We start from the raw sequence: 45827 nt of genomic DNA on the forward strand, positions 1-45827 counted from the left end.
AAACTGTCCCAGCCGTCACATTCTCACCCAAAGCCGCCTGACCAACGGCCACCTCAAACGCGCGCCGCTTTTACACCAGCTTGACGGACGCTATCCGAGAGAGTCTGTGCTCCCAATGGAACTCGAAAAAGCCTCTCACCTAAATTCGTCCACACGACCTAGAATTAGATGCTATTCGGACTGTCTGGCGGCTCTTATGTCAGATGGCGGAGAAAATGGCGCAGGGTCAGCTGCTTCTCTGCTCGAAATACCGCATCGTCGGCCCTAAATGCCGACGCTGTCGCGCTAGTTCTAGTACTCAGAAGTCCGCGACATCGATTTTCTCGCCCTTGTCGAAGCGTGATAGGGCATAAGGGCGAGGATCGACGATCGGTGTGGAGCCCGTTGCAAGATCAGCGATCAGGTGCCCCGCGCCAGGTCCGATGCCGAAGCCGTGGCCACTGAATCCCGCCGCAAGGATGAAGCCAGGGACGTCGGGTATCCCACCAATCACTGGGACGCCATCGGGCGTGCTATCGATATAGCCGGCCCAGGTGTTCATGACTGGAGCGGCCCTAAGGGCAGGAACGAGGTCGACCGCCCGCTTCACTGTCAGGCGTACCGTGCGCGGATCCGGCGTTGGATCCAGAACGCGCATCCGCTCCATCGGCGTCGACTGATCGACGGTCCAGCGGGAGCCCGTTTCATGACCGGAGCGCCAGCCTTCCAGCCCCCCCGGCGACAGGCTGCGCCAGCGCCGCAGGAACATGGGCAGGAATTCGCGGTGGAAGCGGAAGAACTGGGGCGTCGGATCGACCCGCGCCCACCCGCTGATCGACAGGGTATGACACCCGTCGCCACGGCGCGTGATCGACACCGACTTGGTGTGAAGGGCGTCCGGCAAATCGATCTGGTCGCTGGCCACCGCGACAATGGACTGGCGCACCGATGCCTGGGGGAAGCGAATGCCCAACTGATGACAAAAGGAAGAGGCCCACGCGCCGCCGGTGTGTATGGCCAGCTTCGTACGGATGGTGCCCTTTTCGGTAATGACGCCGCTCACTGCGCCGCCCGCCAGTTCGATGCCCCGCGCGGCACAGCCTTGATGAACGGTGCCGCCGTGCCGCATCGCCGCCTTTGCCGCCGCCGGGGCCGCGAGCCCGGGGTCGGCGATGCCGTCGGTCGGGGCCAACACGCCCCCCCGCCAACGCCGCCCCGTGAAACCGCCCCGTTCGGTCGCCTCGGCGCCATCGAGCATCCGCGTGCTGACGCCGACCGTCCGCGCGAAGGCGCCCCAGCGGGCCCAGGTGTCCAGTTCCTCTTCGTCGTTGCTCAGATAAAACAAGCCGCAGCGTCGAAATCCGGCATCCTCACCACTGTCGGCGGCGAAGCGGTCCCAAAGATCGAGGCTCTTGGTTGATATCGGCAGTTCACGCGCATCGCGGTTCTGCTGCCGGCACCAGCCCCAGTTGCGGCTCGATTGCTCACCGCCGACCACGCCCTTCTCGACCAGCGCGACCTTCAGGCCCCGCATCGCGAGATAATAGGTGGCGAAGGCGCCGACGATGCCGCCACCGATCACCACGGCGTCGGCCTCGGTGGGCAAGGCGGGGGAGGACTGGATGAGACGTAGAGGCGCCGACATGGCGATGCGATCTCCCATGAGACGAAGGTCAGGCGTAGCCGAGTATGGCCTTGGTTTCGAGGTACTCCTCGACACCGAAGACCCCGTATTCCCGGCCGTTGCCCGACCGCTTGTAGCCGCCGAACGGCGCGTGGGGATCCCAGGCGGGATGATTGAGATGAACCTGCCCGGTGCGGATGCGGCGAGCGACATCGCGCGCGCGTTCGATATCGCCCCCCTGGACGTGACCGCCCAGCCCGAAGGCCGTGTCGTTGGCGATATCGACGGCCTCGTCCACATCGTCGTAAGGCATGACGCACAGGACAGGCCCGAAGATTTCCTCCTGCGCGACCCTCATCGCGCGCGTGACGCCCGAAAAGATCGTCGGGCGGACATAGAAGCCGCGGGTCCTGCCCTCCGGACGCCCGGGCCCGCCGCAGACCAAAGTGGCACCCTCCGCGATACCTGCGGCGATCATGGCCTGGACGCGTTCAAACTGGGCGCGGTTGGCGATGGGGCCCAAGACGGTCTTCCCGTCGGACGGATCGCCGACGATGATGGCCCCGGCCGTCGCCCGGGCGATGGCCTCCACCTCCGCCATTCGGGCCCGGGGCACGATCATGCGGGTGGGCGCGCTGCAGGACTGGCCAACATTGCGGAACGCGGCCATGACACCCAGCGGAACGGCGCGCGGGAAATCGGCATCGGGCAGGAAAACGTTGGGCGACTTGCCGCCCAGTTCCTGGGTCACCCGCTTGACGGTCACCGCCGCCGCCTGGGCGACCAGCACGCCGGCCCGGTTGGAACCGGTGATCGAGATCATGTCGATACCGGGATGGGCCGCCATGGCCGCCCCGATTTCCGGGCCGGTGCCGTTGACCAAGTTGAAGACACCTGGCGGCGTGCCCGCGTCGTGCATGATTTCGGCGAACAGCAACGCGTTCAGCGGTGACAACTCGCTGGGCTTCAGCACCACGGTGCATCCGGCAGCCAGGGCCGGGGCGACCTTCGCCGTTATTTGGTACAGCGGCCAGTTCCACGGCGTGATCAGGCCACAGACCCCGATCGGCTCGCGTACGATGGCGGTGGTGCCCCGCATGGTCAGGAACGGATAGGTCGCCAGCACATCGGCAGCCGCACGGACGTGCGCCGCCGCGAGGGGGACATGGGCGGCGCGGGCATGGCTGATGGCCGCACCCATCTCACGCGACAGCGCCTGGGTCAGCGGTTCCGCCCGCTCCAGGATCAGCGCGTGTATGCGCTCAAGCAGCGCGCGCCGATCCGCGACCGGCGTGGCGCTGAACGCCGGCAGGGCCGCGCGCGCCGCCGCGACGGCGCGGTCGAGATCGGCGGCGGTCGCCGCCGCGAGTTCGGCGATCACAGCCTCGCTTGCCGGGTCGACCACCGGCAACGACACCGGGCCGGACGCCGGCCCCCATGCCCCGTCGATATAAAGCGCGCGCCCCGGATTCACATCCCCAGCCGCAACCGAATTCATTCCAGATGTCATCGCACCAGATCCTGACGGCGGTAGGCGCCGACGATGGACGGAAACCAGGGCTCGCCGGAATGGCCGGCCCATCGAAAACCTGAAGGCTGGGATCAGATCATGTTCATCGCGCCCTCCCGGGCGCCGGTCGCGCCACACACCGCCACGGCATCGATCTCGACCAGATAGCCGTAATGCAACTCGCCGACCGGAACCACCGTCCGCGCCGGCCGCGCGTCCCCCATCATCTCGGCATAGACCGCGTTGAAGCGGGGCCAATTCTCAACGCCGACGATGTAGGCGGTGACCTTGAGAATATCGCCGGGCCCGGCGCCCGCGGCGCGCAATGCCACCAACACGTTGGACAGCGCCTGCCGGACCTGATCTTCGAACCCCAAATCAGCGGTATGGGAGCCGTCCGCGCGCACACCGAGTTGGCCCGCCGTGAAGACCAAGCCGCCATAGCGAATGGCATGGCTGTAGTGGCCACCTGGCCGTGCAAGGCCCTCGGGTTCCAACGTCTCGATCTTCATCTCCATGAGGTTCACCATCCCCGCATCCGTGGCCACGCCGCCACGATGTCGCGGCTGCCGGTTGTGACCACCTGGTAGACCCAATGCTGAGCCGCCGTTGCGCATGCATGGTTGGGCAGAATACGCACGCGTGCACCGACCGGAAGGTCTGGCAACGCGGCGGCGCTGCCGGGCCGGACCTTGATGATCCCATGCTCCTGGCTGGCATCATCCACGATCAGATCCGGCCACGGCACACCGTCGATATCGCAGACGAGGCCGTACCCTTGATCAACTGGATGGCGTTGCGTCCCCCGGTCGCGAGACATGGCCATCCAGCCAGCGTCAATCAGGATCCAGCCCTTTTCCAGCTTGTGTCCGATGACGGTGGCCAGCACCGAGACGGCGATGTCATCGACCGCGCAGACGCCGATGCCATGCATCACGAGATCGAAGAACATGAAGACACCGGCGCGCACTTCCGTCACACCATCGAGATCGCGGGCGAAATGCGCGGTCGGGGTCGAGCCCACGCTGACCACCGGCGCCGCGTGCCCGTGGCGGCGCAAAGCCTGGGCGGCGGCCACCGCGGCCGCGCGCTCGCCTTCGGCAGCCTCCACCAGGCCCACACCTCCCCGGCACGCGTAGGATTCCCCGGCATGGGTGAGCACACCCCGGACCTCCACCGCCCCTGCCCGCAGAATATCCGCGATCTCGATGATCGCGGCGTTACCGGGGGAAAGCCCGCCGCGATGGCCGTCACAATCGATCTCGATCAACACTGCCGGCATCGCGCCGCCGTCCCGTGCCGTCGTGGCAAGGGCCTGGGCCTGTTCGACGGTATCGATAAGTACCGCGACGTCCACGCCCTGGGCCACAAGGTCACGTATCCGCGCGATCTTCTTCGGCGCCAAGCCGACGGCATAGACGATGTCCGTCGCACCCGCGGCGGCGAAGTATTCCGCTTCAGCTATTGTCGAAACGGTGATCGGCCCCAGGTCACCCGCGAAAAGGCGCTGGGCCACGTCGATCGATTTGGCGGTTTTCACATGCGGTCGGAAGCCAACGCCGAGATGCTCCAAACGCGCCTTCAATCGGGCCACGTTCCGATCGAACCGCGCCACGTCAAGCACCAGCGCCGGGGTCTCAGCCGCATCAAGGGTCATCTGACCAGAATGGGCGGGCGGCTTGGACAAGGTTTCAATCATCTTGGGTTCTCTTGGAGATTCTTGGAAATGCATGCCGACGATCGGTTGGGCGACCGGTTGGAAAGCGCGATCAAGCGGGTCCAATGCCGGATCAGGAAGGGGCCGCTACGCGCGCGCTGGTTAAAGCCCCCCGCCTTAAAAGTATTTCAACCAGGCGATGTCGCGACGGCGCCTCTTGAGGCGGGAGAACCACGCGGTCGGCACGTAGAAGGGAATTATCAAACCGAGATACCAGACGACCACCCAGCCGTAGCTGCCAACCCCGAACACGGTGCCGTGGTTCGAACCCCAGATCGCGAAGGCGATATGATATAGAATACGAAGCGTGCAGAGATGGACGATGTAAAAGAACATCGGCGCCCCACCGAACACCGACAGCACACCGACGAAGCCGGAGTCCCGTACGCGGTCCAGCAAGGCGAGCAGAACCGCGCCGACGCCCAAGGTCGGCAGCAGGAAGAGAAGAGACGGCGGATACTTGGTGAGCGCCAGAAAGCTCATCATCGTGCGCAGCGGATCACCGTCGACGACGAACCACGGCTTGTCGCCATAGATGTTGAGCGCGCGCAACACGACGAAGGCGGCAATCATCCCGAAACCAAGCGTCAGAAGACGGCGCTGGCGCGTTTCCGGGGAAATGTCGGCCTCGAACCACGGACCGATGCCATAGCCCAGCGATATCACACCAATCCACGGAAGAATGGGATAGCTCGTTTTCGCGACGAGGCCGAACGGCAGCGCGATGAAATCGCGCTGATGCAGCTCGGCCCAAAGGATGAACAGCGGATTATCGGGGGTGAGGTGGATGGGATCGAGAAGATTGTGACCGCAGACGATGACCAGGCCTAGGGTGATCAACGCGGGGCGTGGCAGCCGGATCAAGGCCGCCAGCACGATCATGCACACACCGATGCACCAGATGACTTGCAGCCAGAGCATCGGCGGCGATATGCCCCAATAAATGGGCGACAGGATCAGCACCTCGATCGCCATCAGCAGAAGGCCACGTTTCACCAAATAAGCCGTCGTTTCGCCCCTGGTGTGATTGCTGGCATACAGATAGACGCCGAGACCGGTGAGCGCGACGAAGATGGGCGCACACAGGCTGACCAGCAGACGGGCGAGAAACACCGCCGGCGCAGCCGTCCGGGCATCGACCGGATCGGCGACGGGCACATACAGGAACCACGTCTCGCGAACATGGTCGAGCAGCATGAAGACCATGACCAGCCCGCGCAGCGCGTCGATATTCTGAAGTCGCGGCCGCGCCATCGTCGTGCGCTTCGCGGACGCTTCACTCACCACAAATGATCCAGATCCAACCGACGCGATTTGGCCCATGTCCCGTTCCCCGTGCTTGTCGGCGATGACTTTATTGCCGTTTATTAAGCCAGCCTCCGCCGGCAACTTCTCCCGTATGTCGCCGAACCGCGCCACCGTCATGCGGCGACATGGACGCAAGGCGATATAAGATACCGTGGCGACGCGCCAGTGGTTGGGGCGCCGGCGGTCCGGGCGCGTGGCCGCCGCGATGGTCACGCGGGACGCTGCGTCGCGTAGACCTTTTTGACATGCGTCTCGCTGATCCACGCGCAGCCATCGCCCCGGATGACCAGGCAAACATCGCCGGCGGAGAAGGTGACGCTGCCGCCCGCGTCAGCGAAAGTGACACTGCCCTCCAGCAGATGCATGAGTTCGATATGGCGATAGGGCATCTGCCTGCGGTGATAGGGCGTGGAATCCCAGGTCCCGCAAACGAATTCACGACTGGCCGACCAGTAATCGGAATGGTTCCGGCAGGACGGTGTGGGGCCGACCAGTAATTCGGCCAGCGGCGGGTTGGAGGGCGAGAGAGGTGCGGCCTGGTCGATCGTCACGGGCGTCTCCGCCGTCCCGGGCTGGGCCGCCGGGCAGCTGGCGATGACCAGCAGCGTTCCCTCGGCGGCCCGCCAGGTGAAGCTTGTCCCCACTGGCAGCACGGCGCTCATGCCCGCCCGCAGCGAGAGGCGGTCGCCATCGCTGTCGATTTCAAGCCCACCGTCGAGAGCGAGGACGAATTCGTCCGCCAACAGGCCATCGACGCGCCCTTCCCCGCGCGGCGCCAGGGCCGCGACGGTGGCCGCGGCGTCGGTAAAGGCCGGCACGGCGCGACCGCCGATCCAGTCGTCCGCAGGGGTCGTGCCGGCCGCATAGGCCCGCAGATCAACAACGGCCCCCACCGGGGCCCCCACCAGGCCCTTCAGGGCCTTCGCGGTCATAGTCCCACCAGCCCGGGCAGGCCGCCGATGTTCGGGATGTCGTGGACCTGGTAGTAGCTGTTCAGCGGCTCGTGCCCCCGGTTGACGAAGGCCTTCATGGTGATGCCCATGTCATAGGCGGTCATCAAGTCGTAGCGGAAGCTGGAGGAGCAGTGGAGCACGTCCGCCGGCCCGCAGCCCAGAGTGTCAAACATGAACTCGAAGGCGCGCATCCGGGGCTTGTAGGCCTGGGCCTCCTCCGCCGTGCAGACCGTGTGGAATGGCGCCTGCAGCCTCTCGACGCTGTGGGGGATGAGATCGACCATCGAATTGGACAGGATGACGAGCGGAAACTCGGCCGCGACGCGCTTCAGCGGCTCAACGACGTCGGAATGGGGGTTCCAGGTCGGAATGGCGGCATACAGCGCCGCGCCGTCGGCGTCACGATACGGGACCCCCGCCTTCTTGCACGCACGCTGCAGGGCCTCGACCACCACATCGCGGTACGGCCGCCAGGCGCCGAGGACGGCGTCCAGCCTGTAGGCGGAGAAGTCACGGCAGAACTCTTCCAGCGCCTCCCCCGCCAAGCGGTCGGCGTAAACCGTCCGCGCCACCGGCGCCATCTCGAAGTTGATCAGCGTGCCATAGCAGTCGAACGTGATGAACTTCGGCCGCAAGACAGTCATGGAGGCCCCCTGTCGCTTAAGGTTTTTGGATTTGCGGTCGGCATACCGGCCGGCGCGATTCATAAAAGCCTAGCGCCAACGCGCGACATGATGGCGCCTTTGTTATCGCTCCGATTGGCAGGCTTCCGCGTCAGCGGGCATCGGCGCAGCACGATATACCGTTGTGACGGATGGGTGCCGGCGCCCTACGATGCGCCTTTGCACACCCGGCACCGGACCGTTATGGTGCCGGCATGCGCCTCCGTTCGCTCCCGCAACTCTTCGTCCTGCTATGCATCGCCACCTGCGTCCTCGGATGGGCTGGCCGGGCGCAAGCCCATGGCGTGGGGCACCAAACTGTCATCGAGGTCGCAACGGCCCCTGTCGCCGTCGTGGCGCCCTCCGTCCTGGTGGCCGACGTGCAGGACCTTGGATGTCAGGACGGCTGTTGCTGCCATGGGATCTCCCCATGCTGCGCCATGGCCTGCCACGGGGCGGCACTCAGCCCCCCGGCAGCACCGGACTGGCTGGCGGACCAGGCGCGAGCGCCGAGATCGCCGGCGCATACGGACGGGACTGGCATCACCTCCCTTCCCCCACTTGAACCTCCCAGGGGCGTGATCCGGCTGTAAGGCCGCGCCCTCACCCCGGCCGTTTCGCAATCGGCGGCCCAATCCCGATTCCCTGGGAGAATCAAATGATCCCGAAGACCTTAGCCCGCGCCGTCGTGGCGGCGCTGATGATCACGCACGCGCCAGCCCTGGCGGCGGCCCCGCCTCAAATGGACCATGACCATCCCGGCAAGACGCCCGAGAAGATGGCGACGCCGATCGGCACCGGCACGGTGAACGCCGTGGATGCCGGCCGCCACATAGTGACTCTGACACACGGCCCGATCACCGCCCTGAACTGGCCCGGCATGACCATGGACTTCCCGGTGGCCCCGGGGATCGACTTGGCCGGATTGCGGCCCGGCGCCCAGGTCATGTTCACCTTGGGGAGATCCCCGGCCGGCGCCTACTGGATCGATCATGTCATGCCGGACGACGCCGCCATGCCCACGGGCCACGGCCCCGATGACCACGGGGGTTGAGCCATGCCGGAAATCCTGCCCAACTGGCACCCTGCGGTGGTTCATTTCGCCGTGGCGCTGCCCCTTCTGACGTTCCTCTTTTTCATGGCGGCATCCGTCCGGCACAAGACCGGATGGGCACCAGCCCTGACCACCGCCGCGCGCTGGTCGCTATGCCTGGGTACGGTGGCGGCACTGGCGGCCATCCTGACGGGACAGCGGGCCATGACCACGTCCGCCATGGATCTGGCCGGCCATGAGAACGTGCATATCCACCTAACCTGGGCCTACCGCGCAGCGGCCGTGCTGGCCATCGCGTCGCTGGGCGCTTGGCTGGACCGCAAGCGGGCTGTGGGCGCCCATCCCCTGCTGCTGCTGTGCGTGGCCGGCGGCATGGGGCTGGTGGCAATCACCGGATGGTATGGGGCGGAGAACGTCTACCGCCATGGCATCGGCGTGCGGCGCCTGCCCGACCCCGCCGCCCTCGACGATCATCAGGGGCATGCCCACCATCATCACCACGACCATGACGACCCGGCATCGCAGAACGGCGATACGGAAACCGACCACCGCCACTGACAAGCGGGGCGCGCCGGCGGACGGCAACTGCGGCCATCCGCCGGCGCATCCTGTAAACCCAAAGCACAATCGACCGCCCGCCCACCGGCCCGGGACGGCTTTCTGCCGCCAAGCCCCCCGCAATCGGTGCCATCCCGTCAATCCGGGGTGTTAGCCTTCTTAAAAAGAACGGGACCGCCATCAAAAGGCGTGCTGGGTCAAAACATAAGACAGGGGATCGATAATGCGTCGTTTCAAGCCCATCGCCCTCGCCGCGCTCGTCAGCGCCCTCATCTCCGGCCCCGCCGGCGCCCACGCCATCTGGTATGCCGAACATGCCCGCCAGTTGGCCCTGATCTATGGCGTCGGCGCCGACGACCTGGATTCCGTGAAGCGTCTGCCCGGCTTCGAAGGCATTGCCGCCTACGACGCCAATTACCAGCCAATCGAGGCCAAGCTGCGGGTGGCCGGCCCCCTGGTGGTCCTGGACACCGAGCAGCGCCCGACCCTGGTGGCCGCCGTCCTGCAGAACGGCATCTGGTCGCGGATGAAGGGCGAGGAGTTCGAGAAGAAGACCCGGGAGGAAATGCCGAACGCCTTCTATTCGGAAAAGACCATCAAATACACGGTGGGCGTTCGCGGCCCGCTGGAGAAGCCCATCCCCGCCCTGCCCGGACAGGTGCTGCAAATCGTCCCGGTCGGCCCTATACCAGAAAAGCTGGGCACGCCCATGACCTACAGGGTCCTGTACAAGGGCAAGCCAATCGCCGGCGTATCGGTCATCAACGACCTTGTGAACGACCCCGACGCCACCCCGGTGAAGACGGCTGCCGACGGCACCGTCACCCTACCGGTGCGCAACCAGGGCCTGAACGTGATCGAGGCGGTCTACAAGGCCCCCACGGACGATCCGAAGAAATACGACGAAATCGAGCTTGGGGCCACGCTGTCCTTCCTGCTGCAGCACGCACCGGAATGAACCCGGTCCTCTTTTTGAAAGGTCCCGCCATGACCCTCGCGAAGTTCCTGACCCCGGCCCTGGTCGCCCTGGCGCTGGCCGCTCCCCTACCCGCCCTCGCGCATGGCAATACCAAGCCGCAGCACGGCGGCGTGGTGCTGATGGCTGGTGAAACAGTGTTCGAACTGGTGAACAAGGCTGGCGCAGTGGCTCTGTACGTCACCGATGATGACGAGCCGGTTATGGCCGCCGCCATGACGGGACAGATCAGCATCACCACCGGCGGCAAGACGCAGGTGGTGATGCTGAAGCCCGCCGACGGCAACCGCTTCGACGCGCCTGGCGCCACCATCCCGGCCAAGTCCCAGGTCGCCGTCCAGGTCGTCGACACAGCGACGAAAACCAGCCTGGGCACCACCATCACCATCAACTAGGGGGCCCCGATGCAGGCAGCAGCCCCGCTTTCCACATCGGGCCCACGCACGGCCAAGACGTCGAGCCGGCTGGTTGTGCTGGCCTCCCTGGCCACGGCCCTCACCGCCACGGCCGCCCGAGCCCACGGCGTGTCGGACGCCGACAAGGCCTTCATCACCGGCACCGACGGCGTCAACGTCGTCCCCTACATCTATCTGGGCGCCAAGCACATGGTCACCGGCTATGATCATCTGCTGTTCCTGGTCGGCGTCATCTTTCTGCTGTATCGGCTGAAGGATGTGGGCCGCTACGTCACCCTGTTCGCTATCGGCCACAGCACGACGCTGTTGCTGGGCGTGCTGACCGACGTGCGGGCCAACGCCTACCTGGTGGATGCCATCATCGGCCTGTCGGTGGTCTATAAGGCCCTGGATAATCTGGGAGCCTTCAAAACCGCGCTGGGCTTCACGCCCAATCCCCGCGCCGCTGTCCTGGTCTTTGGCTTTTTCCATGGCTTCGGCCTGGCAACTAAGCTGCAGGAATTGGCGCTGTCCCAGGAGGGTCTGATCCCCAACCTGGTCAGCTTCAACGTGGGCGTGGAGATCGGCCAGTTCCTGGCGCTGAGCGTCATCCTCATCCTCATGAGCCTATGGCGCCAAACGGAGAACTTCCGGCACAGCGTCGTCCTGGCCAACGCCGCCCTAATGGCCGCCGGCTTCGTACTGATCGGCTATCAGCTGGCTGGCTATTTCCAGCAAGGAGCCTGACATGGCGAACCCTTCCATGGACCAATACCTGGTCGCCCCCCGCACCCTGACCAAGGCGACGGCGGGGGCGGGCGTGGCCGCAGCCCTGATCCTGACCCTGTTCGTGCTGCCGGCCGAACGCGGCATCGACCTGACCGGGATCGGTTCCGCCATCGGCCTGACCCGAATGAGCCAGACTGAAAAGGAGGTGACTGCCCCGTCCCAGGCACCGACTGCCATTCCCATTCCCAACCGGGCCATGATTGAAAAGACGACGGCCCTGCGCAGCGATGAAATGACCCTGACCCTGGCGCCCCACACCGGCGCCGAGATCAAGGCCCACATGCGGGAGGGCGACCATTTCATCTTCCGCTGGGAAGCGAGCGCGCCCGTGAAGGTGGACATGCATGGCGAGCGGGTGAACGCCGGTGATGAGTTCACCAGCTACTGGAAGGAAAAGGAGCTTTCGGCCGCACAAGGCGCCCTGACCGCCCCCTTCGAGGGCACACACGGGTGGTATTGGCATAACCGCAGCGATGTTCCCATCACAGTGACCGTGAAGACCGCCGGATTCTATGGGGATTTGTTCAGACCCCACGCCGAATAGGTGTGATGACGCTTGCCACCGGGGGCCGGCAGATTCATCCGTTTGGCAAGATGCCGCAATATTTCCCCCTGAAAACAGCCTAGCCTTCGAACAAAGATTCCCAAAATATCATGCACCATCATTCCTAATAAAACGGGCGAAAGTTGGGTCCACTCTTCTGAGTCTTCCACCGTGGCGCGCGTTCATCGCGAAGGGGAAGATTTACAAAAAAATCCTTGGGGAGCCTTCACATTAAAATCAGAACAGGGGGCGAGAAAATGAAAGACCATTCCGGTTTTCGATTCTTTTGTGCCGCGACTGCGGCTTACCTGATGCTTCAGCCCGTGGCCCGCGCCGCGGAAGACCAGGCCCCGGCCACAGGCGATGGCCTTGAGGAGATAACGGTCACGGCACAGAAGCAACAGTATGTCGGCACCGTGCCGGCCAAAGACCTGCCGCAGAACATTCAGACGCTGAGCGCAGCCACGCTGGAGGAAGCCGGCATCACCCGGCTTGCCGACGCCTTGGACCTGGTCAGCGGCGTCGCGCGGCAGAATAGCTACGGCGGCCTGTGGGACGGCTTCGCCGTGCGCGGCTTCGCCGGCGACATCAATGTACCCAGCGGCTTCCTCGTCAACGGCTTCAATTATGGCCGCGGGTTCGGCGGCCCCCGGGACGTCTCCGGCGTGGAACGCATCGACGTCCTGAAGGGCCCCACCTCCGCCCTGTTTGGTCGCGGTGAGCCGGGCGGCACTGTAAACATCATCACCAAGCAGCCACAGTTCGCGCCGGAAGGCAGCGTCATGCTGGAAGGCGGGAGCTACAGCCATTTCCGGGGCGAGGCGGACTACACCACACCGCTCAGCAACCGTTTCGCCGTTCGCCTGAACGGCGCCTTCGAGGACGCGGACAGCTTCCGCGACACTATGCACACCCGCAAGGAAACCGTCTCCCCCTCACTCCTGTGGTTCCTCAACGAAAACACCAGCATTTCGTACCAGTTCTCCTACACCCATCAGGAGATCCCGTTCGACCGGGGCGTGGTCGCGGTCAACGGCAAGCTGGGGCTGATCCCCGCTTCCCGCTTCCTGGGCGAGCCGGCCGATGGGCCGACGAAGACCAACGACTACGGCCACCAGGTGCAGCTTCAGCATGACTTCAGCGACAAGTGGGGAATCCTGCTGGGGGCCGGCTATCGCACCACCGATCTCAAGGGATACGGCGAAACGCCGGAACTGGTGGCGTCCCGCCAGCCCTTCTTCACCGATGGGCGCACACTTTCCCGCCAGCGTCGCTATACCACATACGATACCGAAGACATCGTGCTGCGTGGCGAAGTCAACGGGCAGTTCGACACCTTCGGCCTGACGCATCACGTGTTGGTGGGCGCGGACTACGACGATTTCAAATTCGACAATTTCCAGACGCGGTCACGGCCGCCGGCCCTGTCGACGCATCCGACGTTCGCCCAGCAGAACGCCATCGACATCTACAACCCGGTCTACACGGCGGCCAACCTGCTTCCGGCGACGACCAGCCTGGTCTACAACCAGTATGAGCGTGACAAGACCAGCGGCGCTTACATCCAGGATCAGATCGACATCACGGACAGCGTCAAGGTGCGCCTGGGCGGTCGTTATGACTATTTCAGCCAGTCGATCCTGGCGCGCGCGACCAATGTGACGACGCGTCAAAGTCCTGACGCCTTCAGCCCCCAGGTCGGCATCGTCTATGAACCGACCAAGTCCATCTCGGTCTATTTCAGCTATGGGCAGGGGTTCCGCGCCAATACAGGGCAGGATTACTACGGAACACCCTTCGCGCCGGAGAGAACGGAATCGTATGAGATCGGCGCCAAATACGTATCGCCGGACCAGGGGATCACCAGTTCCATCGCCCTGTTTAAAATGAGCAAGGACAACATCATCACGTCCGATCCCGTGCATTCGGGCTACGTCATCGCGATCGGCACGGCGGAAAGCAAGGGCGTGGAATTCGATGTCAGCGCCAAGCTGCCTTATGATTTCCGCTTGATGGGCAATTTCGCCTATGTCGACGCCTATTCGACCTCGTCGGTTCTCGACCCCGACTTTGGCAAGGTCGTGGCCGTGGGCGATCCGCTGATCAACATTCCCGAACTGAGCGGCAACCTGTTCCTGTTCAAGGACTTCTCCGTGATGGAAAAGCCCGCCAGCATCGGCATCGGTGTCAACTACGTCGACAAGCGGTTGGGCGAAACCGGCACCAGCTTCTACCTGCCCGCCTACACGCTGGTGCGGTTGATGGGGTCCGTCCACCTGACCGACGACATCGAGCTGAGCGGTGAAATCAACAACCTGTTCGATGAAACCTGGTACGCGAACAGCTACTCGGCACTGTGGGTGCAGCCGGGGGCGCCGCGCACGTTCAAGGCGCGGGTCCGGTACAAGTTCTGACCCCAGGGCGCCCTATCCCCCACGGGGATAGGGCCCGACCAGGCAGCCTCTGCCGCCATTCCGCGACCTTCCCGGCCCGCCGGCGCTCCGTATCTCCCCTGGGTGGCCGCCTTGGGCCTGAAGGACCTCATGATCACCAAGCGCACCCTTTATCAATTACATAAATACTGCGGCCTGGTCGCGGCGGTTTTCATCCTGATCCAGGCGGCGTCAGGTGTCCTGCTGCTGTTCCAGGATACCCTGGGCCCCCGCTTGGACACGAAAGGGCAGCGCTCTCAAACCGCCGATGGTGCCGCCACCGACACCGTGCGGCTGAGACGCCTGCAGGCGGTTCTCGCCGCCACACATCCCAACGCCACATTGCGCCGGCTGGACTTTCCCGGCGAGACGGACGCCCCCTACCTGGCCCATCTGACCGACCCCGATGGCCGCCCCCGCTATGTCGCGCTTGACCCGAAGTCGGCCGGAATTCTGCGCGATGGATCCGTCTGGTGTTTTCCGGCCGTCGCGTTACTCCAGCTGCACGACCAGATGCTGACAGGCAGGCCGGGCACGGCCGTCATCATCCTGGTTGGTCTCGCCACGTTGGGGGTGACGCTGGCGGGCCTCGCCCACTGGTGGCCCCGCCCCGGGCGCTGGCGCCAAAGCCTGACCATCCAGCGGGGCCAACCGGCACGCATGATCCTGCGGCAGGGCCATCGCATCCTGGGCGCGGTGGCGGCCATCGTCATCGCCATCAGCGCGCTGACGGGCTTGACGCTGGCGGTCCCCATGGTGCTGGCCGCACCATCCCCATCGCCCACGGCAACCCTTGCGACGATGAGCGATTGGGATGGGGCGCTGACGCTGGCCCGTGCGCGTTTCCCCGGCCACTTCGTCCGCGATCTGCGTTCGCAGGGCCTCAACCTTTTGGATGTATACTTCCGGGCGCCGGAGTACGGCCCCGTGGCGGTGCACCAAGTGACCATCGATCTGATGTCCGGGCACGAGACCCTGTCCGTGCCCGCTGACCGGAATACCGACGCCTGGGTGGTCGCCCTGCCCATCCATACCGGAGGAATCGCGGGCGCCACCGGGTTGGGGCTGGCCTTGTTCGCCGGCCTCTCGCTGGCGATGCTGGCGATCACGGGTCCGGCCCTGTGGCTGCACCTGGCGTTGGTGAAGGCCCGCAACCGTCGGCGCCGCATTGCCGGAGCGCCATCCCCTGTCACCGCAATCCCGAAGGTGCGGTCATGAGCGTCCTCTACAAGTCCGAGATTGACCGCGGCCGCGCTTGGCAGGCGCTGTTCGCGGACCGCGCCCCCGACATCGGCTTCCACCTTTGGCCGGAGATGGGGGATCCGGCGGCCATACGCTACCTCGCGGCCTGGGCGCCAACCGCCGACATCTTTGCGGCCTTGCCCAACCTGGAGGTTCTGTTCTCCATCGGTGCCGGCGTTGACCAGCTTGACCTGTCACAGGTACCGCCGTCCGTTGCCGTGGTGCGCATGGTTGAGGCCGGCCTGACCGAAGGCATGGTCGAATACGCGGTATTCGCGACCTTGGCCCTGCACCGCCGGGTCATCGACTACATCAGCGACCAGCGCCAAGGCCGATGGCAGCCCGCCCGTCTCGTGCCGCCGGCCCAGCGGCGGGTGGGCGTCATGGGCCTGGGTGTGCTGGGGCAAGCGGTACTGGCCCGGCTGGGCGCCTTCGGTTTCCCTTTGCTGGGGTGGAGCCGAACCCCGCATGCCATTGCCGGCGTGGATTGCTACGCCGGATGCGAACAGTTGCCGGACTTCCTGGCGCAATGCGACATCCTGATCTGCCTGCTGCCGCTGACGCCGGAGACACGTGGCATATTATGCCGCGATACCTTCGACCGGCTGCCCCAAGGTGCCGGGCTGATCAACGCTGGCCGGGGCGGACACCTGATCGAGAGCGATTTGCTGGACGCCCTGGATGGCGGCCGGCTGGCCGGTGCCGTGCTGGATGTGCTGAACAGCGAACCACCGCCCACCACCCATCCCTTCTGGCGCCATCCCAAGATTCTCCTGACACCGCACATCGCCAGCATGACCACGGCCGATACCGGCGGTCAGGCCCTCCTGGACAATATCCGGCGTCATCAAGCCGGCATTCCCATGCAGGGCCTGATCCGGCGCGATCTCGGATACTAACGCCGGCCGCCTTTCCCGTGCCGCAGCAAACTATGCTGAATGCGATGGGCAAAAGGCGGAATCCTGCGCCAGCCCAGGGCAGTTTAAGGACATGTTTTGATCGGCCTATGGCCTAATGGGTTCACAAGAATGGTCACCGGACAGGGTGCGCATGGAATGTGGAAAGCGGTACCGGCTGGCAAGGCCGGGCCCTTCCCTTCGTCTGGGCCCGCGCCGGAGCCGAACAGCCAAATCATGGCATCCCAAAAGGAAAGACGTCGCATGATCGCGTTCCGGCCCCCAAACGCCACCGTCGACCGCCACAGCGCCCTGGTGGCCGCTCTCATCGGGCCCTGACTTCCATGACCGGACCCAAGACCTGCTCCTACTGGCTGGATACCGCGCCCCCCTTCACCGGCGGCGCGGACGGCGGCCTGGACAGCCGCACGGACATCGCCATCATCGGTGCCGGCTTCACCGGCCTCTCCGCCGCCCTGGCGCTCAGCCAACAGGGTGCTTCCGTCACCGTGCTGGAGGCGGACAGCGCCATTGGGGCGGCGTCGGGACGCAATGGCGGCCATTGCAACAATGGCCTGGCGCACGACTACGCTGCCCTGTCCGCCAAGCTGGGTCGGGATCGCGCCGGCGCCTACTACCGCGCCCATGTCGCGGCCGTGGACACGGTGGAACGGCTGGCGCGCGAGAATGATATCGACTGTGACTTCCGCCGCCCCGGCCGTCTGAAACTGGCGGCCAAGCCCGAGCATTTCGAGAAGCTGGCCAGGGCATATGACGTGTTGCGGGCGGAAATCGACACCGATGTGGAGTTGGTGGCGCCCGGCCGCATCGGGGACGAGATCGGCTCCGCCGCCTTCCACGGTGGCCTGATCCAGACGACCAGCGCCCAGCTGCACGTCGGCAAGTTCGGGGTGGGAATGGCCCACGCTGCCGCCCAGGCGGGCGCCCGCATTCATGAACACACCCCGGCGGTCGACATCCTACGCCGCCCCGGCGGCGGCTGGCGGGTGGTGACGCCCCGGGGCGAGATCGTCGCCGACCAGGTTCTGATCGCCACGGGCGGCGGCGGCACCGGGGGCGCCCTGCGCTCACTGCAATGGTTCCGCCGCCGCATCGTTTCCGTCGGCAGCTTCATCATCGTCACCCAGCCGTTGGACCCAGCGCTGCTGGACCGGCTGTTCCCCAGGCGGCGCAACTACGTCACCAGCAAGAATATCGGCAACTACTTCCGGACCACCACCGACAACCGCCTGGTCTTCGGCGGGCGGGCGCGGTTCGCCGTTTCCAATCCCCTGTCCGACCTCAAGAGCGGGCGCATCCTGGAGGCGACGCTGGGCCAGACCTTCCCCGAACTGGCGGGAACGCGCATCGACTATTGCTGGGGCGGCATGGTCGACCTGACCGCCGACCGCCTGCCCCGCGCCGGCCAGCATGACGGCCTGTATTACTCGATGGGCTACAGCGGCCATGGCGTGCAGATGGCGACCTACATGGGGGAGCGCATGGCCGAGGTGATGATGGGCCGGCCCCAGGCCAACCCCTGGGCGGACCTGGATTGGCCCAGCATCCCGGGGCACCTCGGCAAGCCCTGGTTCCTTCCGCTGGTGGGCGCCTATTACCGCGTCCAGGACATCCTGCATTGACGGCCCGTGCGACCACATCCCTGATCACGCGGCGGCACCTCATGGGCGGGATGCTGGCAGCGGGTCTGACGGCGGGCGGACCGGCGTTCGGGGCCGGTCAGGAGCCGGCGCTGCCCCAGCGAGGTGGCCGCATCCGCGTGGCCGGCATGTCCAGCTCCACGGCCGATACGCTAGATCCGGCCAAGGGCGCCCTGTCAACCGACTACGCCCGCCACTACATGTTCTACAGCGGCCTGACGCGATACCGCGCGGACCTGTCGGCGGAACCCGCCCTGGCGGAGACGCTGGAAAGCGACGACCGGATCCTATGGCGGGCCGTCCTGCGCACGGGCGTGACTTTTCATGATGGCAAGCCGCTGTCACCGCCGGACGTGGTCTATTCCCTGATGCGGCACCAGGACCCGGCCACGGCATCGAAGGTCAGGACCATCGCGGACCAGTTCAGGCGCGTCACCGTCTCCGGCTCCAACGAGGTGACGATCGAACTGACCGGCCCCAACGCCGACCTGCCGGCCATCCTGGCGGACTCGCACTTCCTGATCGTGCAGGACGGCACCGCCGACTTTCGCCAGGCCATCGGCACCGGGCCCTATCGCTGCACCTCCTTCCAACCCGGCATCGCGACCATCGCCGCGCGCAACGAAAACTACTGGGTCGAGGGCAGACCTTATTTGGACGGGATCGAGCTGCTCGGCATTCCGGATGAGGTGTCGCGCGTCAACGCCCTGCTGTCAGGCGATGTCCACCTGGTCAACGCGGTGAACCCCCGCTCCGCCCGCCGTATCGAGGCGTCGCTCGGCCACCGCGTGCTGGAAACCAAATCCGGCCTGTACACCAATCTGATCATGCGGCAGGACGCCCTGCCCACGCGGGATCCGGATTTCGTGCTGGCCATGAAGTTCCTGTTCAACCGCGAACTCGTCCGCCGCACGCTGTACCGCAACTACGCCACCATCGCCAACGACCAACCAATCCCGCCCGGCAGTCCCTATTACCTGGCCGATCTGCCACAGCGGCCCTACGACCCGGATCGCGCCGGCTTCCATCTGCGCAAGGCGGGCCTGGCGGGGGCGCGGCTGCCTGTCTACGCCTCGCCGGCCGCCGATGGATCGGTGGACATGGCCTCGATGCTGCAGGAATTCGCCGCCCAGGCGGGGCTGCACCTGGCGGTTAACCGGGTGCCGGCCGACGGCTACTGGTCTACCCACTGGATGAAGCACCCGCTGGGCTTCGGCAATACCAACCCGCGGCCGACGGCGGACATGCTGTTCAGCCTGTTCTACAAGTCGGACGCGCCGTGGAACGAATCCGGCTGGCGGAATGAGCAGTTCGACCAATTACTGCTGGCGGCGCGTGGCGAACGGGACGAGGCGCGCCGGCGCCAGATGTACGGCGACATGCAGGTGCTAGTGCATGACCATTGCGGTGTCGGCATTCCCGTCTTCATCAGTTCGCTGGACGGATATGACCAGCGCTTGAAGGGGCTGGGCTCCATCCCCATCGGCGGTCTCATGGGCTATTCCTTCGCAGAACATGTCTGGTGGGAGGGCTGACCCCGTGGCCCATGGCACCCCAAGAAATCGCAGCGGCATCGCCGCGGCCGGTCGCCTGATCCTGCGCAGGCTGGGATCGGCGCTGCTGACCTTGCTGCTGGTGTCGTTGGTGGTCTTCACTATCAGCGCGCTGCTGCCCGGCGACGCCGCGGAAGAGACGCTGGGGCAGAGTGCCACGCCGGAGGCCGTGGCCGCCCTGCGCCACCAGATGGGTCTGGACCAGCCGGCACACCTGCGCTACGTGCGCTGGCTGGGCGGCATGATCAAGGGCGATCCCGGCCAGTCGCTGGTGGCGAACATGCCGGTGGGCCAGGTCATCGCCGGCCGCCTGCCCAATTCACTGACGCTGGCCGGCCTCACCGCCGCCGTCGCCATCCCGCTGGCCCTGGCCATTGGCATACTGTCGGCCCTTTACCGCGACACGGGGCTGGACCGGGCCTTGAACCTGATGACCCTGGGAATGGTGGCGGTGCCGGAATTCCTGGTGGCGACCATCGCCGTCCTGGTCTTTTCCGTCACACTGCGGTGGCTGCCGTCCATCACCGTGGTGCGTGAGGGAATTGGCTGGGCGGAGATGCTGCGCGGATATGCCATGCCGGTGATGACCCTGGCCTGCGTGACCGTGGCGCAGATGGCGCGCATGACCCGCGCGGCCGTCATCGACCAGTTGAGCCGTCCTTATGTGGAGATGGCGCTGTTGAAGGGGTTGTCGCCCTCACGCGTCGTGCTGGTCCATGTGCTGCCCAACGCCGTGGCCCCCATCGTCAACGCCATGGCGCTCAGCCTGTCCTATCTGCTGGGTGGTGCCGTCATCGTCGAGACGATCTTCAATTATCCCGGCATCGCCAGCCTGATGGTCAACGCCGTCACCAGCCGTGACATGCCCCTGCTGCAGGCATGCGCCATGATCTTCTGCACGGCCTATCTGTTGCTGATGCTGGCGGCCGACGTCTGCGCCATTCTGGCCAATCCGAGGCTGCGCGGCCAATGACCCCCACCGTCCCCTTGCGCGAGGAAAGCATGGCGAAACCGGCGTCCACAGCCACAAGCCGGGTTCGGCATTGGCTGTCCGGTCTGTCCACATCGGGACGGGTGGGCCTGGCGCTGGTCATCCTGTGGCTGGTCCTGGGCGCTGCCGGGCCCCTGCTGGCGCCCTATGACGTGGGCGCCTTCGTCTCGCCGGAGGTTTTCGACGGCCTGAGCGCCCGTCACTGGCTGGGCAGTGACTATCTGGGTCGCGACGTGCTGAGCCGCCTGCTGTCCGGTGCCCAATACACGGTCGGCCTGGCCCTGGTCTCCGCCTTGCTGGCCAGCGCGACGGGCGCCGGCTTGGCGTTGACCGCCACCGTCAGCCCCCGTTGGGTCGATGAGGTGATCAGCCGTTTCATGGACACCCTGATATCCATTCCCAGCAAGGTGTTCGCCCTGGTATTGGTCGCCGCCTTCGGGTCGTCCCTGGCCTTGCTGCTGCTGATCGCGGCCGCGACCTACACCCCGGGGGCCTTCCGCATCGCCCGGGCCTTGGCCATCAATCTAAATCAGATGGACTACGTGCAGGTGGCCTACGCCCGGGGCGAGGGCCGGCTGTACATCGCCACCGCGGAAATCATGCCCAACATGATCCATCCCGTGCTGGCGGATTTCGGCCTGCGCTTCGTTTTCATCGTACTGCTGCTCTCAGGCTTGAGCTTCCTGGGCCTGGGCGTGCAGCCGCCCAACGCCGACTTGGGCTCACTGGTCCGGGAGAATATCTCCGGCCTGGGCGACGGCGCCCTGGCCATCCTGGCACCGGCCATGGCCATCGCCACGCTGACCATCGGCGTCAACCTGCTGATCGACGCCCTGCCGGGGCGCGGCCGGCGCATCACCAGAGGGCGTTGAGATGGGCGCCGCACAGGATCATGTCCAAGTTTCAGGCCTGCGGATTACCGCGCCAGCCGCTGGCGGCCAGGAAACGCCCATCGTCAGCGACGTGGACTTCACCATCCCCAGGGGTCAGGTGCTGGCGCTGATCGGGGAATCCGGGTCGGGCAAGACCAGCATCGCCCTGGCCTTAATGGGCTATGCCCGGGGGGGCTGCCGCATCGCGGGCGGAGGCGTGCGGGTGGGCGACACTGACATCTTGACCCTGGACGCGTCGCAGTTGCGCACCGTGCGCGGCAACCGGATCGCCTACGTGGCGCAGAGCGCCGCTTCCGCCTTCAACCCGTCGCGCACCATCATGGACCAGGTGGTGGAGACGGCGGTGGGGCGCGGCCCGATATCCCGGCCGGCGGCCGAGGCCAAGGCCGTAAACCTGTTCCGCGCCCTGGCCCTGCCTCAGCCGGAAGCCATCGGCGAGCGCTATGTCCACCAGCTGTCGGGCGGGCAATTGCAGCGGCTGATGGCCGCAATGGCCCTGATGACCGATCCGGAGCTGGTGATCCTGGATGAGCCGACCACCGCCCTGGACGTCACCACCCAGATCGACGTTCTGCGCGCCTTCAAGCGGGTAGTGCGCCAGCAGGGCGCCACGGCGCTGTACGTTTCGCACGACCTGGCGGTCGTGGCGCAGGTCGCGGACCGCATCGTGGTGCTGCAACGGGGTCGGGTACGCGAAGCCGGTGACGCCAGCCAGGTCCTGGAGAAGCCGGCCGACATCTATACCCGCACCCTCATGGCGGCAGCGCGTCCCCCGGCGCAGGTCAGGCCCCACCGGCCCGCCCCCCAGCAGGCGACCCCGGTTCTGGAGGTGCGCGGCCTGACGGCGGGCTATGGCCGGGTGGAAGCGGGCGTGCCCAAGATCCCGGTCCTGCGCGACGTCACCCTATCCATCGCCAAGGGCACGACGCTGGGTGTCATCGGCGAATCCGGTTCCGGCAAGTCCACACTGGCCAGGGTCATCGCCGGTCTGGTGGCGCCCGCCGACGGCCAGGTGTTGTTCCAGGGCCAGCCCCTGGCCCCCACATTGTCGGGCCGAACCCGGGAACAGTTCCAGCGCATCCAACTGGTCTTCCAGAACGCGGATACCGCGCTGAACCCCGCCCATACCGTGTCCCGCATCCTGGGCCGGCCCCTGGCCTTCTATCATGGCATGGACGGCCGGGCGCGGAACCGCCGTGTGGCCGAACTGCTGGATCTGACCCAACTGCCCGCCTGCCTTGCCGACCGGCACTGCGGCGAGCTGTCCGGCGGCCAAAAGCAGCGCGTGAACCTGGCCCGGGCCCTCGCGGCCGATCCCCACCTTATCCTGTGCGACGAGGTAACGTCGGCGCTGGACACCGTGGTCGGCGCCGCCATCCTGGATTTGCTGGCCGAGCTGCGGCGCGAACTGGACCTGTCCTACCTGTTCATCAGCCACGACATCTCCACCGTCCGCGCCATCTGCGACGACATCGCAGTGCTTTATGCCGGCCAGAAGGTGGAAATGGGACCGCGCAATGGCTTCGGCGACGCTCCCTTCCACCCCTACACCGATTTGCTGATCGGGTCGGTGCCGGAAATGCGCCGGGGCTGGCTGGAGGAGAAGGAAACGGCGGCGGCTCCGCCGCCCCTGGCCACCGCCCAGAGTGCTAATCTATGCCGCTTCCTGCCGCGATGCGCCGCCCGGGTGGAGGGCCTGTGCGACCGCCTGCCCCCACCCCGTATCGTTCTGGATGGTGGCAACGAACTGCTGTGCCACCACGACGGGCAGGCGTTACAGCATCTCCAACGCGGCCGCCAATCGGCCATCAGCCCGTGAAGGGGTGCCAATGCCGGCATCTGGCGGGATCGGATCGAGCCGCCCGCCCCATAATCTTCTGATTTGACGCGCAAGGCGGCATCGAATGCTCCGCCGCCGCCCTTATAGTCTGTGCACGATTGACAGGGTCGACCGCATCCGTCGGCATATCATGCCGACATCGACCGCCGAGAACGCGCCGGGATTCCCCGGGGAAGCCAACGAGAAGATGGCCGATGGAAAGACGAACCGATCTCCTGGTGAAACTGCGGGACATGACGGCGGATGACCTGCCCCAGGCGCACGCGCTTTCCCGCAAGTTGCAATGGCCGCATCGAATTGAGGATTGGGATTTCATGCTGCGGGCCGGCATCGGCATCGTGGCGGAGGAGAACGAGGCCATCGTCGGCACCATCATGGGCTGGCCCTACGGCCCCGAGGTCGCCACGCTCGGCATGGTCATCGTCGCCGGGGAGAAGCAGGGTGCGGGTATCGGCCGCCAATTGATGGACGCGATGATGGCGCGGTTGGGCGATCGCACCATCGTGCTGAACGCCACGACTGAGGGCCTGCCCCTCTACACCCACCTGGGTTTCATCCCCTTTGGAGAAATCCAGCAGCACCAGGGGGCGGCGTTTTCCGTCCCCATTCCCAGCCTGCGCCCGAACGAACGGGTACGGCCGCTGAGCAGCAGCGACCACGATGCCATCGTCGCCCTGGACCGCCGGGCCTGCGGCATGGACCGCGCCGCCCTGTTCGCGGAATTGCGCAAGGCCGCCCACGGCGTGGTGCTGGACCGGGACAGCCAGGCCATCGGCTTCGCCCTGTTCCGCCGTTTCGGCCGGGGCTACGTCATCGGTCCCGTGGTCGCCCCCGACGCGGAGGGCGCCAAGACACTGATTTCCCATTGGCTGGGGTCCAACGCCGGCATGTTCGCCCGCGTGGACATCCCGCACGATGACGATCTGGCGGCTTGGCTGGACGATTTGGGGCTGCCCTGCGTCGGCCGGGTGACCCGCATGGCGCGCGGCCCGCTGGCGGCGCCGGATATCGACGTTCACACTTTCGCGCTGGTCAGCCAGGCGTTGGGTTGACCGCGCCCCACTTCGAGGGGCTTCCCATGACCATCCTTGACCTGAAGGACCCGGCATTGGCGCCGGGCCTGGCCTTCATCGGCGGCGCCTGGCGCCCGTCGTCCACCGGCCGGACCATCACCATCGCCGACCCGGCGACCGGCCGGCCGGTGGGCACGGCGCCCGATTGCGACCAGGCGGACACCCGCGCCGCCATCGACGCGGCGGCGGCGGCGCTGGGCGTCTGGCGGTCGCGCACCGCCGGCCAGCGCTGCGATGTCCTGGCCCGCTGGCACGCCCTGATCCTGGAGCACGTCGACGATCTGGCCCGCATCATGACGGCGGAGCAGGGCAAGCCCCTGGCCGAAGCGGCCGGCGAGGTACGCTACGCCGCCTCCTTCGTCAAGTGGTACGCGGAGGAGGGCAGGCGGGTGCAGGGCTATGAGGTGCCGGCACCGGAAGCCGACCGCCGCATCCTGGTACGCAAGGAACCGGTGGGCGTCTGCGCCATCATCACCCCCTGGAACTTCCCCGCCGCCATGATCACCCGCAAGTGCGCCCCGGCCCTGGCCGCCGGCTGCACCGTGGTGATCAAGCCGTCCGACCTGACGCCCCTCACCGCCCTGGCGCTGGCGGCGCTGGCGGAACGGGCGGGCGTTCCGGCCGGCGTGCTGAACGTCGTCACCGGCGCGCCCGAGGCCATCGGCCGGGAACTGACGGCCAGCCCGCTGGTGCGCAAGCTGTCCTTCACCGGATCCACCCGCGTCGGCGCCCTGCTGATGCGGCAATGCGCCGACACGGTGAAGCGCCTCAGCCTTGAACTGGGCGGTAACGCCCCCCTGATCGTCTTCGACGATGCCGACCTGGACCAGGCCGTGGCCGGCGCCATGGCCGCCAAGTTCCGCAACGCCGGGCAAACCTGTGTCTGCCCCAACCGCATCCTGGTGCAGTCCGGCGTCCACGACGCCTTCGCCGAGCGGTTGGGCCGGGCGGTCGCCGCCCTGCGGGTGGGCTCCGGCATGGCCGCCGGCACCACCATCGGCCCCCTGATCAACGCCGCCGCCGTGCGCAAGGCGCGCGATCATCTCGAGGACGCCCTGGCCCATGGGGGCCGCATCACCGCCCAGGCGGCGAGCGACGGCGATCCCGCCCGGTTCGTGGCCCCCGTCGTGCTGACGGGCGCCACACCGGACATGCGCCTGGCGCACGAGGAGACCTTCGGGCCAGTGGCGCCCCTGTTCCGGTTCGGCGGCGAGGATGAGGCGATCACCCTGGCCAACGCCACGCCCTACGGCCTGGCCAGTTATTTCTACACCAACGACCTGCACCGGGCCTTCCGGGTGTCCGAACGGCTGGAAGCCGGCATGGTGGCGTTGAACACCGGATCCATCGCCATGGAGATGTCGCCCTTCGGCGGCGTCAAGCAGTCCGGCCTGGGCCGCGAGGGTGGGCAAGCTGGGATTGAGGAATACCTTGAGCACAAGGCCTTCCACATCGGGGGCCTCAAGCTGGGAGCCGTGCCGTGACCGATGCGACGAATAAGCCCAACCGCCGCTACACCATCGCCGTCATTCCGGGTGACGGCATCGGCAAGGAAGTGATGCCCGAGGGTGTGCGCGTCCTCGAACGTGCGGCCGCCCTCTACGGCTTCACGGTGGAGCAGCGCTGGCACGATTTCGCCTCCTGCGACTACTACGCCCGGCACGGCCGCATGATGCCGGAAGACTGGAAGGAACAGATCGGTTCGCCTGACGCAATCTTCTTCGGGGCCGTTGGCTGGCCTGAAACGGTGCCGGACCATATCTCCCTCTGGGGATCGCTGCTGCAGTTCCGTCGCGAGTACGACCAATACGTCAACCTGCGCCCCGCCCGGCTGTTGCCCGGCGTGCCCTCGCCCCTGGCGGGGCGTGAACCGGGCAGCATCGACTTTTGGATCGTGCGGGAGAATACCGAGGGCGAGTATTCCTCCGTCGGCGGCCACATGTTCGCCGGCACGGAGCGTGAGGTCGTGATCCAGGAAACGGTCATGACCCGCTTCGGCGTCGACCGGGTGCTGCGCTACGCCTTCGACTTGGCCAACCGCCGCCCCAACCGGCACCTGACCTCCGCCACCAAGTCCAACGGCATCGCCATCACCATGCCGTTCTGGGACCAGCGGGTGGAGGCGATGGCGGCCAACTATACCGACGTGCGCTGGGACAAGTACCACATCGACATCCTGACGGCGCAGTTCGTGCTGAATCCCGACCGTTTCGACGTGGTGGTGGCGTCCAACCTGTTCGGCGACATCCTGTCGGACCTGGGGCCCGCCTGCACCGGCACCATCGGCGTGGCGCCGTCGGGCAGCATCAACCCGGACGGCACCCACCCCTCACTGTTCGAGCCGGTGCACGGCTCCGCCCCCGACATAGCGGGCAAGGGCATTGCCAACCCCGTGGGCCAGATATGGTCCGCCGCCATGATGCTGGAGCACCTGGGGGAAACCGAGGCCGCCAAGGCCATCATGGCCGCTATCGAAACGGTGCTGAAGGACCCCGGCCTGCGCACCGCCGACTTGAAAGGCAAGGCCGGCACCGAGGAATGCGGCAAGGCCATCGCCGAGGCGCTGCGCTGACGCGGCATTTTGTGCTGCCGCGGCCCGCAAGAAGGGTCGCGGCGCATCCCCCGGACCGCCAACACGGCGCATCCCACCACCCGGTGTCGGCTAGGCTTCTTTCCATGGACACCATGACGAGCCAGAGGCCGATGCTGAAGCGCAACCGTTCCCTCGTGGATGTCGATCGCGACTATCTGATCCATCCCGTCACCTCCTTCCGTGGCCATGAGGCACGCGGGGCCACCCTTCTGCGAAGCGGTCGGGGCATGTACGTGACCGACATGGACGGCCGCGAACTGCTGGACGCCTTCGCCGGCCTCTGGTGCGTCAATGTCGGCTATGGGCAGGAGAGCATCGCCGAGGTCGCGGCCGAGCAGATCCGCCGCCTTCCCTACGCTACCGGCTATTTCCATTTCGGGTCGGAGCCGGCGGTACGCCTAGCCCAGCGCCTGGTGGAACTGGCCCCGCCATCGCTGACCCACGTCTATTTCACCCTGGGCGGATCGGACGCGGTGGACAGCGCCATCCGCTACGTCATCCACTACTTCAACGCTCTGGGCAAACCGGAGAAGAAGCAGTTCATCGCGCTGGAACGGGGCTATCACGGCTCTTCCGCCATGAGTTCAGGCCTGACGGCACTGGCCAACTTCCACCGCAATTTCGACGTCCCGCTACGCTGGCAGCATCATATACCGTCCCCCTACCCTTATCGCAGCCCGGTCGGCAGTGATCCTGCAGCGGTAATCGCCCAGTCCGTGGCCGACCTGCGCGCCAAGGTGGCTGAACTGGGCGCCGACACCGTCGCGGCCTTCTTCTGCGAACCCATCCAGGGATCCGGCGGCGTCATCGTGCCGCCCAAGGGCTGGCTGAAGGCCATGCGGGACACCTGCGCGGAACTGGGCATCCTGTTCGTGGCGGACGAGGTCATCACCGGCTTCGGCCGCACCAGCCCAATGTTCGCCTGCGAGCATGAGGACGTCAGCCCCGACCTGATGACCGTGGCCAAGGGCCTGACGGCCGGCTATGCCCCCATGGGCGCGGTCCTGATGTCGGATGCCGTGTACCAGGGCATCGCCGATGGGGCGGCGCCCGACTTGCCCATCGGCCACGGCTACACCTACTCCGGCCATCCGGTCAGCGCCGCCATCGGGCTGGAAGTCCTGCGCCTCTACACCGAGGGTGGCATCCTGGCCAATGGCCAACATGTGGCCGGCCGCTTCAAGGCCGGACTGGACGGACTGGCCGACCATCCCCTGGTCGGCGACGTGCGTGGTCAGGGCCTTCTTGGCGCAATTGAATTGGTCACCGACAAGACATCCAAAACGAGATTTGACGCGGCCCTGAAAATTCCTGACCGGCTGTTCGCCGAAGGCTACCACAACGGCGTCATTTTTCGCGCGTTCGGTGATGGGATACTGGGCCTGGCCCCGGCTTTGTGCTGTACGGAGGATGAAATGGACCTGATTTTTGCCCGCATCCGACGGACGCTCGACGGGATACTTGACCAGCCCGACGTCCGGGCGGCGCTTTCATGATAAATAGTTGGCGGGCAATTGGGCCCTCGAACGGTGTAAGCTGATGGTAGGCCCGGCCGCGCCCGGTTGGCGTCAGGGCTGAGTAACCTTCATAGCCCGGGACAGGAGATCCCATCGGAACATGACGCTCGGCCCCAAACTCGACCGTATCGACCTGAACATCCTGGTGCAGCTTCAACAGAGCGGCCGCATCACCAATGTGGAGTTGGCCGACGCCGTGGGGTTGTCGCCCAGCCCCTGTCTGGCGCGGGTGAAGCGGCTGGAAAAGGCCGGGTACATCACGGGATACGGGGCCCAGATCAATTATCAGAAGCTGGGCGACTTCATGACGGTTTTCACCGAGGTGACGTTGTCGGAGCATCGCAGCGGCGACTTCTCCCGCTTCGAATCCAAGATCCGCAAGATTGACGAGATCGTGGAATGCCATCTGGTCAGCGGCGGCTACGACTACCTGCTGAAGTTCATCACCACCGGCGTCACCCACTACCAATCCATCATCGAAGGCATGCTGGAGGGTGATTTCGGCATTGAGAAGTATTTCAGCTACATCGTCATCAAGACCCCCTTCATCAAACAACATTACCCCATCCAGGGCCTGTTCGAGCGTGAATAGCCGGCCATGGGGGATAGCCGCCGCCGGAGAAACACCATGCCGGAAATCGACGATCTGATTGAACCGCTGATCGCCTTCCGGCGCGATTTGCATGCCCATCCCGAACTGGGCTTCGCCGAGCACCGCACGGCCGGCCGCATCGCGGCGGCGCTGGAGGACCTTGGCATCGAGGTCCACACCGGCATCGGCGGCACCGGCGTGGTGGGCGTGCTGAAGGCCGGTGGGTCAGACCGCCGCGTCGGTCTGCGGGCCGACATGGACGCCTTGCCTATCCATGAGCAGACTGGCCTGCCCTATCAAAGCCGCCATACCGGCGCCTTCCATGGCTGCGGGCACGACGGTCATGTCTCCATGCTGTTGGGCGCCGCCCGCCACCTGGCGCGTACCCGCCGGTTCGATGGAACCATCCACTTCATTTTCCAACCGGCCGAGGAAGGCCAGGGCGGTGCGCGCGCCATGGTGCAGGACGGGCTGTTCCAGCGTTTCCCCTGCGACCGCGTCTTCGCCCTGCACAACTGGCCGGACCTTCCCGCCGGCACGGCCGCCACGCGGCCGGGGCCCATCATGGCCGCCGCCGACAAGTTCGAGATCCGCCTGGAAGGGCGCGGCGGGCACGCGGCCCTGCCCCACCAGACGCCCGACGCGATCCTGGCGGCCAGCGACCTGGTGGGCCAGTTGAACACCATCATCGCCCGCCGCATCCCGCCAATGGCCAATGCCGTGCTGTCGGTCACCCAGATCAACGGCGGCCATGCGCATAACGTCCTGCCCGCCACGGTCACGGTCGTGGGCACGGTGCGCAGTTTCGACCCCGCCGTGCAGGACCGAATCGAAGCGGCCCTGCGCCAGGTGGCCGAAGGTGTGGCCATTGCCAGCGGCGCACGGGTGACCGTCACCTATGACCGCTACTACCCGGCTACCATCAACGACGCCGACGCCGCGGCGGAAGCCTTGGCGGTCGCCAAAAGCGTCTGTCCCCAGGCCATCCTGGCACCTGAACCCGCCTTCACCTCCGAGGACTTCGCCTTCATGCTGCAGGCGTGCAAGGGCGCCTACCTCTGGCTGGGCCAGGGGCGGGAGGGCGGCTCCGCCCCCTTGCACCATCCGCAATACGATTTTAACGACGACATCATGGCGACCGGGATTAGGTTGCATGTGGCATTGGCTGAACGCCTGCTATCCGCGTAAATCCGCTTGGGAGTAAGGGCCATGGCCCTTCATCGATCCGCTGCCTGGCCGGGCGTTCCGCTTGCCCTGACTTCGGCCGCGCTGTTCGGTGCCAGCACACCGCTGGCCAAGCTTCTGCTGGGGCGTTCCGATCCCTGGCTGTTGGCGGGCCTGCTGTATCTCGGGTCGGGCCTGGGGTTGGGCATCGTACACCTGGCGCGGCGCTTCCTGGGCATCGAGCCGCCGGAAGCCCCCCTGCGGCGGGGCGACCTGCCGTGGCTGGGCGCCGTCGTGCTCGCCGGCGGGGTGATCGGCCCCGTGCTGCTGCTGGTGGGCCTGACGCGCACACCTGCTTCCAGCGCCGCCCTGCTGTTGAACCTGGAAGGCTTGGCCACCATGGGCATCGCCTGGCTGGCCTTCCATGAGAATGTCGATCGCCGCCTGCTGCTGGGCGCCCTGGCCATCCTGGCCGGCGCGCTGCTGCTATCCTGGCGGGGCGGGCCGGAGGGCATCGGGTGGGGCGCCTTGGCCATTGCGGGGGCCTGCCTGGCCTGGGGGGTGGACAACAACCTCACCCGCAAGCTGAGTTCGGCGGACCCGGTGCAGATCGCCATGACCAAGGGCCTGGTGGCGGGGTCCGTCAACCTCGCCCTTGCCCTGTCACAGGGGGCCGCCTTGCCGCCCCTGGCGGTCATCGGCGGGGCGGCCGTGGTCGGCTTCTTCGGCTATGGCCTCAGCCTGGTCCTGTTCGTCCTGGGCCTGCGCCACCTGGGCACGGCGCGGACGGGGGCCTACTTCTCCATGGCCCCCTTCATCGGTGCCCTCCTGGCCATCATTCTGTTCAGCGAGCCACTGACCTATCGTCTGCTGGCGGCGGCGGTGCTGATGGGCATCGGGCTCTATCTGCATCTGGTCGAGCACCATGACCATGAACACGCACATGGAGAGCTGGAACACGAGCACGTCCACGTGCACGACGAACACCACCAGCATGATCACGGGCCGGGCGTCGCGGTGGATCAGCCCCATTCCCACGTTCACCGGCATGCGCCCATGGTGCATCGGCATCCGCACTATCCGGACCTGCACCACCGGCACACGCACGAGCACTCGGAGACCTGAGGCCGGTCAGGCGACGCCGGCCAGACGCAGCACCAGGCCGGCCAGGGAACAGGCGGCCAGCACCGGGATCATCCCGACCTTGAAGCGGAACACGGCGACGATGGCCGCCGTGGTCAACAGCAAGGCGGCAACGTTCACGCTGGCCAGCACCGGGATCTCCAGCACCAAGCCCAACGCCTGGACATCCGCCACCTCCCGGAACAGGGCGTGCAGGGCGAACCAGACGGCAAGGTTGAGGATCACGCCCACCACGGCGGCGGTGATCGCCGTCAGGGTGGCGGAGACGGCACGGTTGCCACGCAGCTTCTCGATGAAGGGCGCACCCAGGAAGATCCACAGGAAGCAGGGCACGAAGGTCACCCAGGTGGTCAGCACCGCCGCCAGCGTGCCGGCCAGCAGCGGCGGCAGGGCGCCCGGCGACCGGAACGCGGCCAGGAAGCCCACGAACTCCAGCACCATGATCAGCGGGCCGGGCGTCGTTTCCGCCATGCCTAGGCCGTCCAGCATCTCGCCCGGCGCCAGCCAGTGATAGGTGTCCACCGCCTGCTGGGCGACGTAGGCCAGCACCGCGTAGGCGCCGCCGAAGGTGACGACGGCCATCTGCGAGAAGAACACGCCGATGCGGCTGAACACATCGTCCGGGCCCAGCAGCAGGAGCAGCAACGCGACCGGAATGAGCCACAGGGCCAGGCAGGCGCCGGAAATCTTCAGGGACCAGGACAGGGACGGATGGGCATGGGCCGGCATCTCCTCACCCAGCGCCGTCTCCCGGTCCGGCACCGCCTTGCTACCGGCGGCCCCATGTTCCTTGCCCCCCTGGAAGGCCGGGTGCCCCGCCTTGCCGCCGGCGAAGCCGATGAGCCCCGCCCCCAGCACAACGAGGGGGAACGGCACCTGCCCGACGAAGATGGCGACGAAGGCCACGGCGGCCAGCGCCACCGTGGACCGGTTCTTCAGGGCGCGGGAGCCCACGCGCAGCACCGCCTGCAGCACCACGGCCAGCACGGCCGACTTCAGGCCGAAGAATAGGCCGGCCACGGCGTCAACCGAGCCCAGCAGGACATAGATCCAACTCAGCGCCAGGATGGACAGGAAACCCGGCAGGACGAACAGGGTGCCGGCAACCAGACCGCCCCGCGTCTTGTGCAGCAGCCAGCCGATGTAGACCGCCAGTTGCTGCGCCTCTGGCCCGGGCAGCAGCATGCAGTAGTTTAGGGCGTGCAGGAACCGCTCCTCCCCGATCCAGCGCTTCTCCTCCACCACGATGCGGTGCATCACCGCGATCTGCCCGGCGGGCCCGCCGAAGCTGAGCGCCGCCACCCGGGCCCAGACGCGGGCGGCCTCCCCGAAGGAGATGCCGTGGGCGGGAGCCTCGGCGGAAGGGCGGAGGACGGCGTCGGTCATGGCGTCAGTTTCCCTTCTTGCGGAAGAAGCCCAGCAGGTCGTCGAACACGGCCATGCCCCGCGCCAAGCGCTCGTCATCGTCCTTGGTGCCCATGCAGATGCCGGCGATCAGCACGCGGATACCGTCGGCCTCCGCCCGGCCGTACTTGCCGTCCTTCAGGTCGATATCGTGGACGATCTCGGCGATGGCTTGCAGGGAGGTATTGGCAAGGCCAATGCGGCCCAGCAGCACCTCGAAGGAGCACCGGTCGCCCTCGTGCGTCACCTCACCATCCATCATATCGAAGCGGACGGCGCCGGGAACCGGGTCCACCGACCGCGACGGGACGAAGGTGAAGACGGCCTCGGCGTCGATGAAGCGCCGCACCAGCCAGGCCGTGGCGATGCGGTCCACATGGATGCCCTGGCGGGTGATCCACCTTAGCCCCTTGTAAGCGTCCACATCGGGCGAGGCCGGTTCACTGGCTTGCATCTCAGTCTGTTCCCGTGTGGTGGTTTCCAGGAGGTCGAGCACGCCCGACGCCGCCGCACGCCCGTGGGCGCCGAAGAAGTCGATGGCGGCGATCTGGTTCAGGCGTGTCCGCAGGCGAACCGCCCCGGCACGGGCCTCATCCATCTTCGCGGGATCGGCCTGCACCCCTTCCAGCAGGGCACGGGCCTCCGCCGCGACGGTGGCGTAGTCCTCGTCCCGCGCCTGGTCGAACAGGCCGCGCACATCCGCATCGGCCAACCCGTCGATGAAGCGGGCCTCGCACAGGGTGGCCTCGCCGCCGCCTTCCAGGATTTCCCGGATCAGCCAGGCGAAATCCTCCCGCGCCTCCTCGGTGCAAGGCAACACGTGAACGGCGTTCTTGATGGGCACCGCGCCCAGGGCCTGAAGACGCCGCCAGACCTTGACCCGCGGGTAGGCCGGCTTGGCCGGCAGCTGATGGACCAGCAGCAGCCAATCATCCCGTGTCGTGCCGGTGTCGTTCATCCCGTCCTCATTCCTTCACCACACCGCCCGCCGCCGACGGCGGGCACCGCCGGCATACAGGCGCTTCAGGAGCAGGACGGCAAGGAAGAAACCGAGCCCAACCAGGCCGATGGCGCCCAGGTTCTCATCACCGGAGAACAGTTCGCTGAAGAAGCTGGACATGAGGGGGCCTCGATCCCGGCGGGTCATATGTCGATCTTGATACACCTTATCGCTGAGATTGACTTAATGCAACATGTGTATCATTTTCCCGAACGCCGACAAAGCCTGTATCGCGGCGGCAAGGCATGCCGGCGCCCCGACGCCGCCGAGGGAGTTCCAGCCATGAAATGGATCACGCGTGAACGCCCCAAGATCGATCGCATCGCCTGCCCCTGGCTGGTTGCGCGCTTCATCGATCCAGAACCGGAATTCCTTTACGTGCCCGCCGACATGGTTTTCCAGGTGGCAGCGGAGATAGGCGCCGTCCCCTACGACTTGCCCGGCGCCGATCTTAGCCACGTGGGCGAAAGGTGCAGCTTCGACACCTTCCTCGACCGTTACGGCCTGGCTGGCAACGCCGCCCTGCAGCAACTGGCCTTGATCGTCCGGGGGGCGGATACGGCCCGGCTGGACCTGGCGCCGCAGGCGGCTGGTCTGGTCGCCGTGTCGCTGGGGCTGTCGGCGCTATTCCAGGACGATCACGAAATGCTGCGCCACGGCATGACCGTCTACGACGCCCTCTACGCCTGGTGCCGCGACGGCCAGGGCGAGCAGCACAACTGGCCGCCGGCCATCCGCCAGGCCGGGCTTCCCCGGGCCGCGCCCGCCGCGTGACGGTGGGCAGGACACACCGGCCGGACACTGTGAATCGGCCTTACTGAAGGAGCGATCCTGTATGAATACCCACATTCTCCGCGCCATGGCGGTCGCCGCCATGGCCGCCGCTGCGACGCCGGGCATGGCAGCCGACGCCGACTGGACGGCGGTCGGCCAGGCGCTGGGCAAGGCCGGCGCCGTGCAGCCGGACGGCGTCTACAAGGTGGGCCTGCCGCGCACCGACCTTGCGGTGATCCTGGATGGCGTCGCCATAAAGCCCACGCTGGCCCTGGGCTCCTGGCTCGCGTTCAAGGAAACCGCCCAGGGCCAGGCCTTGGTGATGGGCGACTTGGTGCTGACCCAGGACGAGGTCAACCCGGTGGCGAAGGAACTGGAGGACGGCGGCATCCAGATCACCGCCCTGCACAACCACCTGCTGCGCGCCCAGCCCGCCACGCTCTACATGCATGTCGACGGCCATGGCGACGCGGTCAAGCTGGCGCAGGTGCTGCACACGGCCCTGGCCAGGAGCAAGACGCCCCTGACCGCGCCATCGGCGCCCCCGGCCGCGCCCCCCATCGACCTGGACACCGCTGCGGTGGACAAGGCGCTGGGCCACGCCGGCAAGGTCAACGGCGGCGTCTACCAGGTAACGATCCCCCGGGCGGAGGCCGCCAAGGCCGGCGGCATGGAAATCCCCCCGTCCATGGGTGCCGGCATCGCCATCAACTTCCAGCCCACCGGCGCCGGCAAGGCGGCCATCACCGGCGACTTCGTGCTGATCGCATCTGAGGTCAACCCAGTCATCAAGGCGCTGCGCGACAACGGCATCGAGATCACGGCGCTGCACAACCACATGCTGGATGACGAGCCCCGGCTGTTCTTCATGCACTTCTGGGCTAACGACGATGCGGTCAAACTGGCCAGGGGCCTACATGTCGCCTTGGCGCAGATGAAGGTCGCCCACTCGTGATGCCCTCCGCCCGCGCCGGCAGGCCCGTCCTGGCGGCCCTGCTCATCCTGCTCACCGGATCGGCCGGCGCGGGCGATCCTCCCTTGGTGCTGGAAGCGGCGATCCCGCTGCCCGATGTCGGCGGGCGGATCGATCACATGGCGATAGACTTGGCACATGACCGCCTGTTCGTGGCCGAACTCGGCAACGGCACCGTGGACAGCGTCGACATCACCAGCCGGAAACGCTCAAGCCGGATCACCGGCCTGAAGGAACCCCAGGGGATCGGATACCTGCCGGCCCGGGACCTGATTGTCGTCGCCAACGCCGGCGACGGCAGCGTGCGCCTATATACGGCGACCACCTTGGCGCCGGCCGGGACCGTCGACCTGGGCGAGGACGCCGACAATGTCCGGGTCGATGCGACCACCGGGCAGCCCTGGTCGGATATGGGGCTGGCGGCATCGCCGTCATCGATCCGGCCCGCCCGGCCAAGATCGCGGACGTTGCCTTGCCCGCTCATCCAGAGGGCTTCCACTATGACGCCGCCACCGGCCGCCTTTACGTCAACGTCCCGGACCACCGGCAGATCGACGTGCTGGATCGCAAGACGGGCCAGAGGGTGGCGGCCTGGTCGCCGCCGGAGATGCGGTCCAATTTTCCGATGGCGTTGGACGCGGCGGCCGAGCGGGTCGCCATCGGCTACCGCAACCCCGCCCGCCTGACCGAGCTGAGCACGGCAGACGGCGCGGTCACCGGCAGCATCCCCACCTGCGGCGACACCGACGATATCTTCTTCGACGCTGTGCGCAGCCGCTACTACGTGAGTCGTGGCGAGGGCGCCGTGGATGTCATCGACCGCACGCCCGAAGGGCTGGTCCACCACGACCGGATCAGGACCGTGTCGGGGGCACGAACGTCGCTGTTCGTGCCCGAACTCGACCGGCTGTTCGTCGCCGCCCGCGCCGGCTGGTTCGGTGGTGACGCCACTATCCTGGTGTTCCGTCCGACACCCTAACAGGCTCGCGCGCTCCCAAGCGAAGTCCCGCGGCCTCGATTCTTTTCGTTGCCACATCCCCCCCAGGGGGATAGGATACGACCATCATGAGCCACGCCAACAACCCAGACGTCCTGAACCGCCTTAAGCGCGCCCAAGGCCATCTCTCCAAGATCGTGGAGATGGTGGAGGAAGGGCGCGACGCCCTGGTGATCGCCCAACAGCTGCAGGCGGTGGTCAAGGCCGTGGATAAGGCCAAGACCTTCCTGGTCCTGCATCACATCGAGCATCACCTCTACGAAGCCGTGGGGCCGTTGCCGAAGGAAACCCGGGACCGCTTGGCCGAGATGGCCGAAATCACCAAATACCTGTGAGCCCAAAATGACCCCGCTTTCCGACCTCCTCCAGCAAGGGGCCGGCAACGCCTGGCTGTTCATTCCCAGCGCCATCCTGCTGGGCGCCCTGCATGGATTGGAACCCGGGCATTCCAAGACCATGATGGCGGCCTTCATCATCGCCATTCGGGGTACCGTCACCCAGGCGGTACTGCTGGGCCTGTCGGCCACCGTTTCCCATACCCTGGTGGTCTGGATGGTGGCCTTGGCCGGCCTGCATTTCGGCCGCAACTGGAACGCGGAGACGACGGAGCCCTATTTCCAGATCGCTTCCGCGATCATCATCATCACCGTCGCCCTATGGATGCTGTGGCGCGCCCGCCAGGCCCAGGTGGCGGAAGAGGCCCACGACCACACCCATGATCACGGGCAAGATCATGACCACGGCGATCACGGCCATGACCACCACGGTCACGGGGCTCACGCTGGCCATGGAATGCAGAGCGCCGAGATCGGCCACGGCGTGATTGCCGACGTGGAGGTGTTCGAGGACGGCGTGCCGCCCCGCTTCCGTGTGCGTTTCCTGGCGGGGGACCGCGTGCTGCCGGCGGCCCCGCAGGATGCGGTATGGATTGAGACCATTCGCCCGGATGGCGCCCGCCAGCGGTTCGGCATGGTGGACAAGGTCGATTATTGGGAATCGACCGAGGAAATCCCGGAGCCGCACGAATTCTCCGCCCTGCTCAGCGCCAGCCATGGCCGCCACATGCACCAGCACGCCTTCCGCTTCACCGAGCCCGCGCCTGAAACGGCAGGCGTGGATTTGGGGCTAACCGGCTACCAGGACGCCCATGAGTTGCAACACGCCAACGACATTCAGCGGCGCTTCGCCAACCGTCAGGTGACGACGGGCCAGATCATCCTGTTCGGCCTGACCGGCGGCCTGATCCCCTGTCCCGCCGCCATCACCGTGCTGGTGCTGTGCCTGCAACTGAAGCAGGTCACCCTGGGTGTCGCCTTGGTGCTGTGTTTCAGCATCGGCCTGGCCCTGACGATGGTGAGCGTCGGCGCCGCCGCAGCCCTGGGCATGCGGCACGCGGCCAAGCGCTTCTCCGGCACCTTCGCCGTCCTGGCGCGCCGGGCGCCCTATGCCTCCAGCGCCCTGATCATCCTGGTCGGCCTTTATATCGGCTGGCAAGGATGGAATGCCTTGCCCTGAGGATCACCCTAGGGCTCTATGATATCCTCCGTCATCCCGTTCACCGCCTCCCGCAAGGCCGAAGCCCGCATCCCATGCAGCCGCCGTTCACCATAGCCTGGAGCGATGTCGCCCGCGCCTGCCGCACCGCCGTGGTGCGGCTGCAGGCGGTGCTCGGCGTCGTGGCGGTGTTGTCCCTGGCCTTGCTGGGGGAACTGCATCTGGACCATCCGGATCTGCCGGACGAGGACGCGGCCATCGAGATGACGGTGACCGCAGTGAACGCCCCGGTGGCCAGGCATGACCATGCCGGTTTCCAAGGATTGGGCGACCATGAGCATGATATGATGGCCGCCCACGCCATCATGCACGCCGTCGGTGTACCGCCCGCCGACAACCAACTGCAGCCGCCGGCCTTCGTGTCGGCCCCTTGGCCGCAGCCCCTGGAGGCGCAACTGGCCTCCATCGCACCCCCCATGGAAGAACGCCCTCCGCGCGTCTGAAGGACCAGGCCTCCGCGCCTTTCCCTATCAGACCACGGAGACTTGAATGCGAACCGCACCCTGCCGGCGGCTGCTGACTGCAGCGCTGGTGGCGGCCGCACCCACATGGATACTTGTGAGTACGGCCCCTTTCGCGCCGGCCTTGGCTGCGCCGGCGCCCTCCTATGCCCAATTGCTGGGTGAGGCGGAGGTGACCGCCCCCCGCCTGCTGGCGGCCAAAGCCCTGATCGCCCAGGCGGAAGGCCTGGCCGACCAGGCCGGCACGCTGCCCAATCCCACCGTCAGCGTCCTGACGGAAAACGTGGCCGGCACCCGGAACTACCGGGCCTTCGACCAGGCGGAGACCACGCTGCAGTTCAACCAGCTGGTGGAACTAGGCGGCAAGCGCGGCGCCCGCCAGGCGGCCGGGCAGGCCGATGTCGACGCCAGCGAGGCTCACTTCGCCGCCACGCGTGTCGCCTACGCCTGCGACCTGGCTCTCGCCTATGCCGATGCCGAGGCGGCGGGTCGCCGCGTGGACCTGGCCGAGGACGAGCTGGAGGAAGCGCAGCGGGATGACCAGGCGGCCCGCGCCCTGGTCGCCGCCGGGCGGGAAGCCACCGTCCGTACCCTCCAGTCCCAGGCGACGCTGACGTCCATGCGGGCGGACCTCAGCCAGGCCAAGGCGGCCAGCGCCGCGGCGCTGGACAGGCTGGCGGTCCTGGCCGGGGCTCCCGAGCCCTATACCGCCTTTCCCGTCAGCCTGCTCGACACAGCCGCCGCGAGGACAGGTGGTGATGGGCGGCAAGATCCCCCCACCGGGGATCCATTGGCCAGCCCCGGCTACCGGGCGTCGGTGGCGGATCGCGAAGCGGCGTTCCGCCGGCTGGAGGTGGAACGCGCCCGGGCGACCCCGGACGTCACCGCCTCCCTCGGCATGCGCCGGCTGGAGGGCGACCGCGCCACCACCTTCGTCGCCGGCGTCTCTATCCCGCTGCCCCTGTTCGACCGCAACCGCGGCAACATCAGCGCCGCCCAAGCCTCCCTTACCGGGGCCGAAGCGCGGCTGGAGGCGGCGCGGCGCGAAGCGGAAGCTGGCGTGCGGTCGACACGGCTGCAGGCCCGGGCGGCGCAGGACCGCCTGGCCGCAGCCGACCAGTCGCTGGCGGCGGCGCAGGAAGCCTATCGCCTGACGCGCATCGCCTACGAAGGGGGCAAGGCCCCCCTGTCCGAACTCCTCACCGCCCGGCACGCCCTAGGCGTCGCCAACGCCACCAAGGTGGACGCCCAACTCGCCCGCGTCGACGCGATCACGGCTTTGGCCCGCGTCGAAGGCCGCATTCCTTTCGGAGACTAAGTCATGTCCACCCCCAGAATCGGCTATCTGGCCGGCACGGCCGCGGGCCTGGTGCTGGCCGCCGCCGTTGGCTTCGGCGTCGCCCGCATGACCGCGCCGGCGCCTGCCGCCGCTCCCGCCGCAACACCCACCGCCGCGAAGACCGCCGCCCCGGCTGAAAGCCAGTCCGTGCCCATGACCGAGGAGCAGGTCAAGGTCTCGGAGATCCAGGTGCAGCCGGCTGCCGCCGGCGGCATCGAGGCGGAGACCATCACCACGGCCACCGTTACGGCGGCCCCCGACGGCCTGGCCGTGCTGACCGCCCACGCGCCGGGCACCATCACCCGCATCCACAAGCGCATCGGCGAGGCCGTGCGCGCCGGTGACGTCATCGCCGAGGTGGAGGGCCGTGAGGTTGCCACCCTTGCCGCCGACCGCGCCGCCGCCCAGGCAAAGGCGACCCAGGCCCGGCAGCAGGCCGCCCGCGAGAAATCCCTGTTCGACCAGGGCGTCTCCCCCCGCCAGGACCTGGAGGCGGCCCAGGCCGCAGCCGAAGCGGCGGAGGCCGAACTGCGCCGCGCCATCGCCTCGGCGGGCGCCGCCCGCCTGGCATCCGATGGCCGCTCCATCCAGGTGGTGAGCCCGATCGACGGACGGGTCACCACCGTGTCCGCCAGCCTGGGCGCCTATGTCCAGGCGGAATCCGAACTGTTCCGCGTGGCCGATCCCGCCCGCACCCAGATCGAGGCGACGGTGCCGGCGGACGCGGCCAGCCGCTTGCGCGGCGGAGACCGGGCCACCATCACCACGGGCGATGGGCGCACCCTGGACGCCCATGTGCTGTCGCTGACGCCGGGTGTGAACCGGGAGACGCTGCAGGCCACCGCGCTGCTGGCGCTCGACCAGCCGGCGGAAGGACTGCTGCCCGGCCAGCATGTCCGCGCCACGCTGTTCACCGCCAAGGAGACGGCGGGCGACAGGGTCACCGTTCCCACCATCGCCGTGCAAACCATCGCCGGCCGCGAGGTCGTCTTCCTGCGCACCAAGGAGGGGTTCACGGCGCAGCCGGTGACCCTGGCCCGGCGCAGCGGCGATCTGGTGGAACTGTCGGGCGGCCTGAAGGCCGGGCAGCGCATCGCCACGATCAATTCCTTCCTGCTGAAAGCCGAACTGGGCAAGGCGGAGGTGGAGGAATGATCGCCAAAATCCTGGAATTCTCCGTGAACGCCCGTTGGCTCGTGGCCTTCCTCGCCCTCGTCGTCGCGTCCATCGGCGCCTGGCAGGTCAACTTGCTGCCCATCGACGCCGTGCCCGACATCACCAACCGCCAGGTCCAGATCAACACCTTCGTCCCCACGCTGGGGCCGGTGGACTTGGAAAAGCAGGTCACCTTCTCGGTGGAGACGGCCCTTGCCGGCATCCCTGGCCTGCAGACCACCCGGTCGCTGACCCGCAACGGCTTCAGCCAGGTGACGGCCGTCTTCACCGACGCCACCGACATCTACTTCGCTCGCCAGCAGGTGACGGAACGCCTGGCTCAGGCCAAGGACACCCTGCCGCCGGGCATACAGCCGCAATTGGCCCCGGTCACCACCGGCCTGGGCGAGATCTTCATGTTCAGCGTGGAATACCAGCATCCCGACGGCAAGGGTGCCACCGCCATCGATGGCAAACCGGGCTGGCAGAAGGACGGCTCCTACCTGACACCGGAAGGTGAGCGGCTGACCGATACGGTATCCAAGGCCTCCTACCTGCGCACGGTTCAGGATTGGGTCATCCGGCCGCAGCTGCGCAACGTGCTGGGCGTGGCTGGCGTGGATTCCAACGGTGGCTACGTGAAGCAGTACGTGGTGGAGCCAGACCTGGTGAAGATGGCGGCCCACGGCATCTCCTTCACCGAGTTGGCCCGTGCGCTGGAAGCCGGCAACCTCTCGGCCGGCGCCAACTACGTCCAGCGGGCCGGGGAATCGTTTCTGGTGCGCGCGGACGCGCGCCTTCGCTCCATGGATGAGATCGGCCGCGTGGTGGTCGCCACCAAGGCCGGCGTGCCCATCCGCATCGGTGACGTGGCCAATGTCGTCATCGGCGGCGCGGTCCGCACCGGCGCCGGCAGCAAGATGGGCAGCGAGGCGGTGATCAGCACCGTCCTGATGCTCACCGGATCAAACAGCCGCATCGTCGCCACGGCGGTGCGCGAGAAGCTGGAGCAGATCGCCCGGACCCTGCCGCCAGACATCACCGCCAAGCCGGCCTACGACCGGTCCAAGCTGGTGGCCGCCACCATCGGCACGGTGGAGAAGAACCTGGTGGAGGGGGCGCTGCTGGTCATCGCCGTGCTGTTCCTGCTGCTGGGCAATATTCGCGCCGCGCTGATCACGGCGGTGGTCATTCCCCTGACCATGCTTATGACGGCCACGGGCATGAACGCCCTGCGCGTCTCGGGCAACCTGATGAGCCTGGGCGCTTTGGACTTCGGCCTCATCGTCGACGGCGCCGTCATCGTCGTGGAAAACGCGCTCCGCCGCCTGGTGGAACGCCAGCACCACGAGGGCCGTTTGCTCAGCGCCGGCGAACGGATGGAGGAGACCATCGCCGCGGCGAAGGAGATGGTGCGGCCCACCGTCTACGGACAGGCCATCATCCTGCTGGTGTTCGTGCCGCTGCTGACCTTCCAGGGGGTGGAGGGCAAGACCTTCTCGCCCATGGCCATCACCCTGATGCTGGCTTTGGTCGCCGCCTTTGTCCTGTCCATCACCTTCGTGCCGGCCATGGTGGCCCTGGTGGTGCGGGACAAGGTCAGCGAGGTGGAGGTGGCGCCGGTGCGGTGGTTCAAGCGCCGGTATGAGCCGGTGTTGCACCGGGCCGTCGCCCACCCCCTGCCGTTCCTAGCGGGCGGCGTGGCCGTCTTCGCCCTGGCGGCCGCCCTGTTCACCACGCTGGGGGAGGAGTTCATGCCCCAGTTGGATGAAAAGGACGTCACGGTCACCGCGTTCCGCATCCCCTCCACCTCGGTGGAGCAGTCCAAGAACATGCAGCTGCAGATCGAACGGGCCCTTTCCAGCCTGCCGGAGGTGGCCATGGTGTTCTCCAAGACCGGCAATGCCGACCTGGGCACCGACCCCATGCCGCCCAACGCCTCGGACACCTACGTCATCCCCAAGCCTGAAAGCGAATGGCCGGCGGACGTGAAGACCAAGGCCGACCTGCTGAAGAAGATCGAGGACAAGTCGAACGAGCTGGTGGGCAACCGCTATGAGATCCAGCAGCCCATCCAGATGCGGTTCAACGAACTGATCGCCGGCGTGCGCAGCGATGTGGCGGTCAAGCTCTACGGTGATGATCTGGAGGCCATGAGCGCCACGGCGCAGAAGATCGCCGCGGCCTTGCGGACTGTTCCGGGTGCCGCCGACGTGCAAGCGGAACAGACCAGCGGCGCCCCCACCTTCGACATCCAGGTGGACCGGGACGCCGCCGGCCGCCTGGGCCTGACGGTGGAGGAGATCACCGACACAGTGGCCGCCGCCCTCAGCGGCCGGGAAGCCGGCCTGCTGTTCGAGGGAGACCGCCGCTTCAATGTGGTCGTCCGCCTGCCGGCGGCCCAGCGGGACGACGTCGCCCTGCTGGGGTCCATCCCCGTCATGTTGCCGGCCGAGCCGGGCAAACCCCGCGCCTCCGTCCCTTTAAGGGAACTGGTGCGGTTCAGCTACACGGAGGGCCTGAACCAGATCAGCCGTGAGAACGGCAAGCGCATGATCGTGGTTCAGACCAACGTCCGCGGCCGCGACGTGGGCGGGTTCATCAACGAGGCCCAGGAGAAGGTGGGCCGCATCGAACTGCCGCCCGGCTGCTACACCGACTGGGGTGGGCAGTTCGAAAACCTGCAGTCGGCCACCCGGCGCCTGGCCATCGTGGTGCCGGCCTGCTTCATCCTGATCTTCGCCCTGTTGTACATGGCCCTGGGCGGCTTCGGCGCGGCCGTGGCGGTGTTCTCCGCCGTGCCCTTGGCCCTGGCCGGCGGCGTGTTCGCCCTGGTGTTGCGCGACATCCCGTTCTCGATCAGCGCCGCGGTGGGCTTCATCGCCCTCTCCGGCGTGGCCGTGCTAAACGGCCTGGTCATGATCGGCGCCATCCGAAAGCACCTGGATGATGGCATGGACGCGGACCAATCGGTGCTGCGGGGCGCCACGGAGCGGGTGCGCCCCGTGCTCATGACGGCCCTGGTCGCCTCCCTGGGCTTCGTGCCCATGGCCCTGGCCACCGGCACGGGTGCCGAGGTGCAGCGGCCGTTGGCCACGGTGGTGATCGGCGGCCTGATCACCTCCACCGCCTTGACGCTGCTGGTACTGCCGGCCGTGGCCGGGATACTGTTCCGGCGCAGGGTGCAGCCTGCGCCGGAGAGCTTATTGGAGCCCGCGACCTAACGTCACCATGTGTGAGAGCACCAGCGCGGCTTCATGGCGATGCTGGTGCTCTCTTGCGACGCTTGGAGCTCGGCTCGAACACACGGTGTCGCGCGGGCGCTGCCGTGAAGAACACTTGCCATAGCGCATCCTCCTCCTGACGACTCAGGATAAATGATGCACCATCACTCTCCGGGACTAAACACCTAGAGCATCGCACCAGAAGTCGGAATCAGAGGATTCCCATTGAAGGTCGAATGTGATTCATCTTTATCGGAGGTGGATCATGGGCAAGTCATATTCAGCAGACCTTCGGGAACGGGTTGAAGCCCGGATTTCGGCGGGACATTCGCGTCGTGAGGCCTCTCGGCACTTTGGACTTGCCCTGGAAAAGTGGAGAGCCATTTGCTCGCCGTCAGGCGGTAGCCTCGAACAGGACGGGACTTTTGTAGCCCAGGGCCGAATGCCGCCGCCTGGGATTATAGAACCCGTCTATGAATGTGCCAATCGCCCGTTCAGCCTGCCATCGTGACAGAAAAACGGTTCTCCAGACCAGTTCAGATTTCAGTGTCTTGAAAAAGGTCTCGACCATGGCATTGTCGTAGCAATTCCCCTTGCCGCTCATCGAAATCACCATATCCTGATTTTTCAGGATCTTCTGATATTCATCGGAACAATATTGGCTCCCCCTGTCCGAGTGGTGGATCAAGCCGGGTTCTGGCCTGCGGACAGCGAGGGCGCGCCGCAAGGCGGTTATTGCCAGGTCCTTCCTTATCCGGTCGCTGACCGCCCAGCCGACAACTCGGCGCGAGAAGAGGTCGATCACCACGGCCAGGTACAGCCAGCCCTCCGCCGTCCAGATATAGGAAATGTCGCTTCCCCATTTCCGGTTAGGACCTTCGGCGCCGAAATCCTGATCCAGCAGGTTGGGGGCCACGGGCCCGCCATGCGCGCTGTCCGTCGTCTTCTTGTACCGGCGTTTCATCAAGGCCTTCAGGCCGTTATCCCGCATCAGCCGGGCGATCCGGTGCCGACCGCACCGGAGCCCCGCCGCTTTCAACTCCGCATGCATGCGCGGGCTTCCGTACGTCTCGTGCGATAACGCGAAGTGATGGCGGACATGCGCCAGCAGAACCATATCGCCCTGTTGCCGAAGACTGGGCTTTCGCCGACTCCAAGCATAATAACCGCTGCCGCTCACGCCCAATAAGCGGCAGCTACGGTTAACCGGTATTTCAGCCTTCTTCGCGTCGATGAGCCGGTAGATCATCGATTTGTCTCCCGCGCGAAGAAGGCCGCCGCGTTTTT

Annotated in this window: 42 protein-coding genes; 30 read left to right on the forward strand and 12 right to left on the reverse strand. The window is 66.6% G+C overall.

The annotated features are described in order from the left end of the window. Positions 1–298: 298 nt before the first annotated feature. The 7 genes from FHS74_RS28450 to FHS74_RS28480 all read right to left on the reverse strand — a co-directional run bounded on the left by FHS74_RS28450 (position 299) and on the right by FHS74_RS28480 (position 7735). Positions 299–1642 carry an NAD(P)/FAD-dependent oxidoreductase gene (locus tag FHS74_RS28450; protein ID WP_425491386.1) on the reverse strand — a complete coding sequence of 448 codons (1344 nt, stop codon included), beginning with the start codon at positions 1640–1642 and terminating at the stop codon, positions 299–301. Positions 1643–1652: 10 nt separating this feature from the next. Continuing rightward, positions 1653–3101, reverse strand: a complete 1449-nt coding sequence (locus FHS74_RS28455) for an aldehyde dehydrogenase family protein (RefSeq protein ID WP_246463439.1) — start codon at positions 3099–3101, stop codon at positions 1653–1655. A gap of 104 nt (positions 3102–3205) precedes the next feature. Next, positions 3206–3631, reverse strand: a complete 426-nt coding sequence (locus tag FHS74_RS28460) for a RidA family protein (RefSeq protein ID WP_184807650.1) — start codon at positions 3629–3631, stop codon at positions 3206–3208. A 5-nt stretch (positions 3632–3636) separates the two neighbouring features. Next, positions 3637–4812: an alanine racemase gene (locus tag FHS74_RS28465; protein ID WP_184807651.1), complete on the reverse strand. Its 1176-nt coding sequence runs from the start codon at positions 4810–4812 to the stop codon at positions 3637–3639. A gap of 135 nt (positions 4813–4947) precedes the next feature. After that, complete coding sequence (locus FHS74_RS28470; RefSeq protein ID WP_211107209.1) at positions 4948–6351, reverse strand: acetyltransferase domain-containing protein; 1404 nt, start codon at positions 6349–6351, stop codon at positions 4948–4950. Further along, positions 6348–7070 (reverse strand): cupin domain-containing protein, encoded by a 723-nt coding sequence (locus FHS74_RS28475; RefSeq protein WP_184807652.1) that lies wholly within the window; start codon positions 7068–7070, stop codon positions 6348–6350. The genes FHS74_RS28470 and FHS74_RS28475 overlap by 4 nt, the downstream gene beginning before the upstream one ends. Continuing rightward, positions 7067–7735, reverse strand: coding sequence for a haloacid dehalogenase type II (locus FHS74_RS28480; protein ID WP_184807653.1), 669 nt, complete (start codon positions 7733–7735; stop codon positions 7067–7069). The genes FHS74_RS28475 and FHS74_RS28480 overlap by 4 nt, the downstream gene beginning before the upstream one ends. Positions 7736–8411: 676 nt before the next feature. On the opposite strand from FHS74_RS28480, the gene FHS74_RS28485 reads away from it, so the two are divergent. From FHS74_RS28485 to FHS74_RS28585, 21 genes are all read left to right on the forward strand, one after another. Further along, entirely contained in the window at positions 8412–8807 is a 396-nt protein-coding gene (locus FHS74_RS28485; RefSeq protein WP_246463440.1) for a copper-binding protein, read from the forward strand. A 3-nt stretch (positions 8808–8810) separates the two neighbouring features. Continuing rightward, positions 8811–9365, forward strand: coding sequence for a DUF2231 domain-containing protein (locus FHS74_RS28490; protein WP_184807654.1), 555 nt, complete (start codon positions 8811–8813; stop codon positions 9363–9365). Positions 9366–9588: 223 nt separating this feature from the next. Next, complete coding sequence (locus FHS74_RS28495; RefSeq protein WP_184807655.1) at positions 9589–10323, forward strand: DUF4198 domain-containing protein; 735 nt, start codon at positions 9589–9591, stop codon at positions 10321–10323. A 29-nt stretch (positions 10324–10352) separates the two neighbouring features. Beyond that, on the forward strand, positions 10353–10736 hold the full coding sequence (locus FHS74_RS28500; RefSeq protein WP_184807656.1) for a hypothetical protein: 384 nt from the start codon (positions 10353–10355) through the stop codon (positions 10734–10736). A gap of 9 nt (positions 10737–10745) precedes the next feature. Continuing rightward, complete coding sequence (locus tag FHS74_RS28505) at positions 10746–11483, forward strand: HupE/UreJ family protein (RefSeq protein WP_184807657.1); 738 nt, start codon at positions 10746–10748, stop codon at positions 11481–11483. A gap of 1 nt (position 11484) precedes the next feature. Then, the gene (locus FHS74_RS28510) at positions 11485–12069 is read left to right on the forward strand and encodes a hypothetical protein (protein WP_246463441.1); all 585 of its coding nucleotides are present in this window, start codon (positions 11485–11487) and stop codon (positions 12067–12069) included. Positions 12070–12380: 311 nt separating this feature from the next. Beyond that, positions 12381–14483 carry a TonB-dependent siderophore receptor gene (locus tag FHS74_RS28515; RefSeq protein ID WP_246463442.1) on the forward strand — a complete coding sequence of 701 codons (2103 nt, stop codon included), beginning with the start codon at positions 12381–12383 and terminating at the stop codon, positions 14481–14483. 129 nt (positions 14484–14612) lie between these two features. Next, positions 14613–15719 carry a PepSY-associated TM helix domain-containing protein gene (locus FHS74_RS28520; RefSeq protein ID WP_184807659.1) on the forward strand — a complete coding sequence of 369 codons (1107 nt, stop codon included), beginning with the start codon at positions 14613–14615 and terminating at the stop codon, positions 15717–15719. Continuing rightward, positions 15716–16642, forward strand: a complete 927-nt coding sequence (locus tag FHS74_RS28525) for a 2-hydroxyacid dehydrogenase (RefSeq protein ID WP_184807660.1) — start codon at positions 15716–15718, stop codon at positions 16640–16642. The genes FHS74_RS28520 and FHS74_RS28525 overlap by 4 nt, the downstream gene beginning before the upstream one ends. A gap of 341 nt (positions 16643–16983) precedes the next feature. After that, positions 16984–18282 (forward strand): NAD(P)/FAD-dependent oxidoreductase, encoded by a 1299-nt coding sequence (locus tag FHS74_RS28530; RefSeq protein WP_184807661.1) that lies wholly within the window; start codon positions 16984–16986, stop codon positions 18280–18282. After that, the gene (locus tag FHS74_RS28535) at positions 18279–19835 is read left to right on the forward strand and encodes an ABC transporter substrate-binding protein (RefSeq protein ID WP_246463443.1); all 1557 of its coding nucleotides are present in this window, start codon (positions 18279–18281) and stop codon (positions 19833–19835) included. Before FHS74_RS28530 ends, FHS74_RS28535 begins: the two co-directional genes overlap by 4 nt. Before the next feature lie 4 nt (positions 19836–19839). Beyond that, entirely contained in the window at positions 19840–20826 is a 987-nt protein-coding gene (locus FHS74_RS28540) for an ABC transporter permease (RefSeq protein WP_343067065.1), read from the forward strand. Beyond that, on the forward strand, positions 20823–21716 hold the full coding sequence (locus FHS74_RS28545; RefSeq protein WP_184807663.1) for an ABC transporter permease: 894 nt from the start codon (positions 20823–20825) through the stop codon (positions 21714–21716). The genes FHS74_RS28540 and FHS74_RS28545 overlap by 4 nt, the downstream gene beginning before the upstream one ends. Position 21717: 1 nt before the next feature. Further along, a complete protein-coding gene (locus FHS74_RS28550) occupies positions 21718–23556 on the forward strand; it encodes an ABC transporter ATP-binding protein (RefSeq protein ID WP_184807664.1) in 1839 nt (612 codons plus the stop codon). A 215-nt stretch (positions 23557–23771) separates the two neighbouring features. Beyond that, a complete protein-coding gene (locus FHS74_RS28555) occupies positions 23772–24629 on the forward strand; it encodes a GNAT family N-acetyltransferase (RefSeq protein WP_184807665.1) in 858 nt (285 codons plus the stop codon). A gap of 26 nt (positions 24630–24655) precedes the next feature. Continuing rightward, positions 24656–26134, forward strand: a complete 1479-nt coding sequence (locus tag FHS74_RS28560; RefSeq protein WP_184807666.1) for an NAD-dependent succinate-semialdehyde dehydrogenase — start codon at positions 24656–24658, stop codon at positions 26132–26134. Further along, a complete protein-coding gene (locus FHS74_RS28565) occupies positions 26131–27222 on the forward strand; it encodes a tartrate dehydrogenase (protein WP_184807667.1) in 1092 nt (363 codons plus the stop codon). Before FHS74_RS28560 ends, FHS74_RS28565 begins: the two co-directional genes overlap by 4 nt. Before the next feature lie 104 nt (positions 27223–27326). Further along, on the forward strand, positions 27327–28739 hold the full coding sequence (locus FHS74_RS28570; protein ID WP_246463444.1) for an aspartate aminotransferase family protein: 1413 nt from the start codon (positions 27327–27329) through the stop codon (positions 28737–28739). A gap of 121 nt (positions 28740–28860) precedes the next feature. Then, on the forward strand, positions 28861–29352 hold the full coding sequence (locus tag FHS74_RS28575) for an Lrp/AsnC family transcriptional regulator (RefSeq protein ID WP_044559651.1): 492 nt from the start codon (positions 28861–28863) through the stop codon (positions 29350–29352). 36 nt (positions 29353–29388) lie between these two features. Then, a complete protein-coding gene (locus tag FHS74_RS28580; protein WP_184807668.1) occupies positions 29389–30540 on the forward strand; it encodes a M20 aminoacylase family protein in 1152 nt (383 codons plus the stop codon). Positions 30541–30561: 21 nt separating this feature from the next. Beyond that, entirely contained in the window at positions 30562–31641 is a 1080-nt protein-coding gene (locus tag FHS74_RS28585; RefSeq protein WP_184807669.1) for a DMT family transporter, read from the forward strand. Between the two features lie 6 nt (positions 31642–31647). Here the strand turns inward: FHS74_RS28585 and chrA are convergent, their stop codons facing one another. The 3 genes from chrA to FHS74_RS28600 are packed head-to-tail and all read right to left on the reverse strand — an operon-like array spanning position 31648 to position 34183. Further along, the gene (gene chrA, locus FHS74_RS28590) at positions 31648–33045 is read right to left on the reverse strand and encodes a chromate efflux transporter (protein ID WP_184807670.1); all 1398 of its coding nucleotides are present in this window, start codon (positions 33043–33045) and stop codon (positions 31648–31650) included. A 4-nt stretch (positions 33046–33049) separates the two neighbouring features. Beyond that, positions 33050–34021 carry a chromate resistance protein ChrB domain-containing protein gene (locus FHS74_RS28595; protein ID WP_184807671.1) on the reverse strand — a complete coding sequence of 324 codons (972 nt, stop codon included), beginning with the start codon at positions 34019–34021 and terminating at the stop codon, positions 33050–33052. A 15-nt stretch (positions 34022–34036) separates the two neighbouring features. Next, on the reverse strand, positions 34037–34183 hold the full coding sequence (locus FHS74_RS28600; protein WP_184807672.1) for a hypothetical protein: 147 nt from the start codon (positions 34181–34183) through the stop codon (positions 34037–34039). A gap of 162 nt (positions 34184–34345) precedes the next feature. Between FHS74_RS28600 and FHS74_RS28605 the strand changes: the two genes are divergently transcribed. Further along, positions 34346–34837: a chromate resistance protein ChrB domain-containing protein gene (locus tag FHS74_RS28605; RefSeq protein ID WP_184807673.1), complete on the forward strand. Its 492-nt coding sequence runs from the start codon at positions 34346–34348 to the stop codon at positions 34835–34837. A gap of 61 nt (positions 34838–34898) precedes the next feature. Further along, the gene (locus FHS74_RS28610; protein WP_246463445.1) at positions 34899–35792 is read left to right on the forward strand and encodes a DUF1259 domain-containing protein; all 894 of its coding nucleotides are present in this window, start codon (positions 34899–34901) and stop codon (positions 35790–35792) included. 133 nt (positions 35793–35925) lie between these two features. Here FHS74_RS28610 and FHS74_RS30180 read toward each other — a convergent pair whose 3' ends face one another. After that, complete coding sequence (locus FHS74_RS30180; protein WP_211106604.1) at positions 35926–36294, reverse strand: hypothetical protein; 369 nt, start codon at positions 36292–36294, stop codon at positions 35926–35928. On the opposite strand from FHS74_RS30180, the gene FHS74_RS30185 reads away from it, so the two are divergent. The 7 genes from FHS74_RS30185 (at position 36283) to FHS74_RS28645 (ending at position 44540) form a co-directional block, all read left to right on the forward strand. After that, positions 36283–36789 (forward strand): YncE family protein, encoded by a 507-nt coding sequence (locus FHS74_RS30185; protein ID WP_211106605.1) that lies wholly within the window; start codon positions 36283–36285, stop codon positions 36787–36789. The two genes, FHS74_RS30180 and FHS74_RS30185, sit on opposite strands and share 12 nt — an antisense overlap. An 86-nt stretch (positions 36790–36875) precedes the next feature. Beyond that, positions 36876–37142 carry a metal-sensing transcriptional repressor gene (locus FHS74_RS28620; RefSeq protein WP_184807674.1) on the forward strand — a complete coding sequence of 89 codons (267 nt, stop codon included), beginning with the start codon at positions 36876–36878 and terminating at the stop codon, positions 37140–37142. Positions 37143–37149: 7 nt separating this feature from the next. After that, positions 37150–38322 carry a nickel/cobalt efflux transporter gene (locus FHS74_RS28625; RefSeq protein ID WP_184807675.1) on the forward strand — a complete coding sequence of 391 codons (1173 nt, stop codon included), beginning with the start codon at positions 37150–37152 and terminating at the stop codon, positions 38320–38322. A 74-nt stretch (positions 38323–38396) separates the two neighbouring features. Beyond that, positions 38397–38804, forward strand: coding sequence for a hypothetical protein (locus tag FHS74_RS28630; protein WP_184807676.1), 408 nt, complete (start codon positions 38397–38399; stop codon positions 38802–38804). A 115-nt stretch (positions 38805–38919) separates the two neighbouring features. Beyond that, positions 38920–40140, forward strand: a complete 1221-nt coding sequence (locus tag FHS74_RS28635; RefSeq protein ID WP_211106606.1) for a TolC family protein — start codon at positions 38920–38922, stop codon at positions 40138–40140. 3 nt (positions 40141–40143) lie between these two features. After that, on the forward strand, positions 40144–41316 hold the full coding sequence (locus tag FHS74_RS28640) for an efflux RND transporter periplasmic adaptor subunit (protein WP_184807678.1): 1173 nt from the start codon (positions 40144–40146) through the stop codon (positions 41314–41316). After that, positions 41313–44540 carry an efflux RND transporter permease subunit gene (locus FHS74_RS28645; protein ID WP_184807679.1) on the forward strand — a complete coding sequence of 1076 codons (3228 nt, stop codon included), beginning with the start codon at positions 41313–41315 and terminating at the stop codon, positions 44538–44540. Before FHS74_RS28640 ends, FHS74_RS28645 begins: the two co-directional genes overlap by 4 nt. Before the next feature lie 394 nt (positions 44541–44934). Here FHS74_RS28645 and FHS74_RS28650 read toward each other — a convergent pair. After that, a partial coding sequence (locus FHS74_RS28650; RefSeq protein ID WP_184807680.1) for an IS3 family transposase occupies positions 44935–45827 on the reverse strand: 893 nt, incomplete at its 5' end.

Source organism: Nitrospirillum iridis (assembly GCF_014205765.1).
Lineage (GTDB): Bacteria > Pseudomonadota > Alphaproteobacteria > Azospirillales > Azospirillaceae > Nitrospirillum > Nitrospirillum iridis.

Excerpts from the sequence above, each read along its gene's own strand:
- FHS74_RS28450 (WP_425491386.1), bottom strand. The coding sequence starts at position 1,642 with ATGGGAGATCGCATCGCCATGTCGGCGCCTCTACGTCTCATCCAGTCC.
- FHS74_RS28455 (WP_246463439.1), bottom strand. The coding sequence starts at position 3,101 with ATGAATTCGGTTGCGGCTGGGGATGTGAATCCGGGGCGCGCGCTTTAT.
- FHS74_RS28460 (WP_184807650.1), bottom strand. The coding sequence starts at position 3,631 with ATGGAGATGAAGATCGAGACGTTGGAACCCGAGGGCCTTGCACGGCCA.
- FHS74_RS28465 (WP_184807651.1), bottom strand. The coding sequence starts at position 4,812 with ATGATTGAAACCTTGTCCAAGCCGCCCGCCCATTCTGGTCAGATGACC.
- FHS74_RS28475 (WP_184807652.1), bottom strand. The coding sequence starts at position 7,070 with ATGACCGCGAAGGCCCTGAAGGGCCTGGTGGGGGCCCCGGTGGGGGCC.
- FHS74_RS28480 (WP_184807653.1), bottom strand. The coding sequence starts at position 7,735 with ATGACTGTCTTGCGGCCGAAGTTCATCACGTTCGACTGCTATGGCACG.
- FHS74_RS28485 (WP_246463440.1), top strand. The coding sequence starts at position 8,412 with ATGATCCCGAAGACCTTAGCCCGCGCCGTCGTGGCGGCGCTGATGATC.
- FHS74_RS28490 (WP_184807654.1), top strand. The coding sequence starts at position 8,811 with ATGCCGGAAATCCTGCCCAACTGGCACCCTGCGGTGGTTCATTTCGCC.
- FHS74_RS28495 (WP_184807655.1), top strand. The coding sequence starts at position 9,589 with ATGCGTCGTTTCAAGCCCATCGCCCTCGCCGCGCTCGTCAGCGCCCTC.
- FHS74_RS28500 (WP_184807656.1), top strand. The coding sequence starts at position 10,353 with ATGACCCTCGCGAAGTTCCTGACCCCGGCCCTGGTCGCCCTGGCGCTG.
- FHS74_RS28505 (WP_184807657.1), top strand. The coding sequence starts at position 10,746 with ATGCAGGCAGCAGCCCCGCTTTCCACATCGGGCCCACGCACGGCCAAG.
- FHS74_RS28510 (WP_246463441.1), top strand. The coding sequence starts at position 11,485 with ATGGCGAACCCTTCCATGGACCAATACCTGGTCGCCCCCCGCACCCTG.
- FHS74_RS28515 (WP_246463442.1), top strand. The coding sequence starts at position 12,381 with ATGCTTCAGCCCGTGGCCCGCGCCGCGGAAGACCAGGCCCCGGCCACA.
- FHS74_RS28520 (WP_184807659.1), top strand. The coding sequence starts at position 14,613 with ATGATCACCAAGCGCACCCTTTATCAATTACATAAATACTGCGGCCTG.
- FHS74_RS28525 (WP_184807660.1), top strand. The coding sequence starts at position 15,716 with ATGAGCGTCCTCTACAAGTCCGAGATTGACCGCGGCCGCGCTTGGCAG.
- FHS74_RS28530 (WP_184807661.1), top strand. The coding sequence starts at position 16,984 with ATGACCGGACCCAAGACCTGCTCCTACTGGCTGGATACCGCGCCCCCC.
- FHS74_RS28545 (WP_184807663.1), top strand. The coding sequence starts at position 20,823 with ATGACCCCCACCGTCCCCTTGCGCGAGGAAAGCATGGCGAAACCGGCG.
- FHS74_RS28550 (WP_184807664.1), top strand. The coding sequence starts at position 21,718 with ATGGGCGCCGCACAGGATCATGTCCAAGTTTCAGGCCTGCGGATTACC.
- FHS74_RS28555 (WP_184807665.1), top strand. The coding sequence starts at position 23,772 with ATGGAAAGACGAACCGATCTCCTGGTGAAACTGCGGGACATGACGGCG.
- FHS74_RS28560 (WP_184807666.1), top strand. The coding sequence starts at position 24,656 with ATGACCATCCTTGACCTGAAGGACCCGGCATTGGCGCCGGGCCTGGCC.
- FHS74_RS28570 (WP_246463444.1), top strand. The coding sequence starts at position 27,327 with ATGGACACCATGACGAGCCAGAGGCCGATGCTGAAGCGCAACCGTTCC.
- FHS74_RS28575 (WP_044559651.1), top strand. The coding sequence starts at position 28,861 with ATGACGCTCGGCCCCAAACTCGACCGTATCGACCTGAACATCCTGGTG.
- FHS74_RS28580 (WP_184807668.1), top strand. The coding sequence starts at position 29,389 with ATGCCGGAAATCGACGATCTGATTGAACCGCTGATCGCCTTCCGGCGC.
- FHS74_RS28585 (WP_184807669.1), top strand. The coding sequence starts at position 30,562 with ATGGCCCTTCATCGATCCGCTGCCTGGCCGGGCGTTCCGCTTGCCCTG.
- chrA (WP_184807670.1), bottom strand. The coding sequence starts at position 33,045 with ATGACCGACGCCGTCCTCCGCCCTTCCGCCGAGGCTCCCGCCCACGGC.
- FHS74_RS28595 (WP_184807671.1), bottom strand. The coding sequence starts at position 34,021 with ATGAACGACACCGGCACGACACGGGATGATTGGCTGCTGCTGGTCCAT.
- FHS74_RS28600 (WP_184807672.1), bottom strand. The coding sequence starts at position 34,183 with ATGTCCAGCTTCTTCAGCGAACTGTTCTCCGGTGATGAGAACCTGGGC.
- FHS74_RS28605 (WP_184807673.1), top strand. The coding sequence starts at position 34,346 with ATGAAATGGATCACGCGTGAACGCCCCAAGATCGATCGCATCGCCTGC.
- FHS74_RS28610 (WP_246463445.1), top strand. The coding sequence starts at position 34,899 with ATGAATACCCACATTCTCCGCGCCATGGCGGTCGCCGCCATGGCCGCC.
- FHS74_RS30180 (WP_211106604.1), bottom strand. The coding sequence starts at position 36,294 with ATGAGCGGGCAAGGCAACGTCCGCGATCTTGGCCGGGCGGGCCGGATC.
- FHS74_RS28620 (WP_184807674.1), top strand. The coding sequence starts at position 36,876 with ATGAGCCACGCCAACAACCCAGACGTCCTGAACCGCCTTAAGCGCGCC.
- FHS74_RS28625 (WP_184807675.1), top strand. The coding sequence starts at position 37,150 with ATGACCCCGCTTTCCGACCTCCTCCAGCAAGGGGCCGGCAACGCCTGG.
- FHS74_RS28630 (WP_184807676.1), top strand. The coding sequence starts at position 38,397 with ATGCAGCCGCCGTTCACCATAGCCTGGAGCGATGTCGCCCGCGCCTGC.
- FHS74_RS28640 (WP_184807678.1), top strand. The coding sequence starts at position 40,144 with ATGTCCACCCCCAGAATCGGCTATCTGGCCGGCACGGCCGCGGGCCTG.
- FHS74_RS28645 (WP_184807679.1), top strand. The coding sequence starts at position 41,313 with ATGATCGCCAAAATCCTGGAATTCTCCGTGAACGCCCGTTGGCTCGTG.